The sequence below is a fragment of the Haloechinothrix salitolerans genome (assembly GCF_042662605.1).
In the GTDB taxonomy this organism is placed as follows: Bacteria; Actinomycetota; Actinomycetes; order Mycobacteriales; family Pseudonocardiaceae; genus Haloechinothrix_A; species Haloechinothrix_A salitolerans.
Genome location: NZ_JBHSXX010000001.1, coordinates 1 through 57322, shown reverse-complemented (window position 1 = coordinate 57322; position 57322 = coordinate 1). Strand labels below are relative to the sequence as shown.

General features: G+C 66.3%; 51 protein-coding genes (1 of these 51 cut by a window edge). 18 read left to right on the top strand and 33 right to left on the bottom strand.

Annotated features, from left to right (window positions below):
- From ACFQGD_RS00255 to ACFQGD_RS00235, 5 genes are all read left to right on the top strand, one after another.
- Positions 1-357: the 3' portion of a hypothetical protein gene (locus tag ACFQGD_RS00255; protein ID WP_345391917.1), read on the top strand. The gene continues 255 nt to the left of window position 1, outside the view; the window shows 357 of its 612 coding nt (coding positions 256-612); its start codon lies beyond the left edge, outside the window; it ends in the stop codon at positions 355-357.
- A gap of 42 nt (positions 358-399) precedes the next feature.
- A complete protein-coding gene (locus tag ACFQGD_RS00250) occupies positions 400-1938 on the top strand; it encodes a hypothetical protein (RefSeq protein ID WP_345391914.1) in 1539 nt (512 codons plus the stop codon).
- A 28-nt stretch (positions 1939-1966) separates the two neighbouring features.
- Positions 1967-3973 (top strand): prolyl oligopeptidase family serine peptidase, encoded by a 2007-nt coding sequence (locus ACFQGD_RS00245; RefSeq protein ID WP_345391911.1) that lies wholly within the window; start codon positions 1967-1969, stop codon positions 3971-3973.
- A 194-nt stretch (positions 3974-4167) separates the two neighbouring features.
- Complete coding sequence (locus ACFQGD_RS00240) at positions 4168-4767, top strand: TMEM165/GDT1 family protein (RefSeq protein ID WP_345391908.1); 600 nt, start codon at positions 4168-4170, stop codon at positions 4765-4767.
- 91 nt (positions 4768-4858) lie between these two features.
- On the top strand, positions 4859-6223 hold the full coding sequence (locus tag ACFQGD_RS00235) for a cytochrome P450 (RefSeq protein WP_345391905.1): 1365 nt from the start codon (positions 4859-4861) through the stop codon (positions 6221-6223).
- Between the two features lie 66 nt (positions 6224-6289).
- Here the strand turns inward: ACFQGD_RS00235 and ACFQGD_RS00230 are convergent, their stop codons facing one another.
- Both ACFQGD_RS00230 and ACFQGD_RS00225 read right to left on the bottom strand, forming a co-directional pair.
- The gene (locus ACFQGD_RS00230; protein WP_345391902.1) at positions 6290-6928 is read right to left on the bottom strand and encodes an IclR family transcriptional regulator; all 639 of its coding nucleotides are present in this window, start codon (positions 6926-6928) and stop codon (positions 6290-6292) included.
- 16 nt (positions 6929-6944) lie between these two features.
- A complete protein-coding gene (locus tag ACFQGD_RS00225; protein ID WP_345392442.1) occupies positions 6945-7799 on the bottom strand; it encodes a hypothetical protein in 855 nt (284 codons plus the stop codon).
- A 187-nt stretch (positions 7800-7986) separates the two neighbouring features.
- Between ACFQGD_RS00225 and ACFQGD_RS00220 the strand changes: the two genes are divergently transcribed.
- Complete coding sequence (locus ACFQGD_RS00220) at positions 7987-9204, top strand: homogentisate 1,2-dioxygenase (RefSeq protein WP_345391899.1); 1218 nt, start codon at positions 7987-7989, stop codon at positions 9202-9204.
- A 143-nt stretch (positions 9205-9347) separates the two neighbouring features.
- Entirely contained in the window at positions 9348-9743 is a 396-nt protein-coding gene (locus tag ACFQGD_RS00215; RefSeq protein WP_345391896.1) for a hypothetical protein, read from the top strand.
- 116 nt (positions 9744-9859) lie between these two features.
- Here ACFQGD_RS00215 and ACFQGD_RS00210 read toward each other — a convergent pair whose 3' ends face one another.
- A complete protein-coding gene (locus tag ACFQGD_RS00210; protein ID WP_345391893.1) occupies positions 9860-10744 on the bottom strand; it encodes a coiled-coil domain-containing protein in 885 nt (294 codons plus the stop codon).
- Between the two features lie 49 nt (positions 10745-10793).
- The gene (locus ACFQGD_RS00205) at positions 10794-12101 is read right to left on the bottom strand and encodes an ATP-grasp domain-containing protein (protein ID WP_345391890.1); all 1308 of its coding nucleotides are present in this window, start codon (positions 12099-12101) and stop codon (positions 10794-10796) included.
- Positions 12102-12212: 111 nt separating this feature from the next.
- Here ACFQGD_RS00205 and ACFQGD_RS00200 point away from each other — a divergent pair, with 111 nt between their 5' ends.
- Positions 12213-12821: a GNAT family N-acetyltransferase gene (locus ACFQGD_RS00200; RefSeq protein ID WP_345391887.1), complete on the top strand. Its 609-nt coding sequence runs from the start codon at positions 12213-12215 to the stop codon at positions 12819-12821.
- On the opposite strand, the gene ACFQGD_RS00195 is transcribed toward ACFQGD_RS00200, so the two are convergent.
- From ACFQGD_RS00195 to ACFQGD_RS00165, 7 genes are all read right to left on the bottom strand, one after another.
- Positions 12818-13615: an IclR family transcriptional regulator gene (locus ACFQGD_RS00195; protein WP_345391884.1), complete on the bottom strand. Its 798-nt coding sequence runs from the start codon at positions 13613-13615 to the stop codon at positions 12818-12820. The genes ACFQGD_RS00200 and ACFQGD_RS00195 overlap by 4 nt on opposite strands.
- Positions 13616-13665: 50 nt before the next feature.
- Complete coding sequence (locus ACFQGD_RS00190) at positions 13666-14619, bottom strand: electron transfer flavoprotein subunit alpha/FixB family protein (RefSeq protein ID WP_345391881.1); 954 nt, start codon at positions 14617-14619, stop codon at positions 13666-13668.
- Complete coding sequence (locus ACFQGD_RS00185) at positions 14616-15374, bottom strand: electron transfer flavoprotein subunit beta/FixA family protein (RefSeq protein WP_345391878.1); 759 nt, start codon at positions 15372-15374, stop codon at positions 14616-14618. The genes ACFQGD_RS00190 and ACFQGD_RS00185 overlap by 4 nt, the downstream gene beginning before the upstream one ends.
- Positions 15375-15387: 13 nt before the next feature.
- Positions 15388-17910, bottom strand: coding sequence for a GcvT family protein (locus ACFQGD_RS00180; RefSeq protein ID WP_345391875.1), 2523 nt, complete (start codon positions 17908-17910; stop codon positions 15388-15390).
- A gap of 14 nt (positions 17911-17924) precedes the next feature.
- Complete coding sequence (locus ACFQGD_RS00175; protein WP_345392439.1) at positions 17925-19616, bottom strand: formate--tetrahydrofolate ligase; 1692 nt, start codon at positions 19614-19616, stop codon at positions 17925-17927.
- Between the two features lie 18 nt (positions 19617-19634).
- Positions 19635-20408: a methylenetetrahydrofolate reductase gene (locus tag ACFQGD_RS00170; protein ID WP_390221138.1), complete on the bottom strand. Its 774-nt coding sequence runs from the start codon at positions 20406-20408 to the stop codon at positions 19635-19637.
- A 92-nt stretch (positions 20409-20500) separates the two neighbouring features.
- Positions 20501-21712 carry a glycine cleavage T C-terminal barrel domain-containing protein gene (locus ACFQGD_RS00165; protein ID WP_345391869.1) on the bottom strand — a complete coding sequence of 404 codons (1212 nt, stop codon included), beginning with the start codon at positions 21710-21712 and terminating at the stop codon, positions 20501-20503.
- 324 nt (positions 21713-22036) lie between these two features.
- Between ACFQGD_RS00165 and ACFQGD_RS00160 the strand changes: the two genes are divergently transcribed.
- Together ACFQGD_RS00160 and ACFQGD_RS00155 are read left to right on the top strand one after the other, a co-directional pair.
- Entirely contained in the window at positions 22037-22372 is a 336-nt protein-coding gene (locus tag ACFQGD_RS00160; RefSeq protein WP_345391866.1) for a type II toxin-antitoxin system Phd/YefM family antitoxin, read from the top strand.
- Positions 22369-22785, top strand: coding sequence for a type II toxin-antitoxin system VapC family toxin (locus tag ACFQGD_RS00155; RefSeq protein ID WP_345391863.1), 417 nt, complete (start codon positions 22369-22371; stop codon positions 22783-22785). The genes ACFQGD_RS00160 and ACFQGD_RS00155 overlap by 4 nt, the downstream gene beginning before the upstream one ends.
- A gap of 56 nt (positions 22786-22841) precedes the next feature.
- On the opposite strand, the gene ACFQGD_RS00150 is transcribed toward ACFQGD_RS00155, so the two are convergent.
- Entirely contained in the window at positions 22842-23153 is a 312-nt protein-coding gene (locus ACFQGD_RS00150) for a hypothetical protein (RefSeq protein ID WP_345391860.1), read from the bottom strand.
- A gap of 252 nt (positions 23154-23405) precedes the next feature.
- Here ACFQGD_RS00150 and ACFQGD_RS00145 point away from each other — a divergent pair, with 252 nt between their 5' ends.
- The gene (locus tag ACFQGD_RS00145) at positions 23406-26447 is read left to right on the top strand and encodes a DEAD/DEAH box helicase (protein WP_345391857.1); all 3042 of its coding nucleotides are present in this window, start codon (positions 23406-23408) and stop codon (positions 26445-26447) included.
- A 1-nt stretch (position 26448) separates the two neighbouring features.
- Here the strand turns inward: ACFQGD_RS00145 and ACFQGD_RS00140 are convergent, their stop codons facing one another.
- From ACFQGD_RS00140 to ACFQGD_RS00110, 7 genes are all read right to left on the bottom strand, one after another.
- A complete protein-coding gene (locus ACFQGD_RS00140) occupies positions 26449-27195 on the bottom strand; it encodes an ESX secretion-associated protein EspG (protein ID WP_345391854.1) in 747 nt (248 codons plus the stop codon).
- Between the two features lie 28 nt (positions 27196-27223).
- The gene (locus ACFQGD_RS00135; RefSeq protein ID WP_345391851.1) at positions 27224-28558 is read right to left on the bottom strand and encodes a hypothetical protein; all 1335 of its coding nucleotides are present in this window, start codon (positions 28556-28558) and stop codon (positions 27224-27226) included.
- Positions 28558-29202, bottom strand: coding sequence for a DUF3558 domain-containing protein (locus tag ACFQGD_RS00130; RefSeq protein ID WP_345391848.1), 645 nt, complete (start codon positions 29200-29202; stop codon positions 28558-28560). Before ACFQGD_RS00130 ends, ACFQGD_RS00135 begins: the two co-directional genes overlap by 1 nt.
- Position 29203: 1 nt before the next feature.
- Positions 29204-29572, bottom strand: a complete 369-nt coding sequence (locus ACFQGD_RS00125; RefSeq protein WP_345391845.1) for a hypothetical protein — start codon at positions 29570-29572, stop codon at positions 29204-29206.
- Between the two features lie 307 nt (positions 29573-29879).
- Complete coding sequence (locus ACFQGD_RS00120; protein WP_390220998.1) at positions 29880-30062, bottom strand: DUF3558 domain-containing protein; 183 nt, start codon at positions 30060-30062, stop codon at positions 29880-29882.
- A gap of 231 nt (positions 30063-30293) precedes the next feature.
- A complete protein-coding gene (locus ACFQGD_RS00115) occupies positions 30294-31265 on the bottom strand; it encodes an ERCC4 domain-containing protein (RefSeq protein ID WP_345391839.1) in 972 nt (323 codons plus the stop codon).
- Between the two features lie 65 nt (positions 31266-31330).
- On the bottom strand, positions 31331-31504 hold the full coding sequence (locus ACFQGD_RS00110; RefSeq protein WP_345391836.1) for a hypothetical protein: 174 nt from the start codon (positions 31502-31504) through the stop codon (positions 31331-31333).
- A gap of 17 nt (positions 31505-31521) precedes the next feature.
- Here ACFQGD_RS00110 and ACFQGD_RS00105 point away from each other — a divergent pair, with 17 nt between their 5' ends.
- On the top strand, positions 31522-32172 hold the full coding sequence (locus ACFQGD_RS00105) for a hypothetical protein (RefSeq protein ID WP_345391833.1): 651 nt from the start codon (positions 31522-31524) through the stop codon (positions 32170-32172).
- On the opposite strand, the gene ACFQGD_RS00100 is transcribed toward ACFQGD_RS00105, so the two are convergent.
- Complete coding sequence (locus ACFQGD_RS00100; RefSeq protein ID WP_345391829.1) at positions 32169-32585, bottom strand: nitroreductase/quinone reductase family protein; 417 nt, start codon at positions 32583-32585, stop codon at positions 32169-32171. The genes ACFQGD_RS00105 and ACFQGD_RS00100 overlap by 4 nt on opposite strands.
- A 22-nt stretch (positions 32586-32607) precedes the next feature.
- Entirely contained in the window at positions 32608-32871 is a 264-nt protein-coding gene (locus ACFQGD_RS00095) for a DUF1905 domain-containing protein (protein ID WP_345391826.1), read from the bottom strand.
- Positions 32872-33071: 200 nt separating this feature from the next.
- On the opposite strand from ACFQGD_RS00095, the gene ACFQGD_RS00090 reads away from it, so the two are divergent.
- On the top strand, positions 33072-33527 hold the full coding sequence (locus tag ACFQGD_RS00090; RefSeq protein ID WP_345391823.1) for an AlbA family DNA-binding domain-containing protein: 456 nt from the start codon (positions 33072-33074) through the stop codon (positions 33525-33527).
- A gap of 376 nt (positions 33528-33903) precedes the next feature.
- Here the strand turns inward: ACFQGD_RS00090 and ACFQGD_RS00085 are convergent, their stop codons facing one another.
- The 10 genes from ACFQGD_RS00085 to ACFQGD_RS00040 all read right to left on the bottom strand — a co-directional run bounded on the left by ACFQGD_RS00085 (position 33904) and on the right by ACFQGD_RS00040 (position 50975).
- The gene (locus ACFQGD_RS00085; RefSeq protein WP_345391820.1) at positions 33904-36000 is read right to left on the bottom strand and encodes a DEAD/DEAH box helicase; all 2097 of its coding nucleotides are present in this window, start codon (positions 35998-36000) and stop codon (positions 33904-33906) included.
- Positions 35997-37316 carry a BREX system ATP-binding protein BrxD gene (gene brxD / locus ACFQGD_RS00080; protein ID WP_345391817.1) on the bottom strand — a complete coding sequence of 440 codons (1320 nt, stop codon included), beginning with the start codon at positions 37314-37316 and terminating at the stop codon, positions 35997-35999. Before brxD ends, ACFQGD_RS00085 begins: the two co-directional genes overlap by 4 nt.
- The gene (gene pglZ / locus ACFQGD_RS00075) at positions 37313-39973 is read right to left on the bottom strand and encodes a BREX-2 system phosphatase PglZ (RefSeq protein ID WP_345391814.1); all 2661 of its coding nucleotides are present in this window, start codon (positions 39971-39973) and stop codon (positions 37313-37315) included. The genes brxD and pglZ overlap by 4 nt, the downstream gene beginning before the upstream one ends.
- On the bottom strand, positions 39973-43695 hold the full coding sequence (locus tag ACFQGD_RS00070; RefSeq protein WP_345391811.1) for a PglY protein: 3723 nt from the start codon (positions 43693-43695) through the stop codon (positions 39973-39975). The genes pglZ and ACFQGD_RS00070 overlap by 1 nt, the downstream gene beginning before the upstream one ends.
- A 13-nt stretch (positions 43696-43708) precedes the next feature.
- Positions 43709-47413 (bottom strand): BREX-2 system adenine-specific DNA-methyltransferase PglX, encoded by a 3705-nt coding sequence (gene pglX / locus ACFQGD_RS00065; protein ID WP_345391808.1) that lies wholly within the window; start codon positions 47411-47413, stop codon positions 43709-43711.
- Positions 47414-47569: 156 nt separating this feature from the next.
- Positions 47570-48352: a hypothetical protein gene (locus ACFQGD_RS00060; RefSeq protein ID WP_345391805.1), complete on the bottom strand. Its 783-nt coding sequence runs from the start codon at positions 48350-48352 to the stop codon at positions 47570-47572.
- Positions 48353-48800: 448 nt separating this feature from the next.
- Positions 48801-49196 carry a UDP-N-acetylglucosamine 2-epimerase gene (locus ACFQGD_RS00055; RefSeq protein ID WP_345392436.1) on the bottom strand — a complete coding sequence of 132 codons (396 nt, stop codon included), beginning with the start codon at positions 49194-49196 and terminating at the stop codon, positions 48801-48803.
- The gene (locus ACFQGD_RS00050) at positions 49180-49788 is read right to left on the bottom strand and encodes a UDP-N-acetylglucosamine 2-epimerase (protein WP_345391802.1); all 609 of its coding nucleotides are present in this window, start codon (positions 49786-49788) and stop codon (positions 49180-49182) included. The genes ACFQGD_RS00055 and ACFQGD_RS00050 overlap by 17 nt, the downstream gene beginning before the upstream one ends.
- A gap of 129 nt (positions 49789-49917) precedes the next feature.
- Positions 49918-50568, bottom strand: a complete 651-nt coding sequence (locus ACFQGD_RS00045; protein ID WP_345391799.1) for an NUDIX hydrolase — start codon at positions 50566-50568, stop codon at positions 49918-49920.
- On the bottom strand, positions 50565-50975 hold the full coding sequence (locus ACFQGD_RS00040) for a hypothetical protein (RefSeq protein WP_345391797.1): 411 nt from the start codon (positions 50973-50975) through the stop codon (positions 50565-50567). Before ACFQGD_RS00040 ends, ACFQGD_RS00045 begins: the two co-directional genes overlap by 4 nt.
- 365 nt (positions 50976-51340) lie before the next feature.
- On the opposite strand from ACFQGD_RS00040, the gene ACFQGD_RS00035 reads away from it, so the two are divergent.
- The 5 genes from ACFQGD_RS00035 to ACFQGD_RS00015 all read left to right on the top strand — a co-directional run bounded on the left by ACFQGD_RS00035 (position 51341) and on the right by ACFQGD_RS00015 (position 54497).
- On the top strand, positions 51341-52459 hold the full coding sequence (locus tag ACFQGD_RS00035) for a hypothetical protein (protein ID WP_390220997.1): 1119 nt from the start codon (positions 51341-51343) through the stop codon (positions 52457-52459).
- 8 nt (positions 52460-52467) lie between these two features.
- The gene (locus ACFQGD_RS00030; protein ID WP_345391791.1) at positions 52468-52866 is read left to right on the top strand and encodes a hypothetical protein; all 399 of its coding nucleotides are present in this window, start codon (positions 52468-52470) and stop codon (positions 52864-52866) included.
- On the top strand, positions 52863-53318 hold the full coding sequence (locus tag ACFQGD_RS00025; protein ID WP_390220996.1) for a hypothetical protein: 456 nt from the start codon (positions 52863-52865) through the stop codon (positions 53316-53318). The genes ACFQGD_RS00030 and ACFQGD_RS00025 overlap by 4 nt, the downstream gene beginning before the upstream one ends.
- Before the next feature lie 159 nt (positions 53319-53477).
- The gene (locus ACFQGD_RS00020; protein ID WP_345391785.1) at positions 53478-53942 is read left to right on the top strand and encodes a helix-turn-helix domain-containing protein; all 465 of its coding nucleotides are present in this window, start codon (positions 53478-53480) and stop codon (positions 53940-53942) included.
- A gap of 3 nt (positions 53943-53945) precedes the next feature.
- Positions 53946-54497, top strand: a complete 552-nt coding sequence (locus tag ACFQGD_RS00015) for a PIN domain-containing protein (RefSeq protein ID WP_345391782.1) — start codon at positions 53946-53948, stop codon at positions 54495-54497.
- A 12-nt stretch (positions 54498-54509) separates the two neighbouring features.
- On the opposite strand, the gene ACFQGD_RS00010 is transcribed toward ACFQGD_RS00015, so the two are convergent.
- The gene (locus ACFQGD_RS00010; protein WP_390220995.1) at positions 54510-55535 is read right to left on the bottom strand and encodes a hypothetical protein; all 1026 of its coding nucleotides are present in this window, start codon (positions 55533-55535) and stop codon (positions 54510-54512) included.
- Positions 55484-57322: protein kinase domain-containing protein (locus tag ACFQGD_RS00005; protein ID WP_417364773.1), on the bottom strand; the 1839-nt coding region annotated here is incomplete at its 5' end. The genes ACFQGD_RS00005 and ACFQGD_RS00010, both read right to left, overlap by 52 nt.

The window sequence follows — 57322 nt, the reverse complement described above, 5'->3', positions numbered from 1 at the left end:
GCCACCCGTCCGCGTTACACGTTCACTGAATCGCCATCGGAACGGGCGAACGTGGCGGACTCCGTGTCCGCACTGCTCGACGCGGCGCTGCGCGGCAGGCCGGACGTTGGCGATGTGCGTGCGACGTGGCGACGCGCTGAGGGGCACGAGCGCGGTGAGAAACGGGTGTTGCTAGTGACCGCTGTGGCGGGTTGGCCTCGGCTGACCGGCGAACTGCAACGTGTGCTGCGGGTGCTCGGCGACGACGAGCCGAGCATCGAAGTTCTCCCACCGAACTTCGACATGCCCGAGTATCACCGGGAAGCGCTGGCGAATTCACGTCCCGTCAGCGTTGGTGCGGTCGGAGCCGCGAGATGAGCCTGTCCGCACGGCCCGCGAGCTGGAGGGAGAGGTCGCAAGGTGGCAAACCATGAGGGACCGGTGATACCGGTGCCGTTACGGCTGCACACCGTGTTGCTGGCGCTCGCGGGCAGGATCGATGATGGTGCCCTTGGTCACGCGCGGCAACTATCAGCGGTGGCGCGGGTGGACGAGGCCGCTGAGCTTGTCGTGGGCACGTTGATCGCGGGCGGGATTCCTCTACGGGAATCGGAGCGGCGTGAGCTGGGTGAGGTCGTCGCGAGGAGCGGGGCAGACGTCACGCTGCTCGATCAACTGATCGTCAGCGAGCACGACGTCGACCCGTCGCATAGTTTTACCGGCGGTGACCAGCCGGACTCGGGAGTCGAGCGGGCCATCGAGCCGATCAAGGCCGTGCTGACGGACGTGCGTTCCATCCACGCGGTGTGGCGTAACACCGCGGCCGGCAGGGTTCCTGGCCAGGTGCCGCAGCGCGTCGTGCTGATTGAACTCGGTGCGCAGGGCAGTCCGCCAGCGACGGCGCACCTTGTCGCCGCCGCGCTGCGCAACGCGGGCATCCGGGCAGTGGTCGAGGTGGCGTCGGCCGACGTCGCGTGGCCCAACTACCATCGGCAGGCACTCGCCGCCGCCGCGCCGGTCCTGACGGACACGAGCAGCGCGCCGGCACCGGAAGTGGCGCCGCAACAGGCTGCCGCCCCTGCGCCTGAACCCGCGTCAGTACCTCCGCCGGTACCACAACCGGCACCGCAGCCGGCACCGCGGCCGGCACCGGCTGCTGAGCCGGAACGTCCTGTCGCGTCGGAACGTCCTCGCGAATCGGCTGGCTTCTTCGCGGCGCAGGAGAAGCCCGCGTTCGCGACGCATGCTGCTCCGACGGGCGGCAACGGACATGCCGAGTCAGCTCCGACTCGGCCCGTAGCGACGTCCACGGCTGCTGCGAATGGGACGTCGACCCCTGCGCCAAACGGTGTGAACGTGGCTAACGGGCACGAAGCGCCGCGCAGGACGAACGGACATCATCGTGCGGACCGGCAGCCCGGCGAGGTGTTCTGGCCGCAACCCGAGTCCGCTGCTGAGCCAGCGGGAGGCGATCACGGCGGCGAGCCGTCGCGCATCGACCACTCTGGTGACACGACTCCGCCGCGCAACGGATATCCCGCCGAGCCACCGCCTAACGGGTACCGGACCGAGGCCGCGCGGAATGGCCATGCCGCGGAACCGCCCCGCGCTGACAAGCCCGTCGAGCCGCCGCGTCCCAACCATCCTGCCGAGCCACCGAGCCATGGTGACCGCAACGTGGTGAACTTCCCGGAGTCCGCTTCGGAAAGCACGGCGGAGCTGTCGGGCAATGACGCGCGGCAACTGCACCAGGCGTTGCACGACGCCGAGGCCGCCGACCGCGAGGAGCCGCAGGCCCCGCAGCGGGAGGCGGTGGAGCTTCCGGCGGCCGAGGCTGAGGCGCAACTCAGCGACCGGGACCGCGAGCTATTGCGCGAGCTGCACGCGGAGCTGGCCAAGCGTGAGCGGGAGCAAGCAGCGCAGGTGCAGCTCAACGGTTGGCACCGGCCAGGTAGCTGACCGCCGCGGGTCGGCTAGCCTCGCGGGAGTGGAACACGATCCGTATCTGTGGTTGGAAGACGTCACCGGAGATGAGGCGCTTGACTGGGTGCGCGCCCGCAACGCCGAATCCCTCGCCGAGCTGGCCGAGACTCCTCGATTCGCCGACCTCCGTAAAGACATCCGCGCGGTCCTCGACGCTGACGACCGCATCCCGTACGTCGCGCGCAGGGGCGAGTACCTCTACAACTTCTGGCAGGATGCCGCGCACCCGCGTGGGCTGTGGCGGCGGACGACGCTGGAGTCTTACCGTACGGACGAACCGGACTGGCGGGTCCTCATCGACGTGGACGCGCTCGCGGCGGACGAGGGCGAGAACTGGGTGTGGCAGGGCCCGAAGGTGCTGCGCCCCGGCTACGACCGCTGCTTGGTACAGCTTTCCCGCGGCGGCGCGGACGCGACCGTTGTCCGCGAGTTCGATCTGACGTCGCTCACCTTCGTCGACGATGGCTTCGCGCTGGACGAAGCCAAGAGCCGCATCGGCTGGATCGACGTCGACCATGTCTTCGTCGGTACCGACTTCGGCGACGGCGCGATGACGACCTCCGGCTATCCACGCATCGCGAAGCGCTGGCGGCGTGGCACTCCGCTCTCCGAGGCGACCGTGGTGTTCGAGGGCAAACCAGACGACGTCGCCGTCGTCGCGTACCACGACCCAACCCCCGGTTACGAGCGCGACTTCGTCGCTCGGGCGGTTGACTTCTATCGCACCGAGTTCTACCTACTCGGCGCGGACGACAGCCTCACTCGCATCGAGGTTCCCGACGACGCCGAGATCGACGTCGAGCGCGAGTGGCTGCTGGTCGAGACCCGCTCTGAATGGACCATTGGCGAGGTCAGCTATCCGGCCGGTGCGCTGCTGGCCATCGGGTTCGACGACTTCCTCGCCGGGGACCGCGCGTTCACCGTACTGTTCGAGCCGGACGAGCACACGTCGCTCAACTACCACGACTGGACGCGCAACCACCTAATTATCGCCACGCTCACCGACGTCAAGAGCAGGCTCGACGTCCTAACGCCAAGCGAAGGCTGGCGCAAGGAACCGCTCGCGGGCGTGCCCGACGTTGGCACGGCGGACATCAGGGGCACCGACCCCGACCACGGCGACGAGTTCCTGCTCGACGTCAGTGGCTTCACGCAACCCTCTATGCTGCACCGAGGCGTGATCGGCGGCGAGTTCGAGACGCTGAAACGCGCACCCGCGCGGTTCGACGCCGAGGGTTTGGACGTCCGGCAGCACTTCGCGATTTCGGACGACGGCTCCCATATCCCTTATTTCGTCGTCGGTGCGCCGGAATCGAACGGGCCGACGTTGCTCACCGGTTATGGTGGATTTGAGATTTCCCTCACCCCGTCCTACAGCGGCATTATCGGTCGGTCCTGGTTGACGCGAGGCGGCACGTATGTCGTGGCCAACATTCGCGGTGGCGGTGAATACGGCCCGCAGTGGCATCAATCCGTTCAGAAACGGAACCGACTACGGGTCTACGAGGATTTCGCGGCGGTCGCACGCGACCTCATCGAGCGCGGCATCACCTCGCCGGAACGGCTCGGCATCGAGGGCGGCAGCAACGGCGGCCTACTCACTGGCGTCATGCTCACCCGTTACCCAGACTTGTTCGGCGCGGTGGTGAGCAGCGTGCCGCTGTTGGACATGCTGCGGTACCACCTGTTGCTCGCCGGTGCGTCCTGGATGGCGGAATACGGCGATCCCGACGACGCCGTAGACCGCGACTACCTGCTGAAATACTCGCCATACCACAACCTCGCGCCGGACAGGACGTATCCGCCGACGCTGGTGATGACGTCGACCCGCGACGACAGGGTGCACCCTGGCCACGCGCGCAAGATGGTGGCGCGGATGCGCGAGTTCGGGCACGACGTCCGGTACTACGAGAACATCGAGGGCGGTCACGGCGGCGCTGCGGACAACGAGCAACGGGCGGTCAAGTGGGCGCTGGTGTTCGAGTTCCTGTGGCAGCGGCTGGCACGCTGAAAAACGGACGACGACACGAGAAAGATTGAAAGCCGCCGCGTGGAAAAATGCGAGTCGTCGCATTGAAGTCGCGATTGAGGTGAGCCGAAAAATCGGGTCGTCACGCGGCAAAAATGGCGATTCGCAATTCCGATAATATAGACCTCGCACCCCCTTTCCGTTAGCGTGAAATGGAAAGGGGGTGCGAGTATTTTATGACTGCCGAATTGCTGGCGTTTGTCAGCGCGTTCGCGCTGGTCTTCGCGGTGGAGCTGCCGGACAAGACGATGGTGGCCACCCTCGTGCTGACGACGCGTTACCAGGGGCTGCCGGTGTTCACCGGGGTTTCCGTGGCGTTCATGGTGCACGTCACGGTCGCCGCGCTGTTCGGCGGCGCGCTGCGGTTGCTGCCCGGTGCGCTGGTAACGGGCGTCGTCGCGCTGTTGTTCGGTATCGGCGCGTATCTGCTCCTGCGAGAGGGCTTCGCCCCGGTGCGCGATGGTGCGGAGGACGCCAGCCGTCAGGGTGCGGGACCGGTGTCCTTCACGCGTGCCGCGCTGACGTCGTTCGGTGTCCTGTTCGCCGCCGAGCTCGGTGATGCCTCGCAGCTCGCCACGGTCGGACTCGCGGCGCGCTGGGGTGAGCCGCTGGCCGTCGGCCTCGGTTCGTTCGCCGCGCTGGCCGCGGTCGCGGGCGTCGCGGTGCTCGTGGGCCACAAGGTGCGTGCCCGCATTGACCCGCGCCTGTTGCATCGAGTCTCGGGCATCGCGTTCGCCGTCTTCGCCGTCGCCGCCGCCGTGCGGACGTTCGCGTAGGCGTCGAGCAGCGGGGCATCCGTCTCGCTTGACACGAGCTATCGGCAGATAGACGCTTGTCTAAAGTCCCATCGACGCAGGGAGGCAAGCGATGGCGGCACGGCTGACTGGACGTGAAGCATTACACCTGCTGCCCTCGCTGCGCGCCGATCCGCTCGCTGCCATCTCCGAGCTGACCCGCACCCACGGCGACCTGGTGTGCGTGCCGCTGCCGCGCGGCAACCAGCTGACATTGACCTCGCGGCCAGAGTTGGTCTCGCACGTACTGGTCGGCAACCAGGACAACTACCGCAAGGCGCGTACCTACCGTCCGCTAACCGAGGTGCTGGGCAACGGCCTGTTAACCAACGAAGGCGAGAGCTGGGCACGCCAACGCAGGCTCGTGCAGCCGATGTTCGCGCGAAGGCGCATCGACGCCTTCGCGCCCGCCATGGTTGACGCAGCGAGCACGGCTATGGACCGCTGGGCAACGCTCGGTGAGGACAGCGTCGTTGACGTCGCCGATGAGATGAGCGCGCTCACCCTCGACGTCGTCGGACGTGCCCTGTTCAGCACCGACCTCAGCGGCGAGGCCAGCGAGATGGCCCCCGCGCTGGAGACGGTCCTCGAGTCGTTCGTGAAAGTGGTGCGTCACCCCCTGTTCATGCTCGTGCCTGACTACCACCGCTGGCCGACGCCCGCGCGGCTGCGGGCGCGCGGGGCCGAACGGCACCTGCGCGGTGTCGTTGACGGGCTAATCACCGCGCGGCGTGCGGTTCCCTCAGATCCCTCGGACACCTCGGGTCGCGAGGACACCGACCTGCTCGACGCGCTGCTGTCCGCGCGCGACGACGATGGAGAACCGCTCGACGAACAGCAAATCCGCGACGAGCTGATGACCTTCCTCCTCGCCGGGCACGAGACCACCGCCAACGCACTGGCCTGGACGTTGCTGCTGCTCTCGCGCCACCCGGACGCGCGCGACCGGCTCGTCGCGGAGGTCGACGACGTGCTCTCCGGTCGCGCGGCCTCCGCTGCCGACGTCACCAAACTGGAGTGGACGTCGGCCGTGCTGTCGGAGTCCATGCGGCTCTACCCACCGGCATGGATGATCGAGCGGGAGGCGCGGGACTCCGACGAGCTCGACGGCATCCGCATTCCCGCGGGCAGCATCGTCGCGACGCCGCCGTACCTGGTGCATCGCAACCCTGAGCACTGGCCGAACCCGGAAGGCTTCGACCCGCATCGCTTCCTGCCCGGTGCCGCCGACCGGCACCGGCTCGCCTATCTCCCCTTTGGCGGCGGGCGGCGGCAGTGCATCGGTGGTGGCTTCGCGATGCTGGAGGCGGTGCTGCTGCTCGCCACGATCACGCAGCGGTTCGAACTCGATCTCGTGCCGGGGCATCAGCCACAGGCGCTGACAGCGGTCACGCTGCGTCCCGCCAACGGCATCCCGATGATGCTGCGGCCCCGATAGATCCATCACACCTGGCGCATTCCTTCGCGCCGGGCGCGGCCCGGACGCACTCAGGCTAGCGCGGCGTCACCGCAGTACGCGAGCCAAATCGGCCGCCGCTGTCACCACTCGCGGGCCAATCTCGTCGGCGTCCAGATGATGCAGTGACACCACTCCGATGCTGGCGCGCAGTCCCATTACCTTGCGCACCGGAGCGGCGACGCCGAACGCACCCGGTTGCAGCTCGCCGACCGTGGCGACCCACTCCGGGTCGTCCTGCCGCAGCGTGATCGCCTTGCCCGCCGCGCCCTTGGTAATCGGATGCTGGCTGCCGATCCGGTAGCCGACGTGGTAGCTGGTCCACGACGGCTCCACTACGGCGACGGCCTGCACAGTATCGCCATCCGCGATCGACAGGTGGGCCGTGGCGCCAACGTCCTCGGCCAGTGCGCGCAGGATCGGCGTCGCGGCCTCCCGTAACTGCGGCAGCACCCGGTCGGCCAGGCGCAGCAGCCCGACGCCGAGTCGGACCTTGGTGCCGTCCCGCCACACCAGCCCGCGCTCGACCAGCGGCCCGAGCAGTCGATACACGGCCGCCCTGCTGACGCCGATGCGCTCCGCGAGTTCAGACACGCTGCACGCTTGGCCCTCGGCGTCCGCGACGGTCTGCAACAGCGCCAGCCCACGGTCAAGCGTCAGCGAACTCCCCGAGCTCGCCGTGCTCATGGCCAGCGCCTCGCGGTCACAGCAGTCCCAGCTCCTCGAGGTCCGCGATGGCCTCGCCGAACGTCGCCGAGCCGTAGCAGGCGAACAGCTCCCGCACCGCCTTGGCCGCCGAGTCGCTCAGCTCGCTCGCCTCGGCCGCGAGCGCCGCGCCGTCGGTGGACTCCAGCGCGCCTCGGACGTCCTTGCCCGCTAGGCAGCGGGCGGACGCGACCAGCAGGTTCAGGAACCCATGGTGGGTAAAGCCGGTCTCCGGGTCGACGTGGCGCACCGCCCGATGCAGGCTGTTGGTCGCCTTGAACGACGCCCCGGTGACACCCGCGACCACGGAGAAGAAGTCCGCGACCTCATCGACGCTGGGGAAGTTCTCCTCGGAAAGCCCTCCGCAGCGGATCTTGGGCCAGCTGCCGTGCTCGATGACCTTGCGGACGCCCTCGAGCCAGCCAACGCCGCGGCGGGGCTCGACAACCCGCACGACGTCTTCCGGTACGAACTCGGAGACCCGCTCAAGCCACACCTCGTCCACATCGGACGGTGCGGGCATCTCGACCATGCGCAAGGTGAGTAGCTCGGCGCGGGACTCGACGATGGAGATCGCCTTCGGGACACCGCCGAGACCAGTGTCGATGATCAGCGAGAGTGGCAGCGGCTGAGATGGCTTGATCTTGATGATCTCGGTGATCAGCTCCGGTAGCCGGGACGCGGGACACAGGAACAGGCCGAGCACGCCGGAGTAGTCGCCAGCGCGAGCATCGAGGTAGGCGTGCAGCGCTTCGGACATCGAAGCCGTGCCTGGTGGAAAGAGCGCGGAGTCGTCGACGAGTCTCGTGAACAGGGGCGGGATGCCGCTAGGGCCCGGCGGCGTGAGTTCCACTGCGCTTGACACGACTGACACGCTAGTAGCGTACTATAGTCGAACGAAATGTTCCGATTATCGGACAGATTATCCGCGGTGAACGACGCTTTCACCGCACTGGGCGCGGTGATTGACGCTTTCGCCGCAACCAACGCGGGGAAGGCGTCGTTCACCGCATTCGACGTGCGTACGTCTGGAGATCGCTATGCCGTACTACCGGAAGATCGGCGAGGTACCGCCCAAAAGGCACACCCAGTTTCGCTCGCCCACCGGCAGCCTCTACGCCGAGGAGCTGATGGGTGTCGAGGGATTCTCCTCTGACTCGGCCCTGCTTTATCACCGCTACCTGCCCACGTCGATCGTCGGCGCGGAGCCGGTCGAGGACGATCGAGGCCCGATCGTGGCCAATCACCCGCTCAAGCCGCGCGCGTACCGCACGCAGGACTTGGCGTTCAAACCGGACGCCGACGCCATCACCGCGCGGCGCAGGCTGTTCGGCAACAACGACGTCACCATCGGCTTCGCCGTCGCGAGCGAGCCGAGCCCGCTGTATCGCAACGCCATCGGCGACGAACTGCTTTACATCCAAGGCGGCAGCGGCACCATCGAGACCATCTACGGTGCCCTCGACGTCGGAGACGGCGACTACGTCGTGCTGCCGACCTCGACGACCTATCGCGTGGTGCCAGGTGCCAGTAGGGGCGGTGGGCGGGACCAAAGTGCGACACCGCCGCTGCGGGTGCTCTCGCTGGAGGCGCGCGGCCACATCGGGCCGCCGAAGCGCTACCTGTCGGCTAAGGGCCAGTTCCTCGAACACGCGCCGTACTGCGAGCGCGACCTGCGCGGGCCCACCGAACCGTTGCTGGTCGATGGCCCTGAGTCCGACGCCGACACCGAGGTCCTTGTCCGCCATCGCGCCGGGCTGACGCGGTTCACCTATGACCACCACCCCTTCGACGTCGTCGGCTGGGACGGTTGCCTGTATCCGTGGGTATTCAATATCGACGACTTCGAGCCGATCACGGGCAGGGTGCACCAGCCGCCACCCGTGCACCAGACGTTCGAGGGGCCGAATTTCGTCGTCTGCTCGTTCTGCCCGCGCAAGGTGGACTACCACCCGCTGGCGATCCCGGTGCCGTACAACCACGCCAACGTCGACTCCGACGAGTTGATGTTCTACGTGCGCGGCAACTACGAGGCGCGCAAGGGTTCCGGTATCGACATCGGGTCGATGTCACTTCACCCGTCAGGGTGCACGCACGGTCCGCAGCCTGGTGCGGCCGAGGCGTCGGTCGGCGCGGAGTTCTTCGATGAGACAGCGGTCATGGTGGACACCTTCGCCCCGCTCGACCTTGGTGAAGCCGCTGACGCCTGCGAGGACCCCGGCTACGCGTGGAGTTGGTCGGGGCGGTCGCTGCCGTAGGGCGCTGTCGCGGTGAGGCTCTTCGGTGTGAGTGTCTTTCGCGGAAACCGATACAGTCGAATGGTCAGCGATACGACTGTATCGGTTCCTGGTAGAGACCCTTGCGACGTTTGCCCGGTGGATATCGTGGTTATCCACCGGGCATGACGACCAACCCAGAACCAGACCGTGACCAGCGGGGCGAAGTGGTCTCGGAGCGGCCGCCCGTGCGGCTTGGCTTCGTGCGGGTCGTCAACGGCGTAATCAGCGTCGTCACCGGGCTATTCGCCGTTGTGCTCGCGCTGCACATCCTGCTCGTCGTGGGCGAGGCCAATATGCGCAACGATTTCGCCCAGTTCGTGACCGGCTGGGCGGAGGCAGTCGATCTCGGCCTCGGCACGCTGTTCCCCGCGGCTAACGAAAAGCTGGAAGTGGCGCTCAACGAGGGCATCGCCGCGTTGCTCTGGCTGGTGATCGGCGCCGCGCTGACTACGCTGCTCGCCCGCATCTTCGTGCCAGAGGGCGAGTCTCGCGCTTGGTACCGGCGCACGGTGCGCTGATACCAGGCGCGCGGAAGTCGACATGTGGCCTCGCGGGGACCGGGTCACATGTCGACATCTACCACTCGCGGCGGGCGTGCTTACGTCGCTCGCGTGACGTCTTCGATCCGACGTCTTCAGTGTGGCGGCCCGTGACGTCGTAGCGCACGTTCGGTGCGATCGGACTCCCGCTCCGCGGTGCCGAGTTCGAGCTGCGCCGCCCGCACCGCATTGCGTGCCAGCTTCTCGTAACGCTGCGCTTTGACGAGCTTCGCGCGTAGCTCCGCGACCTCCTCGGTGGCCTCGTTGGCGCGTCGCTGCGCATCGGCCAGTGTCTTGGCCGCCTCGTCTCGGCGCGCCTTGGCGTTCTCGGCGTCCCGTTCGGCCCGTTTGCGCGCTTCGCGCCTGCGCTGGACTTCGGCGGCGCTGACGGTAGAGCCGGTCGTGCGAGCGCCGGATTTCGTACGGGAGGCTTGTCCGGACGTGGCGCTGGGCGTCGCGCCAGACGGCTCGCCCGCCTCGTCATCCGCCCGCCGCGCGAGAACGCCCGCCGTCAGCCACTGCTGCGCGTCGGCCGGGTCCAGCGGCGCGGCCAGCCGCCCTGCCATCACCAAATCCGCCGCCTCGCCGCCCGCCAGTGCCGCTTGCAGCGTGGCGTGGACCTGATCCGTGACGGTGTCGCTGACGCCGAGTCCCGATTCGCGTCCGATCTCTCGCGCGGCGAGCGTCAGCGCGTCGACGGTTTCGCGCCGCCGCACCGACAGTTCTCGTAACCGTCGTCCCGCCAACTCCTCGTGCGCGGTACGCAGCTCTTGGCCAAGCGCTGTCAACTCGGCCAGGTCGTCTGGACGCTCGCGGGCGAGCCGGTTGACCAGCCACGCCGCCAGTGTTGGCTTGCGCAACGCTTTGATCCGTGTGGCCAGTGATCGATCCTTGGCCTCGGCCGCACGGGTGTTGCGGGTGCGGATGAACTCCTCGCGAGGGCCGCTGTAGAGCTCATCAGCAACGGCTTCGAAGTCCACGGTTTCAGAAAAGCACACGTTGGCGTCGCACGCCGGTGGATCGGCGGACTTATGACCCCACCGGGGCCGGGCTCACCACGGACGGCACCCCGAGCGGCTGGGCGTGCGTGCCGTCGGCGAACCGCAACCGCAGCGACCCGACCGCCGCCTCCGCTTTCGCGCGCGCGTCACAGGGCGATGCGGACGACACGACGACGTGGCCGAGGTACGCGTCGTTGCTGCGCGGCAGCCCAGCCCGGGCGGGCACCGAGAGTTGCCAGCGCACGACGTCCGGGTCGACGTCCAGCGCGCCGGTGCCCACCACCCCGACCACCGTGCCCGGCCGCGGCGAGATCACGAAGAACACCGCGGCGCTGGCGATGTCGGTGGTCTCATGCGCCCGAGGCTGCTGCCCGAGGCTGAGTCGCACCAGTTGTTCAAGTGGATGCACACCGGTCACCAAGTGCAGCAGGTCGAAGATGTAGCCGCCAGCCTGTCGAGGGTTGACCTCGATCAGGCGGGGGCCATCGGTGGTCAGCCGCAGCTCGGTGTGGCTGAGGCCGTGACGGTAGTCGAGCGCGGCCAGCACGTCGCGCACGTACGCTGACGTCTCGGCGACGGCGGACTCGGGCAGCTCGGCTGGGAACATGTGCCCGGACTCCACGAAGGCGGGCGGCCCAGCGAGGCTCTTGTCGGTGATACCCACGATCGTGGTCTCACCGTCCCGTGTGATCGCCTCGACGCTGACCTCCGTCCCGTCGACCAACTGCTCCAGCAGCATCACGCGCTCGCGCGGTTGACCGCGCGTGTTGCGTTCGTCCGCGGTGATCTCGTGGAACGCGTCCTTGAGCGCGGCGTCGTCGTCCACCCGCTGCACCGCCGTGCCCGAGTTGAGGTCCACTGGCTTCGCGACCAGCGGGTATCCCAACGACATCGCCGCGTCGCGCGCCGCGTCATACGAATCGGCTACCGCGAACCCGACGTTCGGCACCCCCGCGTCGTCCAGTGCTTGCCGCACCCGGTGTTTACGGGTCGCGGTGTGCAGCACGTCCGGTCGCGCGCCGGGCAGGCTGAGCGCGTCCGCGATCGTGGCCACCGTGGGCAGGTAGTAGTCGCAGGTCGTCAGCACGCCGTCGATTCGGCGCCGCGACGCCACCGTGCGAGCTGCCGCCACGGCGGCGTCCGGGTCGTTGGTGTCGGCGCGGACGATCTCGCTCGCGTTGGCGCGCACCGGGTGCCGCAGTCCGGACGTCGATTCCGGGTAGAGCGCGGGGTCCTTGGTCAGCAGGACGTAGTCGTGGCCGAGCCGCCGGATCAGCGGCGGCAGGCTGTGGCCGGTCGAGCGCAACCAGCTTTCCACCATGAGTAGCGTGGCCATGTCACCCATCCCAGCTAATGGAAATGATGTTCATAACCGGGATCATGTCACAGCGAGTGGAACCGTTGGTGGGCCGGATCACGGCTGCGATCAGCCGAACACCGTGTGGGGATGGCACGGTCGGCCAACCAGGCCGATACTGGTGGGGTGCGTATCCGAACGGCTCGTGCCGACGAGCTGCTTGCACTGCAGGACATCGAGCGTGCCGCCGGCCGGTGTTTCCGTGACATCGGGATGGCGGAGATCGCCGACGACGAGCCTCCCACGCTGACCGAGCTGGCGTACGCCCAGCGCAACGGCGAGGCATGGGTGGCCGTCGGGCCCTTCGGCAGGCTGATGGCGTATCTGATCACCGATGTCGTCGACGGCAATACCCACATCGAACAGGTCTCGGTGCATCCCGACTTCGCCCGGCGCGGCATCGGCAAGGCGCTGCTCGACCACACCGCCGATCAGTCGGCGCGCTGTGGCATCGAGGCGCTGACGCTGACGACGTTCGCCGCCGTGCCGTGGAACGCGCCGTACTATCTGCGCTGCGGGTTCCGGGAACTCGGCCTCGCCGAGCTGTCGCCAGGCTTGCTCGCCATCCTCGAGGCAGAGCGGGCCAACGGCCTCGGCAAGTGGCCGAGAGTCTGCATGCGGCGCGACCTGCTACCAGCCATGGTGCCCGCTGGTCCCGTTCCGCACGCAACCCCAGGAACGTGGCCTCCGGCCCGCTAGTCGTCGGTGCTGATCGGATGGAAGTATCCCATCCTGGAGGACGCCAGGTCGGCTGCTTCGCGGATCACCGGCGTGAGCTTGCGGAGCTCGTCCTCGTCGAGCCGGTACGAGGGGCCGGACACGCCGATAGTGGCCACGACGGTTCCCTCCGCGTCCCGCACGGGTGCCGCCGCACCGTTCAGGCCCTCCTCGAACTCCTCGACGGTGGTGGCGAAGCCGTTCTCGACCACTCGGTCCAGTTCCTCGCGCAGCGCGATGGGGTCGACGATCGTGTTCTCGGTGAACTTCTCCAGCTCACCGGACAGCAGCTCGGCGCGTCGTTCCTCCGGCAGGAACGCGAGGAACACCTTGCCAGGTGACGTCCCGTGCAGCGGCGTCTGTCTGCCAAGCCAGCTACGGCTCACCACGGTGGAACTCGACACGATCTGGTCGATCGTCACGCAGATATCGCCCTCGAGGACGGTGAGCGTGACGGTCTCCTCGGTCTGCCGTGCCAGCCACTCGCAGCCGAACCGCGAGTTCTGGGTCAGATCGGGGTCGACGCTGATGCCGCGCGCGAGATGCGCGAGACCAGCGCCGAGCCGATACTTGCCGCTGTCGGTGTGCTGTTCGACGATGCCACGCGCTTCCAGCGTGTTCAGGAGCCGAAACGCGGTCGACTTGTGTACGCCGAGCTCGTTTCCCACCTCGGTGACGCCCGACCACTCATTGCGTGCCAGGAACTCCAAGATGGTGATCGCCCTGTCGACGGACTGCACACCGCCGGGCCTGCGGTCATCATTAGGGGAGCTCACGACCTTCGAGTCTAGGGCACTTCCCGCGATCCGAGGTCGCCCCGGACAGATCACGCTGTCGACCGGGCGCTGAGCTCCGCGATGATGGCGGGCAAAACCTCGTGGACGTCGCCGATCACGGCATAGTTCGCCCTGCGTACAAGCGGTGCTTCCGGGTCGGTGTTAATCGCCATGATCACCTTCGAGTCCATGCAACCAACCCAGTGCTGTGTCGCACCGCTGATGCCGCACGCGAGATACAGCTCGGGACTGACCTTGGTGCCGGTGAGGCCGACCTGGTCGCTGTGCGGGCGCCAGCCGTTGTTGGTCGCTACCCGCGAGCAGCCGACGACGCCGCCAAGCCGTTCCGCCAGTTCCTCGAGGACCCGGTAGCCGTCCGCGCTGCCGACGCCGCGTCCGCCGGAGACGATGACCGGCGCGGTCGCCAGCGTCATGCCGCCGCCGCGATCGGCACGTTCCACGATGCGGGCCTGCGTCGCCGTCGCCGTTAGCTCCGGGGCGAACTCGCGGACGTCACAGGACTCGACAGGCCCGGACCCGATGTCGCCGGAGACGCCTTGGGCGATGGTCAGCAGCGCGGGGCTCGCGCCATCGCCCGTGCCGACGCGCAGTTCGGCTTCCTCCAGCAGCATCCCGCCGCCGCGCACCCTGGTCAGCAGCCACGAATCACCCGTGCTGACCTCGACGCAGTTCGTCGCCAGCGGCAGCCCGGTCACCGCGGCGACGTGCGCCATAGCCTCGGTGACGGCGTCGGAGCACACGCCCACCACGCCGTCCGGTCGCAGGTGCTCGATCAGCTGGGCCAGCGCATCGCCACTGGCTGCGGGGGCACAGTCGGCCAGGTCGTCGTGCGTGATTTGGTGCAACGTCCGCACGCCGCGCTTGGCCAGGTCATCGGTGTCGAACTCCCCGAACGTCACCGCCTCGACCTGCTGCCCTAGCGACTGTGTGAACGCCAGCATGTCCAACGCGGCAGGGGAGTCGTCCAACACTGCCAGAATCATGAGACCACCCCGATCCGTTCCAGCACGTCGACCACCGCGGGAGCGGCGTCCGCGCCGTGGCCGAGCACGATCGCCTCCTCGCGGTCGTCGGACGGTTGCCGCAGCCGCACCTTGCGCAGACCACCCGGCTCCGGCGTGTACGGCACGACGTCGATGCGAGCCTTCTTGGCCTTGAGCCTGCCCGGCATGCTGGGGTAGCGCGGCAGGTTCAGGCCCTCCTTGACGGCGGCGGCAGCGGGGAGCGGCACCCGGTACACCTCGACGCCGTCGGCCACCTCGCGGCGCAGTTTCACGGCGCTGCCGTCGCTGTCGAAGTCGATGCCCTTGATGCCGCCGACGATCGGCAACCCGAGCGCGCGGGCCACCCGGATGCCGACCTGGTAGTGGCTGGCATCCGCCGACTCGGTGCCGAACAGCACCATGTCGTAGCGGGTGTCGCCGACAGCGTGGACGATCGCCGACGCGGTGGCCTGCGGGTCAAGCTCCGCCTCACCGACGTCGACCAGCACGCCCTTGTCGGCGCCCATCGCGATGGCGTAGCGCAGCTGTTCGTCGGCCTCGGCTGGCCCGACGGCCAGCACCGTCGCGCTGCCGCCGTGCGCCTTGACGATCCGCACGGCCTCCTCGACGGCGCACTCCTCGTGCGGGCCGATGGTGTGGCCGAGGTAGCGCGTGTCGATCTCGGTCGAGTCGTCGGTCAGCGGGACCTTCGCGCCCGGCGCTGGCACCCGCTTGACGCAGACAAGCACGTCCATGGCTTGCCTCCCTTCACGACTTCATGCGTGTGTCGTCCGGGTCGAACAGCGGCGTGCGGCCCACGCGGGCGACGGTGACCGGGTACTGCTCGGCCATGTACTCCACCAGCAGCCGCTCACCCTCGACGGCGTGCTCCGGCGGCAGGTAGGCCATGAGCAGGTACTTCCCGAGCGACGGCGCCGTGCCCGCGCTGGTCACGTAGGAGCCCCTGCCCTTGCGGTCGACGATCCGCTCACCGTCGCGGGCCAGGATCGGCTCGCCGCCCTGCGGGTACCGGGCGATGCCGGACGCGCTGGTGTGGTCATCCACCGTGAGCGTGCACAACGTCGCCGCGGGCCCCGACTCGCGCGCCGCGACGTAGGCCTCCTTGCCGATGAAGTCCGCCGACTTCACCTTCGGCAGCGCCAGGCCCGCCTCGACGGCGTTGTACTCGGAGTCAAGCTCGGCGCCCATCAGGCGGTAGCCCTTCTCCAGCCGTCCGGTGGTGCCGTAGACGCCGATGCCTGCCGGGACGATGCCGTGCGGCTCGCCCGCCGCCGCGATGGCGTCCCACAGGTGCTGCCCGTGCTCGAACGGCGCGTGCAGCTCCCAGCCGAGGTCACCGACGTAGGACACCCGCAACGCCATCACCGGCACTCCGTCGATGACGATCCGTTTCGCGGTGCCGAAGCCGAACGCCTCGTTGGAGACTTCGTCCGGCGTTGCCGCCGCGAGGATGTCGCGGGCTCGCGGTCCCCACAGGCCGAGCGTGCACACCGCCGAGGTGATGTCCGCGAACGCCACCGAGCCGTCGTCCGGCAGGTGGGAACGGAACCAGAACGCGTCTCGCGCGCCATCCGCGCCGCCGGTGATTACCCGGAAGTGGTCATCACCGAGCCGGACGATGGTGAGGTCGCTACGGAACCCGCCGTTCGGCGCGAGCACCGGCGTGTAGATCAGCCGCCCGACCGGCTTGTCCACCTGTGCCATCACCATGTACTGCAGGTAGTCCAGCGCACCGGGCCCCGAGACGTCGAACTGCGCGAACGCCGTCAGGTCGATCATCGCGGCCCGCTCCCGCATCGCGAGGTGCTCGGCGTTCGTGATCGGGGACCACCAGCGGGCATCCCACTCGTGCGGGCGATCCGGCACGCCGAACTCGTCGACCAACGGCCGGTTCGACTCATACCAGTGCGGCCGTTCCCAGCCGCCGACCTCGAAGAACACCGCGCCCCGCTCGACCTCGCGGGTGTAGAACGGCGACAGCCGCTGCCGCCGGTTCGACTCCCACTGCTCGCGCGGGTGCACGATGCCGTAGATCTTGTTGAAGCCCTCGTTGGCGCGTGCGACGACGTGGTGCGTCGTGCGCTGGTGCGGGTAGAACCGCGCGATGTCGGCGCCGTGCAGGTCGATCTCCGGCGTACCGGTGGTCATCCACTCCGCCATCATCCGGCCGACGCCGGGGCCTTCCTTGATCCACACCGCCGCCGCCGACCACAGCCCGCCGACCTCGGGTGACTCACCAAGGATCGGCGAGCCGTCCGGGGTCATCGAGAGCAGGCCGTTGATCGCGTGCCGCACACCCGCGCCCGGCTCGTTGAGGATCGAGCCGAACAGCTCGAGGGCGTCCTCCAGCTGCGGGTCGAAGTCGTCCTGGGTGAACGGCAGCTGCGTCGGTGACAGCGCCGCCGCCTCGATGGACGGGATCTCGTCCGGCTCGTGCAGGATCGGGCGGTGCGCGTAGGAGCCGATCTCCAGGTCGGCCCCGCTTTGCCGCTCGTACATCAGTGCGTCCATGTCGCGGACGATCGGGTAGGCGATCTCGGTGCCCGTGTCGGCGAGTTCCGGGATCGGGCCGACGTCCATCATCTGGTGCACCGCGGGTGTGAGCGGGATGTGCGCGCCAGCCATCCGGGCGATGCGCGGACTCCACACCCCGCAGGCGATGACGATCCGGTCGGTGGCGATGTCACCTTTATCGGTGTGGATAGCCGTGACCCGGCCGCGTTCGGTGGTGATGCCGGTGACTTCGGTGTTCGCCGACACCGTGAGCGCGCCGTGCCCGATGGCCTGCTCCCGCATCAGCGCGCCGGTCTGCAACGGGTCAACCACGGCGGCCGACGGCGTCCAGAACCCGGCGAGAATGATGCTCGGGTCGACGAACGGCACCAGCTGCTGCACGCGCTCCGGCGTGATCAGCTCCGATGGGATGCCCCACGCCTTCGACGACGCCAGCCGCCGCTTCAGCTCCTCGACGCGCTCCTCGTTGCGGGCGACCTCGATGCCGCCGCACGTGGTGATCGTGCCCAGCTTCTCGTACTGGCGCATCGACTCCAGCGTCAGCGCGGTGATCTCCTTGGAGTGATCTACCGGGAAGATGAAGTTCGACGCGTGCCCTGTTGAGCCGCCCGGGTCAGGCAGCGGCCCCTTGTCGAGTAGCACGATGTTGCGCCAGCCCAGCTCGGCGAGGTGATAGGCGACCGAGTTCCCGACGATCCCGGCGCCGATGATGACGACGTCCGCGCTGCTTGGCACGTTCGATGTTGCCGTGCTCATAGCGATCAACTCCTTCAGGACAGCCCCACGACCTGCCCGGTCTCGTCGATGTCGATGTGTTCGGCCGCTGGGCGCGAGGACAGCCCGGGCATGGTGCGCATGTCCCCGCAGATCGGGTAGATGAAGCCAGCGCCGACCGACGCTCTGACCTCGCGCACCGGCAGCCGCCAGCCGGTCGGCGCGCCTTTGCGGGACGGGTCGGCCGACAGCGAAAGGTGGGTCTTGGCGATGCACACCGGCAGCGAGCCGAAGCCGTTGTTCTGGTAGCTGTCGAGCTGCTTGCGTGCGGTGGCGGAGAGGTCGATGCCGTCCGCGCCGTACATGCGCCGCGCCACGACGTCGATCTTGTCCTCGAGCAGCAGGCTGTCGTCGTAGAGGTAGTGGAAGTGCGATGGCTCCTCGCATGCTTCCGCGACGACCTCAGCTAGCTCGGCAGCGCCCTTGCCGCCCTTGGCGACGTGCGAGGTCACCGCCGCGCGCACGCCCTCCGAGTTCGCGATGTCCACGATGGCCTGTTTCTCGCTCTCGTGGTCGCTGGGGAAGGCGTTGATCGCGACGACGGGCGTGATGCCGTGGGCGCGGATGTTGGCGATCTGTTTGCGCAGGTTGGCCGACCCGGCGTGGACGTCGTCGGGGCTCTCGGCGAGCATCTCGTCAGGCAACGGTCTGCCCGCGACGACCTTGTACTTGCCGGAGTGCGCCTTGAGTGAACGCACCGTCGCCACGATCACCGCCGCGTCCGGCGTGAGGCCGGACGCCCGGCACTTGATATTGAAGAAGCGCTCGGCGCCCATGTCCGCGCCGAACCCTGCCTCGGTGATGAGGTAGTCGCCGCCGTGGATGCCGATGAGGTCGGCCACGACGGACGAGTTGCCGTGCGCGATGTTGCCGAAGGGGCCACAGTGGACCAGCGCGGGTGTCTGCTCGATGGTCTGCATCAGGTTCGGCTTGATCGCCTCCCGCAACTGCACGCACATCGCTCCCGCCGCGCGCAGGTCCTCCGCCGTGACCGGGATGCCGTTGTGGTCGTAGGCGACGACGATCCTGCCTAGCCGCTTGCGGAGGTCGGGCAGCGAGTCCGCGAGCGCGAGCACCGCCATGACCTCGCTGGCCGCGGTGATGTCGAAGCCAGTCTGGCGGGGGATGCCATGCGGCTTGCCGCCGAGCCCGGTCATGATCTCGCGCAGGTCGCGGTCGTTGACGTCGAGCACCCGCCGCCATGAGATCGAGAACGGGTCGATGTCGAGCGGGTTGCCCTTGTGCAGGTGGTTGTCGAGCATCGCGGCGAGCAGGTTGTGCGCCGAACTGACGGCGTGCAGGTCGCCGGTGAGGTGCAGGTTCACCGACTCCATCGGTGCGACTTGCGAGTAGCCGCCACCTGCCGCGCCGCCTTTGATGCCGAAGGTCGGCCCCATGGACGGCTGCCGGATGGCGATGACCGCGCGGTGTCCAATGTGGCCGAAGCCCTGGCCGAGCCCGACCGTTGTCGTCGTCTTGCCCTCGCCGAGCGGGGTCGGGGTGAGCGACGAGACGACTACATAGCGGGCACGCGGGCGGTCGGCCAGCTCCTCGATCGCGTCGAGCGAGATCTTGGCGACCGAGCGGCCGTATGGCTCGATCAGGTGCTCACCGATGCCCATGTCGGCGGCGACGTCGGTGAGCGGTTTGAGCGTTGCGCTGCGGGAGATCTCGATGTCCGTTGGCATGGTTGCCATAACCCCTCCTTATGCCGCCCGCCGGTGCGTGTTGCGCACCCAGCGAGCGGTCGCCGCGACGTGGTTGAAGGTGTAGAAGTGCAGGCCAGCGAGGGTGCAGTCGCCATAAGCGACGCGGCTGGCGAGTTTGCGGACAAGGCCGTCCGGCCGGTAGCCGCCCGGTCGCAGTAGCTTGCCCGTGACCGAGGCGTTGCCGCGCGCGAACCGCAGCGAGTCGCCGACGCCGATCTTCAGCCCGACCCGCAGCAGCTTGGTGACATCGACGACCCCTGGCGCACCGACCACCACCGGCAGCGTGATGCCGCGCCGCCGCGCCTCCGCGGCGAACCGGCAGATGGCGTCCGCGTCGAAGCACAACTGCGTGACGGTGTAGGTGGCGTACTCCTGCTTGGCACGCAATGACGTCCACAGCGTGGCATCGTCGATGGTGTGGTGTCCCTCCGGATAGGACGGCACCCCGACGTCGGTGGGCAGTCTGCCCAGGTCGGCCATGCCCCGCAGCAGGGCGAGGCCGTCCGCGAAGTCGCCAGCCGGGTCGTGGTTGTCGCCGCCGACGACGAACACCTCGTCGATGCCAGCCGCGTCGAGGCGGTCGAGGACGCCGGCCAACTCGGCGCTGTCACGGAACTGCCGTGCCGCGAGGTGCGGCACGGCGCGCATCCCCTGCGCCGCCACGTCCTCGACGAGGTCGATGGTCGCGTGCAGGCCCTTGTGCGGTGATGCCGTGACCGTGACGACCGAGCCCGCCGGGAGTTGCTCGGTCGCCTCAAGGGCTCTCGGCAGCGGCAGGATTTCGTAACGCGGCGCGGCGAGCAGCGGGGCGACGGCCGCCGCGTGCGCGGCACCTTCGGGAGCGGCTGGAAGCTCATACCGCGTCAGCCCTTCGGGGTTTCCTTGCGCGGGTCGATGAAGGGCTTCTCGACAACGGTGCCGGTCCGCAGGCCGGTCGGTGTGCGCACCGTGACGGTGTTGCCCAGTTCGGTCAGCTCGATCGGCAGCATGGCGAGCCCGATGTTGCGCTCCAACCGGGGCGAGTAGCAGGCGCTAGTCACCCGGCCGACCGGTTCGGTCGAGCTGGCGTAGACGTCGAATGGCTCGATCATGGAGCCGTCGTTGTAGGTGCCGAGCGGTGGTCCGTCGATCTCGACGCCTGCCATGCGGCGGGTGATGCCTTCCGCCTTGATACGGGTCAGCGCGTCCTTGCCGATGAAGTCGGCGTCCTGGTCGAGGTCGACCATCCAGTGATAGTCGTAGCCGACTTCGAGCGGATTGGTGTCGAGCGTGATGTCGCTGCCGTAGGCGAGCATGCCGCCTTCGATCCGACGCATGTGGCACGGCCCGATCGGACGCATGCCGTGCGGCTCGCCCGCCTGCCACACCGCGTCCCACAGCCGCTCGGCGTCGCGGGAGGCGTTGTAGAGGTAGATCTCGTAGCCGATCTCGCCGGAGTAGCCGGTGCGGCTGACCACGACGTCCATGTCGTCGACGGTGAAATCGCGCAGCCGGTAGTACGGCACGTCCAGGATTTCCGCGCCGAACAGGTCGGACATGACCTGCTTCGACTTCGGTCCTTGGATCTGTAGCGGGGCGACGTCGGCCTCGCGGATCCGGACGTTCCAGCCGCCCGCGTGGGCCAGCCCCATCGCCCACAGCCCGACGTCACTGTCGGCGAGCGAGAGCCAGAACCGGTTCTCCTCGACCCGCAGCAGCACGGGGTCGTTGATGATCCCGCCGTCCGGCGCGGTGACGAACACGTACTTGCACTGGCCGACGTCGCACTTGCTGAGGTCGCGCGGTACCAGCATGTTCGTGAAATCGAAGGCGTCCGGGCCGGAGATCTCGACCTGCCGCTCCACGCCGACGTCCCACAGCGTCACACCCTGCAACAGGGCCCAGTACTCGCCGACGGGGTCACCGTAGTGGCGGGGGTGATAGGTGTGGTTGTAGACGCTGTACGCGGCGACGCCGTGGGCCCGCGACTTCCAGAAGTACGGCGACTTCCTGAGCCGCGTGTAGAGCATCACGGCTGGCTGGTCCACCGCCGTTGTCGGGTGGGCCGCTGGGTAGGGGTGTAGTACGTCTGTCATGAGGGACACCTCGCTGTTGCGCCTGGGAATCCGGAGTAGGGAGATGTGGCGGACTGGGTGGCCGGAGCCGGGTGCCGTAGCTGATGTGCGGCCCGTAGCTGACGATGCGTGTCGCGGCGCTCGTTGCGTAATGCACATCAGTTGTGTTCTACGCAACACCAGTCTGCGACTGGAGTGGTCAAGCCGTCAAGGGGAGATTGCTCGTCCGTTGGAGCGACATCGCGGGTGATGGCGCACTTAGGAGCGCTTTTCGCCAGCGCCACGCGCGGTTCGTGTTGGTGTGGTTCTTGACCATCACCAGAACGTGCTGTCTAGACTGTCTAGATGGATCGTCGATGGCCCACGCAAGACGCCAAGCAACGCCTCAGCGAACTGCTGCGGGCGGCTCGGGAGGACGGTCCGCAAGTCGTCACGAAGCACGGGGTAGACGTGGCGGTGGTGCTCGACGCCGCGGAGTACCGGCGGCTGGCGGGTCTCGACGTCGAGGTGGATCTCAAGCAGGCACTGGTGGGGGAGGCGGCTGACGGGGCTTCGGGTGACGTCGCTGGCTCGGCTTCCGGTATCGCTGTGTCCGCCACGGCGGCCGAGGTCCTGATCGACGTCGTCGCCGACCGGGAGCGGGATCAGCCACGTGATCTCGACGTGGGCGGGGCGCGATGAGCTACCTCATCGACACCGACGTCGTGGTCGAGATCCGTAAGTCCGAACCGGACCGGGGTGTCGCCGCGTGGTGGGAGCGAGTGTCAGCGCACGAGCTGTTCCTGAGCGCGGTGACGATCGGCGAGCTGCAGCGGGGCGCGGAACGCCTACGGCAGCGCGGCGATGACGCGGAGGCGAGCCGGTTGCACGACTGGCTCGGCGGGATCGTGACGCGGTTCGATGACCGGATCCTGCCGGTGACGGCGGCGGTGACCAGCGCGTGGGGACGGCAGGACAGCACGCAGCCCATCCCGGTGCTTGACGGCCTGATCGCCGCGACGGCCAGTGTCAATGGACTTGCCGTCGTCACCCGCAGGAGTGGTGACATGGCAATGGCGGGCGCACGTGTACTGAATCCGTACGCGGCTGTATAGGGCGGCGCGGCTGTCGCGGCGCGAGCGTCATTCACCGCCCGTGGTCGTGACGTTCTTCAGGCGCTGCGGGATCGCGTTGACACGGGACGTCCGGAGTTGGCCTGATCAGCCGAGGCGTTTCTGGTGAACGGCGGCTGGGACGGCCAGCTGTAGTGGTACTCCGCCGCGATCGCTTTCCGGAGGTTCACGATCAGGCGTGCGGCGTCGTTCGGTTCGAGGTACACGGTCTCGCTGTCCTCACCCACCCGGAGCGCGATGTTGAGCTTGCCGTTGGCCTGGGCGAGGCCGACGACGACGGGACACGAGCGGCCCGATGGTTCGGCGCCGTGCACGATCAATGCGGTGTGCAGTCCATGCTGTTCGGCCATGACATGCCTCCGAGTCCTGCCGAAGCGGGTTTGGGCGTTCGCAGGACGGTACGGCGAGGTTGCCGGTTCTACGAGCGCTCTTGCCTGGTCATCGCATCACCGGCCCTATGCGTTTCGCTACGTGACGAATTGATCCCAGTGCTTACTCCGCGTAGACGACCCACGGGAGTGGTACCAGCCGGTCCGTTCGGGTGCGACAGGGCGGTACCAACCTCGCGAGTGTTAAAGAGGGTTACGTGGCAAAGTTGGCGCATGGACCCGCTGGCCGACGGTATCCCCGACGCCGTCCGCACCATTCGCCTTGAGCGCACGCTCGCGGTCCTGCGCACTCGCTTTCAGCCGGGGGCATCGGTCGGCCGTGCTGCCGAACCGGTCCAATCACCCGAGGCCATCGCGCGGCGGGTCGCCGAAGCCGTACGCCGACGTATCGAGACGGAACCGGACGACGAACGGCGAAACGACCTGGTCAACCGGGTGCTCGAACTACTAGACGACGATGACGGCGGCTCAGGCTCGCTCGACCGTTTCATGGCGTTCACCGGCTTCGACTCGGGGGCGGTTCCGCGCCAGCAGCTGCCGGCGGCAGGCGATGGGGTGGCTGCCATCGGTGCGGCCGCCAGCCGGTTGCTTGCCCACAGGTCGTCGTCCGACGACGTGCTGTCCGGCGGGACCGCGTCGTCATCGCTTGCTGTCGCCTTGCGGGCTGAACTCGCCAGCGCCGATCGAGTGGACCTACTGTGCGGGTTCGTGCGCCGCGACGGTCTGTCGCTACTCGACGATGCGTTCAACGACCTACGCCAGAGGGGTGTACCGGTCCGGGTGATCACCACGGCAAGGCACGGCGCGACGGAGCGTGCGGCCATCGACCACTTGGTCGAGCGCGGCAACGCCGAGGTCCGCATCGGCTACGGCACGGAACCCGAACGGCCGCACGCCAAGGCGTGGCTGTTCCACCGCACGTCCGGGGACGACACGGCGTTCGTCGGCAGCACGAACTTGTCCCGAGCGTCGCTTGCCGAGGGCATGGAATGGACGCTGCGGCTGTCCGGCACCGCGACCCCTGAGCTGCTACGCAAGTTCCAGGCCGCGTTCGATAGCCACTGGACGTCCAGTGCGGTCGAGCGGTATGACCCCGCCCGTGATGCGCCCCGGCTCGACGCGGCTCTCGCCACTGGCGACGGCGTCCCGCCGACGATCGGGCACGCTGGACTTCAAGTCCGGCCGCTACCGCATCAGCAGGAGGCGCTCGCGGCGTTGGACGTCGAACGCGACACACACGACCGGCACCGCAATGTGGTCGTCGCAGCGGCCGGTACCGGCAAAACCGTGCTTGCCGCGCTGGATTACCGGCGGCTTCGGGAGCGACGCGAGACGAGCTTGTTGTATGTCGCGCCACGGGGTGCGTCGTTGGAGTCGGCGCTGCGGACGTTCCGCGAGGCACTTGGTGACGACAAGTTCGGCGCGATCCACATAGCGGGTAGGCGGCCGCGTCGTCGGCACCTGTTCGTCAACATCAGCGACCTCGTCGAGCACGGGATCGACGAGTTACCCGCTGGCCGTTTCGACGTCGTCGTCGTGGACGGCTTCGACCCTGGCGCGGCCCCCGGGTACGCGCGGCTGTTGGGGCATCTGCGACCCAGGGAACTGCTCGGCCTCACCGCAGCGCCGGACGACGAGGTGTTGCAGCATTTTGACGGCCGTTCGGCGTATGAGCTGTCACTGTGCGACGCGGTGGCGGCCGAGCTACTGGTGCCGGTGCGGTACTTCGGCATCGCGGACGACGTCGATGTGTCTGACGTGAACTGGAAACTCGGCACGTACGACGTCGACGCCCTCGACGCGCGCTACACCGGGAACGATGCGCGGGCGAACATCGTGCTCACCGCGCTGCGCGAGAACGTGTCCGATGTGAGCTCCATGCGGGCGGTGGGGTGGTGCGTGTCGGACGCGCACGCCGAGTACATGGCTCGCGCGGCCTGCGAATCCGGTATTCCGGCGCTGGCTGCTACCGGTGCCGGCCACGATGAGGCGGTCGCCGCGCTCCGGACGGGCGACGTTCGCCTCCTGTTCGCGTCCGACGGCGACGAGGTGGATGTTCACGGAGTCGACACCGTGCTGCTGCTGTGGCCCACCGACAACCCGGCGCGATTCCTTCGGCAGCTCGGTGTCGGCCTGCGCCGCGCGCCGGGCAAAGCCGCGCTGACGGTGCTCGACTTCATCGGTACGCAGCGCCCGGAGTTCCGATTCGACGTGCGGTACCGCGCACTGACCGGTGCGAGCCGACGTGCGTTGCGACGTCAGGTGGAACAGGGCTTTACCGCGCTGCCGTCTGGTTCCCGTGCGGTGCTCGACCCAGCCGCGCGGCGCATCGTGCTAGCCAACCTCGGCGCACCGTCGCGGCTGTCCCGGGGCCAGCTCGCCGCCGACGTCCGCTCCCACGGCGATCTACCGCTCGCCGCGTACCTGCACCAGGCCGACCGCGCGGTGTCCGACGTCTACCGCAACGGTGGCACGTGGATATCCGCTCGCCGTGCGGCCGGGTTCGTGACGCCGTCCGGAGGTCCCGACGAAGACGTCCTGCTCCGGCGGGTGGCGGCGTTCGCGCACGTCGACGACGCCGAACGCGCGGAGATGTACCGGCGTCTGGTCGACGTCGATGGTCCGCGCTATGGACAGCTGACCGAGCGGGAGCAGCGGCTGGCGCGGATGCTGCTGTTCACGGTGTGGCCGAAGCGTGGCGGGTTCGCGTCGTACCCGGCGGGGCTGGCGCATTTGCGACGGCATCGGGCAGTCTGCGCGGAGATCGCGGAGCTGATCGACGTCGCGCTAGATCGCGCGCGGCATGTGGCAGTGTCCCTCGACGCCGAACTGGCGTCGGTGCCGTTGGCCAGCCACGCTCGGTACTTGCGCGCGGAGATCCTGGCCGCGCTCGGCTACGCGACATTGCGACGTCCGCCGGGTGGCCATAACGCGGGCGCGGCGTGGTGCCCGGCGACCCGCACCGACGCGCTACTGGTGACGCCGGGCGCTGGCGAGCTGGTGAGCACTGAACTCTTTCGCTGGCGGCCGAGGCACCGGTTGTCGACGTCATCCACGACGGGCCAGCGCTACCTGCGCCACGCCGAACAGGGCAGCCACGTGGTGCTTTTCGTGCGGGAGATGTCTACCGGCGACAGCCCGGCGCCCTTCCGGTGCCTCGGTCAGGCCTCGTATGCCGAACACGGGGAGGACCCGCTGTCGATCACGTGGCGACTGCATCGCCCGATGCCATCCGAGCTGGTGGTCGAGTGGTGAACTAGCGGCCTCGCAGGGCATCCTCGAGTTGCGCGAACCGCTTGGCCAGCTCGTTGGGGCCCGCAGGGCCAAGGTTCAGCCACCCACCATCGGCGTGCACCAAGAGGCCGCGTCCGGTTTCGTTGTCGATCCAGCAACTCAGCGGGGGCTTCGTCGCGATGCGTTTACCGTGCGCCTCGTGCCGGATGGCCGCGTGCATCTCGCCGACATTGGTCCGCTCAAGATGCAGCCAACGCTGCATGTGCCGTGCGTCGGTGACGCTGGGGCCCGGTGGTGGGCGTTCGCCTTTCTCGATCGCTTCGAGGATGGTGCGGTCACAGCTCATCGAACGGATCCGCGCGGCAGGCGTTTCTGGCAGCGCGCTCGCCACTCGGATGCCGAGCTGGTCATATGGGATCGGCTCGAGGTCGACCATGCCGCCGCCCGCGATGACCAGCACGGCGTCGCGGCCGATCACCGCAGCTCGGACGGTGACATGATTGCCCTCCACCTTGGCGAGCGTGTAGTACTCGCGGGCGGCGCGTTGCATCACGACGAGCGTTTCCGCGAAATCGTCCGAGACGGCGTTGCCCGTCGTCAGACCTTGCTCGGCGAACTCGGCGAGAATCTGCCGGTCGCGCACCGCGGCGTCGTTCGGCGGATACCACAGCGCGCCCCCGATCAGCGTCGGATGCGGTTCACCGAGATTGAGCCACTGGATGGCTCTGGTGTACGCCTCCACCGAGATGGAGACAGCGTGCTTGATCACGTCGAGAATCCCCCTGTCGAGTGGCGTGCTATTCGCCGATGACCGGCGGGACGACGGTAAAGCCCGTGCTCTCGTCGACCAGCTTTTCGCCGTGCTCGTCGTACTCGACGTGCAACCCCGGGTCCATTTCCTGCTTGATGTAGTACTTGTCCTGGTGCTCGCCGTCGTCATCGCCGCCTTGGCCGCGGCCTGCGCCAGCGCCCCCCATCATGCCGCCCATGCCGCCGCGACCGGGGCCGAAGCCCGCTCCGCCCTTAGCGGCCATTCCGCCGGGTGCCGCACCCTGGCTTGGCATCGCACCAGCGGCCTTGCCGCCGCCGAGCGGTTGCCCGGCCATACCTGATGCCGAGCCCGCCGCCGCACCGCCACCGGCGACGGCACCGCCCGCCAGGCCAGGACCTGCCGCGCCGCCAGGGCCATACCCGCCGTCAGCGCCGGACCGGGGTCGCCCGGTACCGAGTCCTGACGTCGTGGTGCTGCCGGGGCGGATCAGACGGCCGTCCGGAGTGCGCACGGTGCCGTCTGGGTAGCGGATGGTGCCGTCTGGGTAACGGATCGATCCGTCCGGCAGTCGCTCCGCCCCCGGCGGGAGGCCGGTGGACGGGCCGGTCGCTGACGGGCCCGTAACGCTGCCGCCGGAGCCCGCCGGGCTGGTGCCGCCGTAATAGCCACCCGCACCAGCGGGTGACTGGACCTGCGGGGCGCTCGTGCTGTAGGAACCGCCGCCATACGCGCCACCGCCGTATCCCGATGCCGCCGTTGGCGCCGACCCCGAGCCACTGGAGCTTGGGCTCGTCGCGCCGCCACCACCGGCAACCCCGCCGGTCCGGCCCTTGTCGCCGGAGTTCACGTCGTCGCCGATCTTGATTTCCGGGAACGGCTCGTTCATCAGCCGCTGGTTCTGCTGCGAGCGGCTGTAGAATTTGTCGTATTCGTTGATGTTGTGTTGGTTATCTGCCTGCCACTGCGCGTTCTTGTCTTCTTGGCTGTCAAAGCCGGGGAGGACGCCGTACCACCCTGCTTCTTCCGGCTCCGCATCCACCGGGTGTAGCCCGTTACGCAAACTCGCGTGACTCGACGATTCGTCGTCGTAGCTGTACTGCGCGGGCTCCATGTTGGCCTTCGCGACCGTCGCGGAGACCTTCTGCAGCTCCATCATCTCGGCCTTGGCGGCCTCAGCGGCCTCGCCCTTCCACGCGTCACCGAGCGACTTGACGATCCGCGACAACTCGGTGTCGACTTCATAGTGCGATTTGTGCAGATCCCCGAATGCTTGAGCGCCATTGCCGAGTGCGTGTTCGAAGTCCGCCCTGGGGTTGACTCTGCGGTAGATCTCGTACCCGCTTATGCAGTAGGGCAGCATTACCCTTCCCCCTTCATAGTCTTCACCGCGAGGTTCGCAATCTTTTGCGCGAAAGCGCAGGGATCGTTAGTGATCTCCTTGTCCTCGTCGGTGACTTCCACACCATATGCAAGGTCGTTACGGACCCCGACCGTGATGCCGCAGATACCTCGATCGCTTTCATCCTTATATTCTGCCCGAATAGCTGGGTGTCCTGCGATGGGTCGGAGCTCCTGCCAGACCTTGTAGTCGCCCAGTTCGCGTCGCTCGTAAAGGCGACTCAAACCTTCGGTTGGTGGATCGCCGGTGATAAAGGCACCACTGAACCCAGCGAGGGTCGCGTTCGAGGGGTACCAATCGCACGTCGGGCCAGCCTCTACGTGGGGGTTCGGTTCTGCGTCGACGTCATCGAACCCGATTGACGAAAACTGCTTCGCTGATATCACTGAGCATGGATCGGATTCCCACTTTTTCGTGTTAATCGGTTGAGCGACAGCGGGGGCGCCGCTGTGCGGCAAGTCGCCGTTGGGGCTGGTCAAAGCCGAACTGTTGGCGCCCGCGTCGTCGGAAGATGCCGGTGCGCCAGCTTCGCTATCCGAACAACCCGCGAGCACTACACCGGCCACCAGTATTAGAGCAGGAAGGGTTAAACCTGTTTTAGCCATGTCAGTGCTTCATTCCCTTGTCAAATCCCCAACTCAGGTCTTCCTCGCGGTTGATATAGTCGACTCGCAGCTTCTCTAGTTTCCGGACGAAATTTTTGAGTGCCTCGACGTAATTATCGTTGAACTCGGTGTAGCGCTCGGCATGCTGTTTCGCGAATGCTACGAACTGGTCCCCCGCAGGGTGATCCGGTGGATTCAGCATTCTTTCGAAGATGTTTGCTGCGTCACGCCGCGCTCGCATGAGTTCTCGCTGGATTAAGTCGTTCGTGTCGTCGATGATGCGCTGTATCCCATCGGCATCGAACGCGATGTCCTCGACGTCACCGGCTGCGGCCGATGTGCTCGCCAGATAGCCGTCGATCCTGACCATGACAGCAGATCCCCTTTCGTCCCCATGCGTCGCGCGGCCACTGTGGCAGCTGTCAACGCTCTGTCACGGTATCCAACCGGTTAAACGGTCACAATCGAATCCGTCACATCGTCGGACGCGACCACCCACGTCTGGGTTCCATCCGACGATCAGTTGCATTCGCTAACAGCGTGATCCCGTCAAGTCTGCCATATCGGGCCGCAGCCTTGCCCGGCTCAGACGAAGATGGGGCTGGGCTAACGCTTGCGCGTGCGTCAGCGGTCGACAGTTCGGAATCAGCGGTCTCACCTGCTACGCGGTAGGAACATTAGGCTCCCCTCTTCATGGTCTTCACCGCGAGCGTTGCGAGTTTCGTGGCGACAGCACACGGGCCGTCGCCCAAGTTCTTCTCCGGGTCGGTGACACTGACGCTGTACGCGAGGTCGTCACGGAGCCCGACACCTACTAAGCATTCGCCTCGTGCCCGATCGTCGTCTTCGAGCGCCGCCACGGCGGATGGCCTTCAATGGGATCCAGTTCCTGCCACAGCTCATAGTCGTATGCGTTGTTGTTGGCGTATACCGTGCTCAATCCTTGCGGTGAGTAACTAGTTGGACTGGCTGTAATGAACGTTGCTCCCAGTAATCCTCGTCCCTCTGGATACCAGTTGCATTTGGGCCGGCCATCGCATCGTCGGACGTGGCCACCCACGATTAGGTTCAGTCCGACCGTGACCGGCATGCTAGCGGTGTGCGTCCCGCCAAGCCTGCCAGATCTCGGGCCGCAGCCTGCCCCGATCGGACACAGGCAGGCCGTGGTCCATAGCCCACGCGCGGACCTCGGCTGTCGATGGTTCGGGCGCCGCGGGCGCGTCACCGGTCTCGCTGTCGGCGGCGGGGGCGATGCGGGGGAGTGCGTCTCGTTCGGTGTACGCCCACTGCCGTGCGGCGGCGAGGTACCGGTATGTCCACTCTTCGGCGAGTTGACGGTTCTCGCAGAACACGATGGGAACCTCGCTCCAGCGCACTTGGAGCTCGGCGAGGCCGTCAGCGACGTCGGCTGGGCGCATCCGGTCGAGCTTGAAGATCTCCGAGTATCGATCTTCCACGACGACGGCGGCGCGAGGCAGCGCGGCGAGCTCTCCGAGGGCATAGCGCAGTGTGCCGTTGATCAGACTGGTCACGAGGTCGCCTAGTGACTTCCGCTCGACCGCCGCTACCAGCCGTCCGTCGACCAACGTGCCGTAGTCTCCACACGGCAGCGTTCGCTTGACGACGTTCACCTGCTGGGTGCTGAATCGGTACGCGTAGTGCTCGCGGCTATCGACGATGATCTCCAGGTCGGCGATCCCGGCCGCGCGTGCGCTCGGCGTCCGCAGGTTCGGTCGCGCCTGCTTACGGGTACGCGGTGACTGCCAGAACACGGCGTCTCGACCCCGCGCCTTGGTGAACACTAGCTGCGAGCGGTTCTCCCGGTAGCGGTCCAACACGACGTCGATCGCGGCACCTCGACGTCGACAGGACCGCAGCGGCGCGCGCTCCACGATGTCCGGGTCGTCCGGCCACTCGTCAGCCGACACCGGGTAGCAGTACAGCGCTTTGGTGCGCGGCCAGGTCCCAGACGTACGGAATACCAAGCCGCCCTCGATGGGCAGCCGCAGCAGGTAGGCCAGCCGCGAGTCCGGGTCAGGGTTGCTGGCAATCAGCAGTTCCACGGCGGCAGTGTGGCAGGACAACTCACGTGGCTCTACTCGACACGGTCTTCAGTCCGATGCGGTCCTCAGCCCGACGCCGGCTTCTCGGCCGGTGAAGCTTCAGCCAAGCGGGCGTGCAGGCGTTCGCGGATCTCCTCGGGCGTGTAGGCCCGTCGACGTCGCTCTGCCCTGGCGATCACGACCCCGGTGGCGGCGACACCGGCGATGCCCGCCAGGCCGAGTACCTTCCACCAGCGCATGTGCTTAGGCTACAACCGTGCCAGAAGCGCGGATCACGCTCGATGAGGCTGTGACCCTCACTCGGACCGGTGACGTGTGGCTGTTCCGCGGTCACACGATGGCCGACCGCGCGATCCGAGTGACGACGAACAGTCCCGTCAACCATGTCGGCATGTCCGTGGTCATCGAGGACCTGCCGCCGCTGATGTGGCACGCGGAGCTTGGCCGGTCGCTGCCGGACATATGGGCGGGTACCCGGCAGCGAGGTGCGCAACTGCACGACCTGCGCGATGCGGTCGTCGTCTGGGGTAACCGGTACGGGCAGCGGGCGTGGTTGCGTCAGCTGGACTACGACGTCACCCGGGAGATGGAGGACGCCGTACTTCGCACGATCGCGAGGCTCAACGGAACGCCGTTTCCGTCGACGGCACGGCTGGCGTCGCGGTGGTTCCGGGGTCGGATGCCGACGCGTCGCCGGCCTGCGGCCGGGGGCGGCCTGGAGACGGCCTACTGCGCTGAGATCGTCGCCGTCACCTACGAAGCCATGGGGTTACTCGCCAGCGGGCGGCGGCCGAGCTGGTACGACCCCGGACGGTTCTGGAGCGGCGACGACCTCGCCTTGGCCCTGGGCGCTCGGCTTGGCGCGGAGATCGCGGTGACGGTTCCGCCTGGTCGTGCGCCTGCTTAGTCGAGATCGATGCGAATTGTTAGCAGGTCGGTGCCGAGCGAGCGGACCGCTACGGCATTGAGCCGAGCGCTCAGCCGCAGTCGGCTGAGCTCGCGTTGGCGTTCGCGCGGGTCGTCGTCGGTGAGGATGTGCGCGGTTCCAGTACGCCACTGGCGACCGACGCGCACGCGCACCCGGGGATTCGCTTCGATGTTCCGTACGTAGGCCGAGCGACGTCCGTGCTCGGCGACGATCCAGAACACGTCACCGTCTAGGCCATCGCCGACGGGAACTCGGCGAGGTTGGCCGGACTTGCGGCCGGTTGTCTCCAGTAGCGCATAGCCCGGTAGTGGTATACCGCGCAGCAGCGCAGTGCGGATGATCGGGTTCGCGATGCGCCGTTGCACGAACGTCACCAGCTGGTACTTGTCCATCTGGGTATTGTCCCGCTGGTGCTCAACCACGGCGAATGGTCACGGTGACCGGGTCGCCTTCGTCGAGGTCGTTGGCCTTGCGGACGGCGGCCTTGATCGCGACGAAACGTGAGCCATCGCCCTTCGGCATGACCGACGTCTTCCACCGGCTCACACCGACTTCAGCGATGATCGGGATGAAGCCGTCGTGCTCGAACTCGTCGCCGATGTCGTCCGGAACGTCGACGTGGTACCAGCCGCCGAGACCGGTGAACCGCTCGATCTCGCCAGTGAAGCTCCACTGCATGGCGGCAGTATTGCGCGAAGGACCGACGTTTGACGCTGTCGTGGCACGTGCAATTGGAGAAGCATCGTCCCTGTTGCCATGTTCGGCATGGGCAAGATGAGTCTCCATCCTTGTCGCGGGGACGTCTGGGGCCTGCGACTGTTAGGAGCATGCTCACCTCGTTGGTGTGAGCATGCTAATTAGCATGCTGGAGGCTGGGCATGCTGGACGATGAGTTAGCCGAGATCGTCGACACTCTCCGATCGCTGGGTGCTGATCATGCCGACGTCGAGGCCAAACGGGCCGAGGACAGACTGCCACGCTCGGTGAGGGAGACTCTCTCGGCCTCTGCGAATGGGCGCGGCGGCGTGCTCATCCTCGGTTTGGATGAGACGTCAGGTTTCCACGCGTCCGGAGTGCGCGACGCCGCCAAGATGACAGCCGATCTGGGGGCACTCTGCTCTGAGGATGTGGAGCCGCCCCTTCGTCCAACTATCAAAACACACCGGTTTGAGGGTGCTGATCTTGTCGTTGCGGAAATCCCCGCAGTAGAACTTTCGCGCAGGCCCTGCTACTACCGTGGCGCGGGCATATTGCAAGGCAGCTACATCCGGGTTGGCTCCGGGTGTGGAAACGGACGCAGCTGGCGAAGAGACGCAACAGGCGCACCGGGCTGATCGGCGAGCACAGGTCATCGCAGCTATTGGTGAGCAGGTTCGTTCCCGATCCGAGATCACGGCAGCCACCGGGCTTGCCGACAAAACCGTTGCTCGTTGGTTGCGCATTCTTCGACAAGAGGGATCAATCGAGTTGGTTGGCGGCGCCGATCGCAGTCCACGTGCTCGTTACCGAAGAACAAATAAGCTCTCGCTCGATGAAGGGTCGGAGCACATCTGATAGATCGTCTCGGCGTTGCCGTAGCATCGCGAGGCCAGCTACGTGCGCGTCGTCTCAGCGGCCACGTCCACCGATGACGCATCGGTCATCGTTGTCGATCCGGCGTCGTAGGTGGAACACCTTGGCGAGCGACCGATCGCGATTACTGGAGGAGAGCTACTGCGCGTCGACGTAGAATTTCCTGGGTTGCTCCAGTACGGCAGTGGCGCTGACATGGTCGCCCAGGCGCTCCGCGATCGTGCGATGTGCGAGGTCAGGAGGAAGCGCAGCGGCGAACTTCAGGCCTCGGATCGCGGACTCGTTTGTCGGCGGCGGGCTGAGGTCACCGACCTTCGAGAGCGCCTGGCTCACCTCCTTTGCCGTGGCGTCGGGGTGAAGGCGAATCGATCGGTCACCGATCCGCTGACGAGCGTCGACGAGCGTCGGCAAGGATGCGTGGAGGGTGCGGTTGGCGGCGGTACCGGCCCACGTCCACCAGTGCAGGTTTCCAGCCGCACGGAAGAACACCAAACCGTCGTCGGCCACGTGCCGACTGTGTTCTTCCCGAAGCTCGTTCAGCGCAGCCTGCGCGCGCTGCGTGAACGTCACATCGGATGGCTCCGCTCCGAGCAGCACGGCCCGCTGTGCTTGAGTTAGGTCAAAAGACAAGCCCCCGCTGCCACTGCCCCACTTGGCTTGGCCCGGCAGGTCGGTCGGCTCGACGTAGCATCGCCTGCGTTTCCAGTCGATGTGACCGACCTGCCACGCACGGCCGGCAAGTAACAGCACCCGTGGACCGTCTTGGTCATCGGTCATCAGCACGTCGTCGCCGACGCGCCCGATTTCCGAACGACCAGCGAGCACGGTGAACTCAGGCGGCGCGCTGAACACGGCAAGCAGATCGGAGAAATAGCGACGACCGAACTTGCGCTCGGCCTCCGGTCCGATGAACGCCATCGCGCCGTCGCGTTCTAGGTAGCCCTCGCTGAGCAGGTGCTCCAGGAGTTTTTGTGCGTCATCGTCGAACAGCGGCAGGTCGCCCCACCACTCCCGCCACGTTTTCGTGCCGATGGTGTGTTCCTGCAGCGCAAGCGCGAGGATCTGTTGTGCGGCGATATGGCGCGGCGCGACCGGTGGCACGATGGGTTCAACCCACCCTGCCGCCCAGCGCTCGAGCAGACCGGCTGCCACGAGCACCGCGTCCGGCTCAAGACACAGAAACAGGCAGTTCCGTGTGCTGCCGGAACGCCGACCGGTGCGCCCCAGCCGCTGCAGAAACGACGCTACGGAGCGCGGCGCGTCGATCTGAATCACCCGGTCCAGATCCCCGACGTCGATCCCCAACTCCAGCGTCGAGGTCGCGACGATCACGCAGTCTCGTGCGTCCGCGAACGCTTGCTCGGACCGGCGTCGTTCATCGGACGACAGCGATGAGTGGGAGATGAACGTCGTGACGTCTCGTGCTCGGAGCGCGGCTCCCAGCTCCTCAGCGCGGCGCCTGCTGTCGACGAACACCAGGCGCTTCTCGCCCTGGTGCAGCAGGGAGATGACCTTGGCGGCGTTAACGATCGAGCCGACGTGGTCGACGGTCACGTCCACTTCAGCCGCAACGCCCGCAGCCGGTGCGACCACGACCCGTGCCCGGCCGTGCTGCGATCCTTGCAGCCACCGCAGCAGTTCGTCCGGGTTGCCGACAGTTGCCGACAACCCAATCCGTTGCAGCGGTGCGCCGGCCAAGCGAGCCAGCCGCTCCAGCACGGCAAGGAGGTGCCAACCGCGATCATCACCAGCGAACGCATGAACCTCATCGACGACGACAGCCCGCACGTTCGCGAAAAGCTGCCGCGCATCAACCTTCGACGACACGAGCATGCCCTCCAACGACTCCGGCGTTGTAAGGAGAATGTCGGGTGGTTCGCGAAGGATGCGGCTCCGTGGACCTGCTCCGACATCGCCGTGCCACAACTCAACAGTGCGGCCGAGCCAAGCGGCGTAGCTGGCGAGCCGGGGCTGCAGGTTGTTCAGCAGCGCGCGCAGCGGACAGATGTAGAGCACCGAAAGTCCCTGCCAGTTGTGCTGCTCCATCGCGCTCAGCAAGGGAAACGTCGCTGCCTCTGTCTTGCCGCCCGCTGTCGGTGCCAGCAGCACCACGTCCTTGCCCGCAAGGACGGGCTCGATCGCCTCTTGTTGGAGGGGTCGCAACTCGCGCCAGCCGAGCGTGTTGACAAGGTGGTGCACGAGCGCCGGATGCAGGCGATCCAGCGCCGTGGTCACGGCAGGTCCAGGTCGATGTCTTCGGCGCTGGCGGCGTTGCGTTCCGCTTCGGTGAGCTCGCTCGCCGAGACGGTCACCGGGTAGTGCACGCGCGGATCGAACTCGGCGAACTCGTCCACCCGGTCGAGCACGTCTTGCACGAGCTTGCGCAGGAAGACACGAGGTGCCACGCCGACCTGTCCGCCGAGCCCACCTGTGACGGCAGCGGCGAGTTCGGCGATGAAGCCGTCGTCAACCCGGGCAGCGATGCGTTCGGGAGCGCGCGCTGCTCCTGCGTACAGGTCGCGCACCGTCCGTCCCAGTTCACCGAGCCGTTCCAAGTCGAAGCCGGTCAGCCGCAATTGCACGGCGCGCGGATTGTCGAAGCGTGCGTCCGTGGTGAAGTCGGTTGCCAGTCGTTGGGCAAGCGGAGGTAGCCGCTGTGCTCCCTGCTGACCGTCGTAGAACGCTGGGGTGCCGGTGATGAGCAGGAACAACCCGGGGAATCGTCCTGAGTCGATCTCGTCGAGCAACTGCCGCAGGGCGTTGAGCCCCTTCTCGCGGACGTCGCTGCGTACCCGCTGCAGTGTCTCGGTCTCATCGAGCACGAGCAGCAGGCCGGGGTGGCCGCAGTCGCGCAGCACCGTGAGCAGTCCCTGCAGGAAGCCGAGGGCGGCGAAATGGTCGAGCTCGCCGCGAACCCCAGCCGCCCGTCGCGCGGATGCCGCCACTGAGGGCTGGCCGCCGAGCCACGCGATCAATGCTTCTGCGGTTGCTGCGTCACCTTCGCGCTGGGCCTTCCGGTAGCCGCGCAGAGCCGCCGCGAAGGCAGGCGTTGTGCGTGCGACACCAGCTAGCCGCTGTTCCATCAAGGTGTTGACCGCCGCAGCAAGGGCGGTTTCGTCGTCCTCGTCGACGGTTTCCGTGTCGAGGACCTCCTCCTCGAGGGTGTAGAACCAGGCGTCGATGATCGGCCGAAGCGCGCTGGGCTGGTGGGTCGCCGTGGTGAGACGTTCGGTCAGCCTCCGGTAGACCGTCTCAAGTCGGTGCAGCGGCGTCTCGGTCTCGGAGACCTGGATTTCGGCGGTCGCCAACCCAGCCCGTTTGGCCCGCTCGGCAAGCCATCTGGCGAAGAACGTCTTACCTGACCCGTACTCGCCTCGCACCGCATGGAACGCCGAACCACCGCGTGTGATGCTCGCGATGTCGTCGTCGAGCGCGTTGGTGAACCGGTCGAGACCAACCGCGAACAGGTCGAGACCCTGCTGCGGGACGGTGCCGCGGCGTAGCGCGTCCAGCACTTCGCGGCGCCGGGCCGCACTCACCGCTGCGGTCACGTGTCACCCACCTTGAACTGCTCGCGAAGCAACGGGACGTTCAGGGTGACCCGGCGCCCCGAATCGATCTTTTCCAACACAGGGTAGCCCTCGACGTTGAGCAGTCGCTCCAGCGTGGTGAGCAGCCCCTCCGCCCTGCGGGCAGCCTTGCCGGCCATGGCGGCGACCGCTGAGATCGACACCCGGTCGCCTGCCTCAGCGAGTCCGTCGACGATTCGTACGACGACCTGGGTGTCGGGAGCCCGGCTGACGAACGCCTTCTGGCCTTGGTAGACCTCCGACGCGACGACTAGTGATCCGAGGCTCTCCTGCGCTGCGGGCGTCGGTCGCGGCAGGTCGAACAGCGCGCCATCCTGTTCGGTGGGCCTCCGCTTGCGCGGGGCGGCGGGCACGGACGTGGTTGACGGCGCTTCGCTGGGGGTCTTCGGCTCCCACCAGTCAGGTCGCACCGTTTCCGTCGCCAACGTGGACCAACCCCGCGGGACGCCGTCCACAGCTGGGACGAGTGCGAGCACGGGCACCGTCATCTCCGCGGGTGCCACACCACCGTGGTAACCGGCCTTCCGGTACGTGTACCGGACGTCTTCCCGCCATGGCACGACCACCTCGTCGCCGTACACCCTCGGCCCAGACCCCGCGACCTCGCCGTCGTCTGGTTTTCCCGTGCGCCATCTGGCACCACGGTCGCCGTTCGCGGGCCGAGGTCCGTCGCCGCCGCGGTCGACCACATGTCCATGGTCGGCGACGAGCAACACCGGCCTGCCGTAGTTGCGTGCCTGCGCGAGCAGCTGTGGCAGAAACCGGATGTCCGACAGCTGCCATCCGGCTTTCTCCCTGCCGTGGTCGAGCGCGTCATCGATGGTGTTGAGGACGACACCGACCACGTCGTCGCCCGCGAGCGCGGTGACGACCTCTGAGCTGAGTTGCTCACCAGCACCACCGCCGATATCGGCCTGGTGGAACAGGTTGGCCTGCTTGTGGCGGCGCTTCCAGAAGGCGCTGAACCCGGCCCGCTCGACCGGTTGGCCGCCGTCGGTGAACTTCCCGCACAGCAGCGATGCTCGGCTGACCATGGTGATGGACGGGATCGTCGCCACGGCCACCAACCTGCGGTCCGGTTCGGGAGAGACTTCGTACCACGCGTCGGCGAGTTGCTCGCCCAACTCGCTCGCGATGGCGCCGCTCATCCCGTCGACCACCACGATCAGCGGTGGCCCGCTAGCGGCAAGGGGAACCGCAGCACGATTGAGCACCTCCTCCACGAGAAGGCACCCATCAGGAGCATGCACGGAGGCATGCTTCGCCCAGGGCACGACGCGGGTGGCGAACGCCTTGTCGACCTCGGTTCGACGTCGCACTGCTTCCTCGACGAGCCGCCGGTACGCCTGGGTGACGTGTGGACCGGCGTGGTCGTCGCCCGCCCAGAGGACATCGAGCGCGCGATCCACCCAGCTCCATTCCGCCAGGTACTGGGCGACGCCGTTCGCCACCGACGGCACGTCGGACGTTGGTTGCGTCAGCCACCTGGCGATGCGCACCGCCATCTCCGCTGCACGCAGTTCGTGCTGCCGCAGTCCGGCGAGCTGGTGGTCCTGCGCCTGCCGCAGGGCGGCCCCGGCCCGTGTCGGGTCGGGGAGTGCGTTGGCTAGCTCGCTCAGTCGGGCTCGGAACGCCGACGGCAGCACGGTGCTGGAGGCCAGTGCGTCGGTGAGTCCAGTCTGGGAGGCGAGTTGATCGGCGCGTGCGAGTGCTGCCGTCACTGCCTCAACCCGCTCATCACCGTTACGCCTGCTGTGGATGGTGGCCAGCGTCCGTGTAATGACGTGCTCGACCGCGGTGGCGAAGGTACGAATCGCCGCGGCAGGAATGTTCGGGAACAACCCGCCAACGGCGGCAGCGACATCGGTGCTGGCCTGCGGATCGTGTATGGCCGTACCGACGACACCGAGCGCCATGGCGTCATCGGCCCTGCCAATTTCGACGAGTGTGAGTAGCGGTGCGACGGCGTCACCCGCCGAGGCCGCCAGCCACTCGCTGATGCCCTTCCGTTCCGCGTGGTCGAGCTGTTGGAACCGCTCCGGGCCGCCTGGAGTTTGCGTCCACGCCAATAGTCCGTCGAAGTCAAGTCCGTCACCGGGCACACCGAGCCTCGCGGCCGTGAGCGCACGCAGGGCGGCGTCGTAGGTCAGGACCCCGCCGGTCCTTGGCCAGCCGTCGGCCGGTTCGGCTGCGAGCAGCGCTGTGAGTAGCCACGGCTGCTCCCATACCTGGGGATCCAGCCTGCTCGCCCCGAACTTGAGCTGGACAACCTCGATGGGGTCGACGTTGAGAACCGCCTGCTTGACCACATGCCCGAGCAGGTCCCAGTCGAGTTCGGTCTCGTTGGCCGTGGTGGTGACGACCAGGACGCTCGTTGGGTCCGCCCGCTCCTGATGGTCCAGCCACGCGGACGCGATCCCGAGCACGGAGGGTTGGTCGGTGACGTGCACCGAGCGCTTGTGACCACCGTTGTTGATGGCGACATCGAACTGGACCTGGCTACTCGGGTCGTAGGTACCGTAGACGAGCACCAACCGTCGGTCGCCCGCCTGACGCAGCCGGTTTTCCAGCAACGGCGCTAACAGGCGGCGGTCGAGCAGCGGCGGCGCGGTGGCCATCAAGCTGGGCCGTCCTGCGACACCGGACGCCAGTCGATCTCGATGACAGTTCCGGGGTGCTGGTCACTGTAGGCACGGATCTCGGACTGCACGTCAGCCAGGATCGCAGCGATATCCGCTTCCGCGGCGCTCGGTGTGATCCGGCGTGTCCGGTGGGTGTTCGCCGGGCCTTGTGATGCGGGTGCCGCTGACGCGGGGGCCTGCGGCGGTGCGGGCGCGGGAGCCTGGGTCGCACTCGCCGCATCGGTGATGATCTGCGCCGCCTCTGCGTTGGCGCGGGTCAGTACCGGTGCGAGCTCGGTGGTGAACTCGCTGGCGCTGGCAGCTTCGGTGACGTCGGTCAGGAGCCGTTCGGACCGGTCACCGATGCCGTCCTGGTGGCCGGCCAAGGTCGCCAGGTTTGCCAGCATGCCCCAGTTGCAGGTGTCCAGCGCGCGCAGCACGGTCTCGGCGGACGTGATCGTGCGGGAAAGCTCACTGTCCGACTCCTGGCCGGGTGCAGCTGCCAGTTTGCGCGCCAACTGGGTCGGGCTTTCGGCCGCGGACAAGCTCGCCAACAGATCGGCAGCCGCTCGGGTGGAGCGAACCCTGGGTGCCGAGGCGTCGATGCCGAGCTGCTCGGAGTGCTTGTCCAGCGACCGATGCAACCCGTGCACCGCCGGCTCGTAGGTACCGACCTTCTCCCGGACGGCACTGGCGAGCTTGGTGACGTTGCCGGTGTAGCGCACCGCCGAGACCGCGACGCCGAAGAGCCTCCCGGCGCGCTCGCGTGCCAGCTGGAACTCGTCCTCACTAGGCAGCTCCTGGGCCCGCAGCGACCAGCCCGTGCCGATCTGCTCAAGCGACGGGGGGTTCTCCACGATCCCGTGATGCACCCAGGCGCTGTCGGTGAGCAGCGCGTACGTGGCGATGATGAGGTTGCTGACCAGCTTGTCGAGACCGGTGTAGCCGAGGTCGGCGATCCACTTACGGATGTCCTCGACCGCGTAGTCGCCGGTAGCGCCGACGCGGGCCGCGTGCTGGTCGATCCGCTTGCGCCATTCCGGCGAGGTCGTCAGCGGCCCGTCGTGCACCTCGCCGAGCTCGAGGGGGTGCACGATCCTACCGACTGGGGTGAGCTGGTTACGGTCCAGCTCGACACGGCCGCCTTCCTCGGTGGCCCTGGTGATCCAGTGCAGCGCGTTGCGCAGCTCACTGGGGGTGACGGGCTTCCGATCACCCTTGACGTCGAAGTTCGGATGCTTCGGATAGCGATGGCCGAACAGGTCGTCGGCGAGGGCCAGCATGTTGAACTCGAAACCGGCACCGCCTTGCAGCCGAGGCTTGTGGTCCGGGTAGAGCGAGAACACGTGGCCCTCATCGCCGACTTCCGCGCCAGCATTGGCCGGGTCGAGCCTGCTGATGCCATAGAGCTGGCCGAGGACGCCGGTGAGCTGGGTGGTAAGCGTGTCGCGCTGCGCCTCGAGCTGGTGACGCACCCGGATGCGATCGTCGCTGGACAGCGTCGACGTGTAGCTCTCCAGCCGGTCCGGGCGCTCGAGCAGATACCGGATCTTGATCAACCTACCGAGCTGGGTCGAGCGCTGATCGGACAGGAACGACGGCAGCCACACGATCGTCGGCTCGTGAACGTCCGCCCGCTGCAGCTCGCGTAGCCGCGCCAGGTCATCGCTCGGGTACTTGTTCGGGTCGTCGAACGGGTAGTCGAAGACGAACCGGATGCTGCCGGGATGATTCGGGGTGAACTGCTCGTTCGGCAGCGTCTGCCGCTCGCGGACGTTGCCGCAGACGAACTCGGCGGTGCGCTTGCTGCCACGCCAGACGACCTCGCGGGTGCAGACGAAGGCGCCGTCGTCGGTGACGCCGAGCGCGTCCCAGAGCTGCTCCCGGACCCAGGCCTTTCGCTGGCCGAGGGTGTCCACTTCGCTGACCGCATCGAGGATCGGCTCGATGTCCAGGTCCGAGAGATGCAGCGTGAACACGGGGTCCTCGTCGCCCTCCGCGCGCAGCTCGCCTCCCATCGCTGCTTCGATCTCCCGGAGCCGCTTGACGGCCATCGAACCGGGCTCGACCGTGCGGGAGCGCAGCGAGCCGTGGTTAAGTGCGGCGAGCCTGCGGCCGGTGAGCCGCTGCAGCGCGGGCACATCCGGCGCGAGCGAGGCCAGCAGCAGGGTCTTGATCAGCCGGTCGTCGGCGATGTAGTTCGGGTCGTTCGGCGACGGGTACTTGTCGTCGAGAAACGCGCGGACCTTGGCATGGAACTTGGCCGCGGACTCCGCTTCCTTGCGCAGCCGGTCGGTGAACGCCGCCGTGCTGCCCTCGGCCAGCACATCCCAGAGGTCGCCCAGTGGGATGAGCTCACCGAGCTTCATCGTTTCGCGGCGACGGTAGAGCAGGTCCTGCAGGAGCTTGAGTCCGGTGCGTTCGCGCTGCAACGCTCCCGACAGCGCGACGAGCACGTTCAGCAGCGCGGGCGAGAGCGGATAGACCTTCCGGAAGTCCGACCAGTCGGCGTGCGTGGCGCCGTTGGCATCGAGCAGCGCGTCCTTGACGTCGGCCTTGGTGGACTCGATCGCACCGAACGCGGCATCGAGCTGCGCACGCGCGTCATCCGAGCGTGGCTTGAGGACACGTTCCTTGATGATCGCGGGGAGGTTGCGATCTTCGAGACTGATCGTGTCGAACCGCTCGGCGAGGTATTGCACCTGCTGTTCGAGGTTCTTGACGTCCGAGCCGACGAGCTGGGTGAGGTCGCGCTGCCGGGAGATCAGCGACACGATCGGCACCGGGCGGTTGGTGTCACCGGACTCGATCAGCTTGACTAGCTTGCTGACCTGGTCGTTGACGAACTCGCGGCGTGACAGGTGCGCCTGCAGCCACAGGATCAGCTCATCGAGGAACAGCACAATCCCGTCGTAGCCGAGCTGCTTGGCGTGCTGGCTGATGACGGCGAGCCCGTTCTCCAGCGGCAGGAACGCCTCGGCTTCGCCCTGCTTGGCGGACGCGTACGCGGACAACGGCCCGGACAGCAGTGCGGACACCAGCGCGCTCCGGCGGGTGTCGCCAGCGGGGGCCGCGAACGCGGCGTCGAGAGCGGCGCTGGTCCAGCGGCCGCCGGTGTCGTCGAGGACGTCAAGATCATCGAGGTCGTCCTCGTCAGCCGCACCCGCGCCGTCGCCGAGCAGTTCGAGGAACTTGTCATCGCCGAGGGTGTTGCGCATGTTCTCGGCGTCGCGCAACATCTCGTCGCTGCGGTAGACGGCCGGGGTGGGTGCGTCCGGGTGCAGCTCTCGCACGGTGCGGACATAGCCGCCAAGCAGGGCCGAGTCGAGGTCAGCGGCACCGACGAGGTGGTACGGCACCATGAGGAACTTCCGGCCGCGCAGCCACTCGTCGTGCTCGTCGATGACCGGCTGCAGTCCCTGTTTCGCGCGCGCGACCGGGTGGTTGTTCAGGATGGCGTGCAGCACCGTGAGGAAGTGGCTCTTACCGGCGCCGAACGAGCCGTGCAGGTAGGCAGCGTGCGAGCTGCCGTCACGGAGCGCGGCCCGCACCAGGTTGAGCGCGCGGCGGAACGCGTCCTGGAGTTGGTCGGTGACGACGTAGTCCTCGACCATGGACTCGGTGGCGGTGAAACCCTTGGAAAGGTCGACCTTGAAGTCGCCTGCGTGCACCGACTCCGGGAGTCGAAGGACATCCCGGAGGTAAACCTCGCTGCTCACGGTGGGTCCGCCCTCACTTCTTCTTCCGTCCGCGTGTTGTCGGCGCGGGGCGCCAGGCCCGCAGCGCCTCGGTCGACAGCTGGTGCTTGGCCCGCTGCTCGTCGAGGAAAGCCTGGTACTCCTCGGCCGGGTTACCGCCCCACTGCTCGTCGTACTCGCCGTGCCACTGGTGCACCCACGGCATGAGCTCGGCCAGTCCGGCCAGCAGTGGGGTGATTTTGTCAGCCCCCCATCCTGCCTGCTCGGTACGGTCGTTGACCAGATTGACCAGCGCTTGTGCCTGATCGGCATGATCCCAACCTGCCCAGCCAAGCTGCAGCGTGTTGTCCGCGTCCGGGTTCGCCTCCGGGTACGAGATGAACCGCTCCTTCGGCACGTCGAGCTTGCCGCGATGGGTCCAATAGGACGTCTTGCGGAAGTCGGTGGACTTGTACTTCGGCGGCACCGGGATGTCGAGGCGCTGCCCGGTGCGGTCCTCCTCGCGTTGCTGCTCCCAGACGTCCTCCCACTGATCACGCTTGCGCAGACCGGTGTCCTTGTAGCGCATGGCGGCCAGGTAGGGGACGTGCTGGTCAGCGATGAGCTGTTCGAGGATCTTGGCCAGCGACCAGTTCGGCTTGTCGAGGTGATCGGATGCGTAGAGCTCGGCGACGCTGGTGAAATCTGGATCCTTGCGCATCAGCTCAGCGAGCTGGTTGACCGTCAGTGTGCGCGGCTGCGTGAAGTGGTCACGCATGGCGAACCACAGGTCGCGGTCCTCGCAGCGGTCCAGCAGCCACGTTTCGAGCGCTTCGCGTTCCTTCTTTTCCCATGGCTCGGCGGACCACCGACGTTTGCACTCGGGTCGCTCAATCAGCGCGATGTCCCGGCGCTTTTCGATCGTCTCGATCCGCTTCGCGACGACTTGGCGGTACGGCTCAGGCCAGTGGGCGGGGATCTCTGTGATGGGCGTCGAGCCGTGGCGATCGAACCACGCGGTCTCGGCCTCGCCTGCCGCCATCTTGCGCGCGAGCGCGATCTCGAAGGCGCGCTCTCCGAGGTTCAGTTCGGGCACTGTGTCCGGGTCGGCGCGCAGTTCGGCGGCTTCGGTGTCGGTGACCAGGCCGTAGAGCTGGTAGACCTCCCAATCGAGTTCTTCCTGCCGTGCGATCATTCGACCGCGGATGCGGGTGTGCCCGGCGCGCGCAGCATCGAGTTCTGCGCGGGTGGGTGTGGCCTCGGCGACGGAAGCCGACGGCTCGTGGGCAGCGAGCTCCTGGGCGAGCGAGTCAAGCGCGCGGCCTGCCTCCAAAGGCAGTTGTTCAGGGAGCGGGTACCTCGCAATATTGCTGGCATTGAAAGCGTATCTGTCCGACCATGACTCGGCACTGACTCGGGCACCGCTATCACCGATTGGATCGCCGCCCTTGGGGTAACAATTCTGTTTGAGCCAGAAGCACGCTGTAGAGGAGTTCAGCACTCCAAGCAGCATGAGGTGGTCTTCCTCGCTCGCTCCCTCCGGCAACTTAATCACCGGCGCTGTTTGCGTGAAGGTTTTCCCGCCTCGATCTAATACAAAGTGATTATGTGTGGCGACCTCAGCAAAAGCTATAGTTAAATCAGTCTTGAGTTTGGATGTGTACAGTTCCCGGTATTCGAACCACTGAATCGATTTAATGGACTCCACGGGTTTACCGAAACGTTTCCTCTTTTGCAGAGTATTGCGATTGCGCCAGAGGTGACGATACCACCTATCCCCCATGGTCATGGAGATCGGTTTGCAGTATTTGTCGTATGGCCATAGGGATTTGGCCTGTGGGTTAGCGATATAGTCACGGACGGTATCGCCTGAGATTACCGCGATCGAGTTTTCAACGCCAGAGCGGTGAACTGTTGCTTGGCTGTCAAGGAAGAAGGCTTCGTCCTGGCCTGTTATAGAGACGAGGCCGAATAGTTCTATTTTTGAATGGAGTTGGCCACCGGCTGCGCCCGCGTTTAAGCTCGTGACTAGGTCGTCAGCGCCGCCACCGCTGAGCGACCAGGGGTGCTTGGCAAACAGTTCGCTAGGTGTGTCGTTGACGGTGATCCATTCGGACTCGCTGCCGGGCTTGCTAACTTGCTCGACTATAGCGCGCCATACGTGGCCATTCTCGGGCTTTTCGGGAGTGGAGGGTTCTCCGCGAATGCCTAGAATCGCACGGATGGTGGTGCCGCTGCCGGCGAAGTCCTTGCGACCGATAATGACGACCGTGGGCGTGCCATGGCCGGGAATGTATGCACCCGAAGTGTCTATGACGTGCGATAGTGACACCGTGGGAAAGAATTTTTCGATCAGTTTTTTCCCGAATTCCCTCTTCATGAATGAGTTCGCGGTGATTTGTCCTATATATCCACCGGCCTGCTGGCGTGTGCCCAGATGGAACATTCGTTGCACGAACGGCACCGAGAGGGCGTATTCACGATGGCAGGCGCTCCAGCGTTCACGGTAGTTCTCATTTTCCTGCTTGTCTTTGACTGTGATGTAGGGCGGGTTGCCTACTACTACGTGATACGAGACCGGCGTCAGCAGCTCGCAGGACTTCACGTACTCGTTCACGTCTTCGGTGCGGTACGTGAACTCTTCGGCGCTTGCGAAGAGGTCTTCCTGCTCGCCCTTCACGTCCCGGCCGTGCATGAGGGAGTCGCCGGTGGCGACGTTGATGGGAAACGCGGGGGCGGCATCGAGTCGCTGGCCTCCACCGGCCTTCATCGCTGCTACGAGTAGTCGGAATCGTGCGATCGAGACCGCGAACGGGTTCTTGTCGCAACCATGCACGGATTCCATGGAGCGGCGGATGAGTTCCCAGTCGTCAACGCCGGGTGCTGCTTCGCGCCATTTGGCGAGCAACCGGTGGAAGATGCCCAGCAGGAAGTGACCGGATCCGCAGGCAGGGTCGATCGTGCGCAGTCCGTGCATTATCCGTTCGACTTCGCCGCCCGCACGGCGGATCTCGACGGTCGGTTCGAGCCCGAACTCCTCGACGGCAGGTTCGAGCGTGAGATCCAGGATGAACTCCTCGACGAATTCAGGAGTCTGCAGCAGCGCGTAGGTCTTGCGGGCGTTCTCGGAGAGGTCCTGGTAGAGGTCGCCGAGGAAGCGGGTGTTCCAGTCGGCGTCGCTGAAGTCGTGCACGATCTCGCCGTCCGGGCCGAGCCGACGCCAGAACTTCAGCAGCGCGCTCGCCGCCTCGTAGGACGGCGTGATCTCCCACAGCGGGTTGTGGGCGTGATCGAACAGGCCCGCCGCCGTCGGGTGCGCAGTGGCGAGGTGGTCGAACGCCGCTTCGATCCAGTCGCGGTCGTTCTTGTGCGGGTGCTCGCGGAAGAACTGCTCGTGCCGGGCCTGGGCGGTGGCCTGTCGGTCACCTGGCCCCGCCAGATACGGCTCGGGGATCAGCTGGTTGTCCTCGCAGAACCGCACGAACACGCAGCCGAGAATCCAGCCCACCGCAGCCTGCGTGACGCGTCCCTCAAGCCACGTCTCGTAGGTGGCCGCTGTTCGCTTGGCGTCGTAGGCGGCGTTGTATTCCCTGCGTAGTGGCTCGTGGAACTGCTTGTCAGTGGCCCGCTCCCTGAGGTCCACCGTGAGATCTTCAAGCTGCTTGCGTAGGTCCCTCAGCAGGGCCTTCTTCTCTACTCCGCTCGCCGTGTCTAGCACCGTCACGCTCTCGCACCTCAGTCTGCTCGCTTCCTCCCGCATCATCGCAGGCTGGGTGCCGTTCGCTACGCAACGTACCGATTTGTTACTTCCACTGCTCGTACGGTGGCGGAGGCCGCTTGAGGGAGCGACTTGTGTCGGCTGCCAGGATGCGGTCCCTCATGGGAAACTGAGACCCATACGTAGGACATACAAGGGTCAAGAAGGCGATATCGTCTGCCAACCCGCGTCACGCTCCCACAGGGCAATGGGGGAATTTCCAGAGACCGCGATCCAGGCACCCGTGTAGTCAGACGGGACGGAAGGGGGAGTCGTCGGCAAAAACTCCGACCTGAGTGCCTGTTCAACCGCGTGTCTCACAGGTTCTGAGGGGTTACCCACCCAGATAAATAGGTGGCGGTGGTCGAGACTGGATGACCGCAGCTTTATAGCGTTGTCGTTTCGATCTGGATCGTTGACGACATCTGAAACGATGGTGGACAGAATTTCGCCGGTAGCGTTCGATGTCCCGACTGTCGTGTTGGCGTACAGGATCCAACCTGGGCCTGCTACGGCGTATACTTCAAGTAATGCCAAGTTGCGAAGTTGCCTCACGTAAACCTCTTTATCGTGTCCTTCGCTCCCAGGTGGTTGCTGTGCATTCTCGCGCAAGTTGTAGATTCCTGCTTGTTCAAGATTGCGAAGCAGAGTGATGATGGATTCTGCATTTTGCTTGATGTTAATCGTCTCGGTGAATCTAACTATCCAGGTGTAAGAAAGTGTGTCGATTGGCCCAGTTAGGTATTTCTTGAAATGGTCTTGTAGTCGCAAGAAGTCAGCTGAAGTTAATTGAGTGATCTCAATTGCAATTCGCCGTCCGTCCGTGGCATCGACGATGAGATCTACCTCGCTATGCCCTGAATTTTCGTCTCGTTGGATTACGGCACCGTCCAGGGCTCTCGTGACTATCTGCTCGGCTAATTCTTCTTCGGGATTGGTCATATTGCCTCCATAGAACGGGCCGCCGTCCTCGCACGACCTGGGAGCCCACGTGCCGCGGCGACGCGGGCGCGGCATGCGGGCACCGGGCGAGCGATGGTTCGAGTTCGCCAGTGACCTCATCGAGTGGAGTTCGTGGAGAGGAATCTCGGAGTCGCTCAGCGTCAGTGCGAGGACCTCCTCGTCGGTGATGAGGCCGCAGTCGAATATCCCTGCCTTCGGGTATCCGATCGGGTGATGAAGGGAGCTTCACCGGTGTCGACTGCGCCGCCGGGGATGTCCCAATGTGGTTTGCACGACTGGTTCAACCAGCGAGACACACGTGTCCGCCTCCCGCAGCAGCACTCCAACCGACGTCCGCTTACGTTGGCAGCGACCGGACGGACTCGTCAAGAATGGCAGTAGGTCCACAGTGCGAGGCTATCGGTCGCTATCTCTTATTTCGGCTGACTCAGGCGCTGGTCGGGCGTGAGTCGTGATCACGGCGTCCGGCTACGCGATCCCAGATCGCGCGAACGATCTGGGCCGACGTGGTGCCGTCTCCGTACGGCGACGGAGTATGTCGGAGACGGTCATGGACCGCTTCGAGGTCAGACAACCAGCCGCTGATGATGCGGGCGATATCGCCAGCAGAGAGCGCCCTGGCGCCGTGATCGGCCTCAACCTCTGGACGCTCGTTGCTGCGGCGGATAACGACCACAGGGCGCGCGAGGACCGTGGCTTCCTCCTGGATTCCTCCGGAGTCGGTGATGACGGCGGCGGCGTGTTGGATCAGCCCAAGGGTGTCCGGGTAGTCGAGCGGTTCAGTGAGACGAAGCTGGTTGGCGAGTTCAGTAAAGGCCGTGATCTTGGATTTGTTTCCGCGTCCTGGGGTGAAGTGGTAGTACGACCGGCACGGGCAGGTTGGTGAACTGGACGAGGAGTTGTTCCATTACCGCAGGATTATCAGCATTCTCTGGGCGGTGCACAGTTGCCAGGATGTAGCGCTGGGTGGTGACGCCGAGCTGTTCGAGGATCTCGTCTTGTCGACGCGGGGCGGGTAGCGCCTGTCTTGCGGCTTCGACGATGGTGTTGCCGGTGATGACAATACGTTCCGTGGGGATGCGTTCGGCCCGGAGGTTGTCGGCGGCCGTCGTGGTCGGTGCGCAGCACAGGTCTGCGAGGTGGTCGATGAGCACGCGGTTGTGTTCCTCGGGCATGGCGCGGTCGAAGCTGCGCAGGCCTGCTTCGACATGGACGAGTGGGATTACCGCCGCGTTCGCGGCGAGCGCTCCGGCCAGAGCTGAGGTGGTGTCGCCATGGACGATAACCATTTCAGGTGGGTGCTCGCGGAGCACGGTAGCGATCTCTCTGGTGAGGTGTCCCAGTTGCTGGCCCCGGGTGGTATCGCGCGGAAGCGGACCCAACTGTATCCGTGTCGCCGGGAGATCCCCAGTCATCCCCGTGCTGTAGTGCTAGCCGGTGTGGATCACGTGGGCGTGTTCGCCGAGGAGTTCGGCGATCGGCGTGAGTTTGGTGACCTTGGGACGGGTGCCTGCGATCAGGGCGATAGCCATCGATGTCTCCGGTCACCAGTAGAGGTGTCGTCGTTCACCCGCGCTGTATCGACGCGCGGCAACGAAGATGCGCAGGTATAGCTGGTCGATCGTGAGGAAGTTCGGGACGAGGTCGGCACGCGTGAGTTCTCCCTCGTGGTAGGTCAGTCCGGTGCCGGTCCGGGTGGCGTATCGCGCCGGGACGGAGTCGCCGGCCCCCTCAGCGAGCGCGATGGCGTCGTCGATGTCGAGGTCGACGAGCCCGGAGACTTCGGCATCGGCCAAGGGGATAGCGTCGAGGTCGATCCCGAGCGGCAACAGGTGCCAGTGCTGGAACTCCCGCTCGATGTAGTCCGGGGCGAGCGTGACGGCTGTTTGGCGCAGGCCAATGGGGTGGAGGTCGGCATACTCGATGTCGAGCCCGAGTTCCTCGTGTACCTCACGGATGCCGTCGGGGATGGTCTCGCCAGCGTGATAGTGCCCGCCGACGGTGATGTCGGCATAGTCGGGCCGGTCGAATGAGTACCGGCCTGGCGCCTTCTTTTGCAGCATGATACGTCGTGTGATCGGGTTGAGTGCCAAAGCCGAGAACGTGCGGTGCCAGAGCCCTTGGCGGTGGGCCTCCTTCTTGTCCTCAGTGCCGAGGTGTTCGTAGCGATCATTGAAGATGTCGATCGGTTTCACAGATCCTCCGAATGCCTGGTCAGGTCGACGTGGGACATTTCCCAGAACGTGCGCAGCGCGTCGAAGTAGCGGGCTGGATCGCCGACCATGACCCAGCGACCGATGATCCGGTGGGCGTTCACGAAGCCGTTGGATGCGAGCTCACCCACGGCAACACCGAGATCGACTTCGCCTCCGGCCTTGTCGGTCGGTTTGAGCGTATCGAGGATGGATGGTCGCAGGATGAGTCGGGAGACGACGGCCAGCGGCTCGGAGACGGTGGCGGGATCGGGCCGCTGCAGGATTCCTGTTGCGCGGTGCGGGGCAGCGGGATTGGTGTCGATGATGCCGAAAGAGCGAGTCTCGTCGCGGCCGACACATTGCCCTGCCACGACAGCGTCGACGCCATTGCCCAGGCGGTGCCGCATGGTGGCGAGATTCGTTCCGATGGCGCGTTCGCCGGCTGCCGTTCGAGAGCGTCGTCAGCAACGAAGACCAATGCCGACCGGAAGAGTCGTTGCCAGATCGCAGAAACGCGCCGGGAAACAGCATGGCAAGACGCCCAGTCCGGACGGGCACTTCGCGAGTACGGCTTCACTGCAGCGATGTCTCAAGCGGATTGAGCATCCCGGTGTCAGCCTGCATCTCGACCTGAATGCCAGTGGAGTCTGTGCTTCGTCAGCACTACGAGCACGCCACCGCCGAAGAGTGAACCTGCCAGATCACGTTACGTGCAAGGTGATCGTTGAGTAGTCTGCGACGCGCACAGACTCCGTTGATCAGGGGGCGTTCCATGGGGTTCTCCGTCGAGCCGGACGCGGTCGCCGGGTTGAGTAAGCAGTTCGACCGGCTGGCCGAGCATGCGACGCAGGGCAGGTCCTACGTCGCAAACCACACGGACCTCGATCTGACCGGCGAGGGCCTGATCAATCTGATCGCCGGCGGCCACCAGCAGGTGCAGGACCAGGTCGAACAGTTCCTCAAGTCTCTGGCTGACCCGACGGCAACCAGTACCGCCGGGGCTTTGGATGCGGCGGCGAAGTACTACCGGGCCACCGACGACGCGAACGCGCGTGAACTCGACGCGACGTACCCGTGCGTCGATGTCGGCGCGGCGAAAGTCGGCACCGAGCGTGTTGAAGCGAACGTCGGTGCGTTCCAGGAGGTCGCTGATCCGACGGCCCGGTACCAGCCGCCGCAGGACTACAACGAGGAGATGCCTTACGAGCCGCATTGGTCGGACCTGGCCAGTCCGACGTCGCTAGTGCGCGACGCCATCTGGAATGTCACCGGCGCTGCGGCGTCGCTGGGGATCTGCGACCGCGCCTACGACCCGTTCGAGGTCTTTCTCAAACCGGTGGTCGGTGACTGGGCGGGTATGCGCGGCTGCGCGGACGTCTTCCGTAATGTCAGCGCTGCCGTCACCGAGATGGCCGACAACACCCGCTGGTACGCGCAGAGCCTGCCCGGGGCGTGGACCGGCAACGCCGCCGACAGCTGTCAGGTGCACTTATTCGTGCTGGCCAAGTCGCTGGAGTCGGCACGGCAGCCACTTGAGGACATCGCTAAGGAGTATGAGGGAGCCGCCGTCGGGGCTCAGAAACTCAGCAGCTCGATCGGAGTGCTGCTCAGCGACATCGCCGACGCTGCGCTGGCCGCTGCCGCGAGTGCCGCGGTCAGCGGGGCCGGGGCGACTGGCGTCGGCCTACCGATCGCGTTGGTCATCGGCGCGTTCACGCTGACCAGGATCTATAAGGTCGTTCGCGGTGTGATGCAGCTCCTCGACCTCATCGCCCGCATCCGTGCCACCGTGGATGCGTTTAGGGGCGCGGCGGGAGACTTCGGCAAGGTGGACGCCACCACGCCACTGCCGAAGCTGCCGGCGAACTCGATGACCCTTCCCAGCGTGTAGGAGTAGCCATGGCCGATAACCAGAATCTCGGGCAGCCCTCCGTCGAAGAGATCCTCGACAAGATCGACCAGTCCCCTATCGGGGAGATGTTGCGCGACGAGCAGGCCATGGAGCGCATGATCTTTGACCTGATGACCCGAAGTGAGGACTCGGTGGTCCGTGAGATGGGCACCGAACTGCGCGAAGGAAACATCACCATGCGCGGCCTCGCAGACATCCCCGCGTACCGGTCAGCGATGGAGGCGGGGCTCGAGCGTGTCGGTGAACTCGACCTCGCGAGCATGTCCGAGCAACTCGACGAGTTGATCGCCGAGCAGCAGGAGTCCGCGCCGGACGAGGACGCAGGGGAGAGCGACGAGGAGCCAGACGAGTTGTGGCAGGGCTTCGGGCGGCTGGACGATCGATGACCCAACGCGGATGGATGGCGGTGCGGTGGGCGATGCGCCTGGTCGGGGCCGTACTGATCGCGTTCGTCATCCTGACCGGGGTGTATGGGCAGTTCGCTGCGCCGACGATGGGCGAGGGCGGTGTGGCGATGACGCAGGGCGACACAGCTGATAGGTACCTCGTCGCGGATACGTTTGCCACGGATTGTGTGTTCACCGGCAAGGACGGCGGTGAGGTCCGCCTCGGCACGCAGCCACTCGGTCGGTCGTTTCTGAAGGGCACGACATTCTCGCCGCCCGGGGTTGCGGGCACACTGACCTGCGACCGCGAACTCCGGGTGATGTCGGGCGGTGCGGCGAAGCTCGCTCAGGTCGCCGAGCATGAGTTCCTGGTCGCCTTCCCTGGAGTTCTGCTCATCGCGATTGCGCAGGTGGTGGGGCCGCGCCGAGAACGCAAGACCCGGCGAAGTTGATGCCGCTCAGCCCAGTTGACCCTGGTCGTTCGCCTACTTCTCGAATCCTCCTGGCCCGAACGGCAAGGCGAACGACTGAGGACACAGCCTAACGGTTGCGGATGTTGCGAATATTTCGGATACTGCGATAGTAAAGACTGCTGTGCTGAGGAGAGAGCCATGGCCATGACTTCATTCAGTGCTGACCAGGTCACGCCTGCTCAAGCCGATAGCAGCATCGCTCATGCAGCCTTGCCGCACATCAAGGCCTATCTAGCGAAGCACCAGTCAGACGAGATCCTGCGCCTCGTCGTTGACGACCAGTGTGACGAAGTCTTGGAAGTCCCTCGGGGCGCAGTTGAGCTCCTCGCCCGAATACTTGCCCATATGGCGGCAGGCGAGGGAGTGTCGATCTTGCCATCGCATGCCGAGCTGACGACTCAACAGGCCGCCGATCTGCTGAATGTCTCAAGGCCGTTTTTGATCGGCTTGCTTGAGGCTGGCGAGATCGAGTACCGCACGGTTGGGAAGCATCGGCGGGTGAAGGCCGAGTCGCTACGCAGGTACATCCGTGAGGATGACCTTCGTCGACGGCAGGCAGCGGACGAACTGTCGGCTCTCAACCAAGAGATGGGGTTGACCTGAGCAGTGGCCTTCGTCGTTGTCTACGACGCGAGCGTTCTCTATCCCAACACCCTGCGCGACCTGCTGATCAGGATCGCGCAGGGTGGTCTTGTTCAGGCGAAGTGGACCGATGAAATCCTCGACGAGGTGTTCAGGAACGTCGAGGCTAATCGTCCGGACCTTGACCCCAACAAGCTCGCGCGTACTCGGATGCTGATCACTCGATCGGTCCGTGACTGTCTCGTGACTGGATACGAGCCACTGGTCAAGTCCTTGGAGCTGCCGGATCCGGATGATCGGCACGTGCTGGCGGCGGCCATCAAGGCCCATGCTCAGGTCATTGTGACCAGCAACCTCCGGGACTTCCCGAGGGACGCCCTCGAACCATGGAGCGTCGAAGCCAAAGATCCGGACGCGTTTGTGCTTGACCAGATAGACCTGAGGAAGAGTCTGGTCTATGGGGCCGTGCAACAGATCGCAGACTCGAGATGTAACCCACCGGAGACGGTGCAGGACGTGCTTGTCCAGCTTGAACGAGCTGGTTTGGTGGAGTCTGTCGCGGCGTTGTGGGGCTGACTACCGTCAGCTTCATCGGTGTGTACGAACTACGCCGCCCCGGTCTCGCGTAGCGAAGCTACGAACTCCTGGCGGAGTACCACGTTCGTGTTCGCCGAGCACCTCGACGATCCGCCCTGCTAGCTGGGGCGCGTCGCGGGGCGCTTCCGCCGGACACAGCAGCCATACGCCGTGTGGCTGGTCGCTCGCCCTGCGCGCCGCGTTCTGCAGTTCGGTGAGGAACTGGCGCCCGCCGGAGTCGAAGTATCTGCCGAGAAGCCCTGCGTCGTGCAGGAGCAGTACCGAGCCTTCTTCGATCAGGTGAGCGCTGAGCCGCTCCTGAACCCGCTTCCAGGTCGCCTCGACGTACGACGCCAATCCTTTCGGTGCCGCTCCGGACATGCTCATGCGGGCGTCCGCTGCGAGCACCTTGCTCCACGCTTGGTTCTTCTCGCTGGCCAGCGTCCGGAACTCGTCGACGAAGACACGGTTCAGGTCCACGGCGACGACGTTGTAGTGGCTGGTGAGCGCTTCAACTGTGCCAGGCAGGTGCTTCGCCCTTATCGTGAGCGCGAGAAAGCCGCCACGAGCCGCTGCGTCCGCGAGCTGTGTCGACGCCGCCTTGAGCGGGTCACGGCCAAACGAGTGTGTGCCGTCGACAGACGACAGGTAGCTCGACGAAGTCGAAGCGCTCGTGCGGCGCCACACCTGCTCCGGTGGTTTGAAGACACCGCTACCCGGTTCGTACGTCAACCGACTCCCGGCAGCGGCCAGGGCTTCCTCGACCTCGACGTAGGTCGGCTCACCGAGTCGCACCTCCGGGAACCGCGCGCGCACCTTGGCGAGCAGCGTCTTCAACGTGATGCCCTTGCTGGGAACGCCGGCGCCCGCCTGCGAGATTCGGAGCGCCCGGGACAGCTCGAGGTTTCGCGGATACAGTTCAAGCCGCCGGGAAGCGGCAGCGTGGTGAGACAACCCAGCCGCCAGCGCGACGAGTCGAGTATCCGCTAGCGGCCGCATCCCCTCGGGCGCGACGACTGCTCGCAGTTCGCGCAGCACAGCGCTGCTGCCGGGGAGCGGGTCAGCCTCCGCCAGCTTGTCGGCGACCCTGCCGAGTGCTGTGGCGTAGTCGGCCAGCTCCTGCGGGCTGGGTTCCTCGAACCTGCCAACGACTCCGACGCGAGAACCACTACGGAACCGCGACGAGCAACGGCGATCCGCGGCTCGCTTTCCTCACTGGTCTCGCCGGCGTACTCGGCGGCAAGCTCCGCCTCGACCGCGGCCCGAACTACGGCGAGGGCGTCGCGCTGGGTGCGTGTTTGATCTTCGTTGGTGGTGCCGTGCTGTGCCCGCAGTTCCGCTGCGATCTCACTCGCCGTGCCGACCCGGCCAAGGTCCTCCAGGATCTTGGCTACCTCACGCCTGATCGGCACCAGCCACTCGGTTGTGCGCCACGACTTGGCCGCCTCGACAAAGTGCCGAGACACGCTGGGCTGGCTCACACCGAGATGCGCGGCTATGGCACTTTGAGTGGGCCATGTGTCGAGTGGTGATGGTCTGCCCTCCGCATCTGGCAGGCCGAGAGCAAGCCGTTCGACGTCAGGTCGTTTTGAGCCCTTCCTGGCTTCCTGAGGTTGCAGGCGCGCAGCGAGGTCATTGATCGAGAGTTTCGCGGGAACGAGTGGCGCGGGCGTTTCCGCCGGCTCCGGCTCGCGAGCGGCCCCAGCGTCCTTGAGCAGCCGGGTGTCCCATTGCTTGTGCCTGCGGTTGAGCTCCTTTCTGGTCAGCTGACCAGCTCCCCGTGCACGAGAGATCTGGTAGCGCGGCACATCGAGCAGATCGCGCACCGTCGTGGCGCCGTAGGAGTTCGCCACGGACACCGCGCGAGGGGACAGACCGGCAGCATCCAGTGGCGTATCGAGTGTTGCTGCCTCCGCTGCGGCGTCGCGGACTTGTTCGATGTCTGTGTCGGCCGACTTGGTTGTCTCGACGGTGGCAGGCGTTGTTGCTGGCGCTGCGGCGTCTGCTTGCTTGAAGACGGCCCGCCAGGCGTCCTCCATCTGCCGGAGGGTCTCGAAGCGTCGTTCGGCGTCGCGGTGTAGCGCGCTCTGGAAGAAGGAGGTGAGCCCGTCCCGCAGTGCAGGCTCGAAGAGGTCGGCTTCGATGCGAGGCAGCTCGTCGTCGGACATGTCCGGCGCAGTGAGGTCATCGCCCCACTTCACGCGCTCGCCGGAGGCCATCTCGTAGAGCGTCACTGCGGCCGCATAGCGCTCCGCATGTGCGTCGAAGGCTGGTCGGCGCGGTGTTCCGATGAACGGGTCGAGGTAGCCGCGGGTGCCGGCCTTGATGTCGGTATCAGCGGCGTTCGTTAGCGAGAAGTCGAACAGCTTGAGCTGTGTTGTGCGGTCCTTGCGTTCGAAGATGCCCAGGTTGTCTGGCTTGATGTCGCGGTGCTGTACGCCGTTGGCGTCGAGCTGGTCCAGCGCGCGAAAGAGGTCCGAGCCGTAGCGTTCGAGGTGGTGGTAGGACAGCTTGCCCTCGTCGCGGAGGCGTTTGCCCAGCGTTGTGCGTCCTGCGAACTCGAGCTCAAGTACCGTGCGCCCGCCGATCTCGCGTGACCCGCCTTTGAGCTGCACAATCGAGCCACCGCCGACCAGATGCAGCGCTCTGGCCTCGTCATAGAGCCGCTCGGCCTTCTCTTCGTCGAGCGCGATCTTGAAGACGCGCTCTTCGATGACGGGTTCCCCGTCGAACTCATCGGTCAGTCGCTCGACGAGGAGCGCCCGCGCTGTCGCTCCGGTACCGAGGATCTGTGCGACCTCCCAGCCGTCCTCCAGCTCCTGCTT

What these genes read in the sequence shown, in the direction of transcription:
- ACFQGD_RS00240 (WP_345391908.1), top strand. Translation starts at nt 4,168, where the DNA reads ATGACTGCCGAATTGCTGGCGTTTGTCAGCGCGTTCGCGCTGGTCTTC.
- ACFQGD_RS00235 (WP_345391905.1), top strand. Translation starts at nt 4,859, where the DNA reads ATGGCGGCACGGCTGACTGGACGTGAAGCATTACACCTGCTGCCCTCG.
- ACFQGD_RS00230 (WP_345391902.1), bottom strand. Translation starts at nt 6,928, where the DNA reads ATGAGCACGGCGAGCTCGGGGAGTTCGCTGACGCTTGACCGTGGGCTG.
- ACFQGD_RS00220 (WP_345391899.1), top strand. Translation starts at nt 7,987, where the DNA reads ATGCCGTACTACCGGAAGATCGGCGAGGTACCGCCCAAAAGGCACACC.
- ACFQGD_RS00215 (WP_345391896.1), top strand. Translation starts at nt 9,348, where the DNA reads ATGACGACCAACCCAGAACCAGACCGTGACCAGCGGGGCGAAGTGGTC.
- ACFQGD_RS00205 (WP_345391890.1), bottom strand. Translation starts at nt 12,101, where the DNA reads ATGGCCACGCTACTCATGGTGGAAAGCTGGTTGCGCTCGACCGGCCAC.
- ACFQGD_RS00200 (WP_345391887.1), top strand. Translation starts at nt 12,213, where the DNA reads ATGGCACGGTCGGCCAACCAGGCCGATACTGGTGGGGTGCGTATCCGA.
- ACFQGD_RS00190 (WP_345391881.1), bottom strand. Translation starts at nt 14,619, where the DNA reads ATGATTCTGGCAGTGTTGGACGACTCCCCTGCCGCGTTGGACATGCTG.
- ACFQGD_RS00185 (WP_345391878.1), bottom strand. Translation starts at nt 15,374, where the DNA reads ATGGACGTGCTTGTCTGCGTCAAGCGGGTGCCAGCGCCGGGCGCGAAG.
- ACFQGD_RS00180 (WP_345391875.1), bottom strand. Translation starts at nt 17,910, where the DNA reads ATGAGCACGGCAACATCGAACGTGCCAAGCAGCGCGGACGTCGTCATC.
- ACFQGD_RS00175 (WP_345392439.1), bottom strand. Translation starts at nt 19,616, where the DNA reads ATGCCAACGGACATCGAGATCTCCCGCAGCGCAACGCTCAAACCGCTC.
- ACFQGD_RS00165 (WP_345391869.1), bottom strand. Translation starts at nt 21,712, where the DNA reads ATGACAGACGTACTACACCCCTACCCAGCGGCCCACCCGACAACGGCG.
- ACFQGD_RS00160 (WP_345391866.1), top strand. Translation starts at nt 22,037, where the DNA reads ATGGATCGTCGATGGCCCACGCAAGACGCCAAGCAACGCCTCAGCGAA.
- ACFQGD_RS00155 (WP_345391863.1), top strand. Translation starts at nt 22,369, where the DNA reads ATGAGCTACCTCATCGACACCGACGTCGTGGTCGAGATCCGTAAGTCC.
- ACFQGD_RS00150 (WP_345391860.1), bottom strand. Translation starts at nt 23,153, where the DNA reads ATGGCCGAACAGCATGGACTGCACACCGCATTGATCGTGCACGGCGCC.
- ACFQGD_RS00145 (WP_345391857.1), top strand. Translation starts at nt 23,406, where the DNA reads ATGGACCCGCTGGCCGACGGTATCCCCGACGCCGTCCGCACCATTCGC.
- ACFQGD_RS00135 (WP_345391851.1), bottom strand. Translation starts at nt 28,558, where the DNA reads ATGCTGCCCTACTGCATAAGCGGGTACGAGATCTACCGCAGAGTCAAC.
- ACFQGD_RS00130 (WP_345391848.1), bottom strand. Translation starts at nt 29,202, where the DNA reads ATGGCTAAAACAGGTTTAACCCTTCCTGCTCTAATACTGGTGGCCGGT.
- ACFQGD_RS00125 (WP_345391845.1), bottom strand. Translation starts at nt 29,572, where the DNA reads ATGGTCAGGATCGACGGCTATCTGGCGAGCACATCGGCCGCAGCCGGT.
- ACFQGD_RS00110 (WP_345391836.1), bottom strand. Translation starts at nt 31,504, where the DNA reads ATGCGCTGGTGGAAGGTACTCGGCCTGGCGGGCATCGCCGGTGTCGCC.
- ACFQGD_RS00100 (WP_345391829.1), bottom strand. Translation starts at nt 32,585, where the DNA reads ATGGACAAGTACCAGCTGGTGACGTTCGTGCAACGGCGCATCGCGAAC.
- ACFQGD_RS00095 (WP_345391826.1), bottom strand. Translation starts at nt 32,871, where the DNA reads ATGCAGTGGAGCTTCACTGGCGAGATCGAGCGGTTCACCGGTCTCGGC.
- ACFQGD_RS00090 (WP_345391823.1), top strand. Translation starts at nt 33,072, where the DNA reads ATGCTGGACGATGAGTTAGCCGAGATCGTCGACACTCTCCGATCGCTG.
- pglZ (WP_345391814.1), bottom strand. Translation starts at nt 39,973, where the DNA reads ATGGCCACCGCGCCGCCGCTGCTCGACCGCCGCCTGTTAGCGCCGTTG.
- pglX (WP_345391808.1), bottom strand. Translation starts at nt 47,413, where the DNA reads ATGCGGGAGGAAGCGAGCAGACTGAGGTGCGAGAGCGTGACGGTGCTA.
- ACFQGD_RS00060 (WP_345391805.1), bottom strand. Translation starts at nt 48,352, where the DNA reads ATGACCAATCCCGAAGAAGAATTAGCCGAGCAGATAGTCACGAGAGCC.
- ACFQGD_RS00050 (WP_345391802.1), bottom strand. Translation starts at nt 49,788, where the DNA reads ATGACTGGGGATCTCCCGGCGACACGGATACAGTTGGGTCCGCTTCCG.
- ACFQGD_RS00040 (WP_345391797.1), bottom strand. Translation starts at nt 50,975, where the DNA reads ATGCGGCACCGCCTGGGCAATGGCGTCGACGCTGTCGTGGCAGGGCAA.
- ACFQGD_RS00035 (WP_390220997.1), top strand. Translation starts at nt 51,341, where the DNA reads ATGGGGTTCTCCGTCGAGCCGGACGCGGTCGCCGGGTTGAGTAAGCAG.
- ACFQGD_RS00030 (WP_345391791.1), top strand. Translation starts at nt 52,468, where the DNA reads ATGGCCGATAACCAGAATCTCGGGCAGCCCTCCGTCGAAGAGATCCTC.
- ACFQGD_RS00025 (WP_390220996.1), top strand. Translation starts at nt 52,863, where the DNA reads ATGACCCAACGCGGATGGATGGCGGTGCGGTGGGCGATGCGCCTGGTC.
- ACFQGD_RS00020 (WP_345391785.1), top strand. Translation starts at nt 53,478, where the DNA reads ATGGCCATGACTTCATTCAGTGCTGACCAGGTCACGCCTGCTCAAGCC.